Origin of the sequence: Myxococcus sp. AM011 (assembly GCF_013372595.1) — a bacterium.
GTDB lineage: Bacteria > Myxococcota > Myxococcia > Myxococcales > Myxococcaceae > Myxococcus > Myxococcus eversor.
In genome coordinates, this window is sequence record NZ_JABXEM010000002.1 from 1 (window position 1) to 55653 (window position 55653).

General features: G+C 69.1%; 53 protein-coding genes (1 of these 53 only partly in view). 30 read left to right on the forward strand and 23 right to left on the reverse strand.

Annotated elements, in window-relative coordinates:
- The 11 genes from HUW62_RS00670 to HUW62_RS00720 all read left to right on the forward strand — a co-directional run.
- A partial coding sequence (locus HUW62_RS00670; RefSeq protein ID WP_176433251.1) for a hypothetical protein occupies positions 1-329 on the forward strand: 329 nt, incomplete at its 5' end.
- Positions 330-346: 17 nt separating this feature from the next.
- Positions 347-823, forward strand: coding sequence for an ATP-dependent helicase HrpB (locus HUW62_RS00675; RefSeq protein ID WP_176433252.1), 477 nt, complete (start codon positions 347-349; stop codon positions 821-823).
- A 13-nt stretch (positions 824-836) separates the two neighbouring features.
- Positions 837-1640, forward strand: a complete 804-nt coding sequence (locus HUW62_RS00680) for a flagellar M-ring protein FliF (protein ID WP_240356319.1) — start codon at positions 837-839, stop codon at positions 1638-1640.
- A 22-nt stretch (positions 1641-1662) separates the two neighbouring features.
- Complete coding sequence (locus tag HUW62_RS00685) at positions 1663-2241, forward strand: hypothetical protein (RefSeq protein ID WP_176433253.1); 579 nt, start codon at positions 1663-1665, stop codon at positions 2239-2241.
- 328 nt (positions 2242-2569) lie between these two features.
- Complete coding sequence (locus HUW62_RS00690; RefSeq protein ID WP_368670315.1) at positions 2570-3538, forward strand: FliM/FliN family flagellar motor switch protein; 969 nt, start codon at positions 2570-2572, stop codon at positions 3536-3538.
- An 8-nt stretch (positions 3539-3546) separates the two neighbouring features.
- A complete protein-coding gene (locus HUW62_RS00695; protein WP_176433255.1) occupies positions 3547-3960 on the forward strand; it encodes a flagellar biosynthetic protein FliO in 414 nt (137 codons plus the stop codon).
- Positions 3957-4679, forward strand: coding sequence for a type III secretion system export apparatus subunit SctR (sctR, locus tag HUW62_RS00700; protein WP_163865259.1), 723 nt, complete (start codon positions 3957-3959; stop codon positions 4677-4679). Before HUW62_RS00695 ends, sctR begins: the two co-directional genes overlap by 4 nt.
- Positions 4680-4683: 4 nt before the next feature.
- Complete coding sequence (locus HUW62_RS00705; protein WP_176433256.1) at positions 4684-4953, forward strand: flagellar biosynthetic protein FliQ; 270 nt, start codon at positions 4684-4686, stop codon at positions 4951-4953.
- Complete coding sequence (locus tag HUW62_RS00710) at positions 4950-5744, forward strand: EscT/YscT/HrcT family type III secretion system export apparatus protein (protein ID WP_176433257.1); 795 nt, start codon at positions 4950-4952, stop codon at positions 5742-5744. The genes HUW62_RS00705 and HUW62_RS00710 overlap by 4 nt, the downstream gene beginning before the upstream one ends.
- Positions 5741-6790 carry a flagellar biosynthesis protein FlhB gene (locus HUW62_RS00715; protein ID WP_176433258.1) on the forward strand — a complete coding sequence of 350 codons (1050 nt, stop codon included), beginning with the start codon at positions 5741-5743 and terminating at the stop codon, positions 6788-6790. Before HUW62_RS00710 ends, HUW62_RS00715 begins: the two co-directional genes overlap by 4 nt.
- Complete coding sequence (locus HUW62_RS00720; protein WP_163865255.1) at positions 6787-8862, forward strand: flagellar biosynthesis protein FlhA; 2076 nt, start codon at positions 6787-6789, stop codon at positions 8860-8862. Before HUW62_RS00715 ends, HUW62_RS00720 begins: the two co-directional genes overlap by 4 nt.
- A 6-nt stretch (positions 8863-8868) precedes the next feature.
- On the opposite strand, the gene HUW62_RS00725 is transcribed toward HUW62_RS00720, so the two are convergent.
- The 6 genes from HUW62_RS00725 to ligA form a co-directional block, all read right to left on the reverse strand.
- The gene (locus HUW62_RS00725) at positions 8869-9219 is read right to left on the reverse strand and encodes an HU family DNA-binding protein (protein WP_163865254.1); all 351 of its coding nucleotides are present in this window, start codon (positions 9217-9219) and stop codon (positions 8869-8871) included.
- 124 nt (positions 9220-9343) lie between these two features.
- The gene (locus tag HUW62_RS00730) at positions 9344-10726 is read right to left on the reverse strand and encodes a YhjD/YihY/BrkB family envelope integrity protein (protein ID WP_240356317.1); all 1383 of its coding nucleotides are present in this window, start codon (positions 10724-10726) and stop codon (positions 9344-9346) included.
- 579 nt (positions 10727-11305) lie between these two features.
- A complete protein-coding gene (locus tag HUW62_RS00735) occupies positions 11306-14146 on the reverse strand; it encodes an Rne/Rng family ribonuclease (protein WP_176433259.1) in 2841 nt (946 codons plus the stop codon).
- A gap of 553 nt (positions 14147-14699) precedes the next feature.
- Positions 14700-15143: a DUF3052 family protein gene (locus HUW62_RS00740; RefSeq protein WP_141645932.1), complete on the reverse strand. Its 444-nt coding sequence runs from the start codon at positions 15141-15143 to the stop codon at positions 14700-14702.
- Positions 15140-15427, reverse strand: coding sequence for an acylphosphatase (locus HUW62_RS00745; protein WP_176433260.1), 288 nt, complete (start codon positions 15425-15427; stop codon positions 15140-15142). Before HUW62_RS00745 ends, HUW62_RS00740 begins: the two co-directional genes overlap by 4 nt.
- 12 nt (positions 15428-15439) lie before the next feature.
- Entirely contained in the window at positions 15440-17467 is a 2028-nt protein-coding gene (gene ligA / locus HUW62_RS00750) for an NAD-dependent DNA ligase LigA (protein ID WP_176433261.1), read from the reverse strand.
- Between the two features lie 574 nt (positions 17468-18041).
- On the opposite strand from ligA, the gene rho reads away from it, so the two are divergent.
- The 3 genes from rho to HUW62_RS00765 are packed head-to-tail and all read left to right on the forward strand — an operon-like array spanning position 18042 to position 20564.
- Positions 18042-19667: a transcription termination factor Rho gene (gene rho, locus HUW62_RS00755; protein ID WP_176433262.1), complete on the forward strand. Its 1626-nt coding sequence runs from the start codon at positions 18042-18044 to the stop codon at positions 19665-19667.
- Positions 19668-19690: 23 nt separating this feature from the next.
- The gene (locus tag HUW62_RS00760) at positions 19691-20005 is read left to right on the forward strand and encodes a hypothetical protein (RefSeq protein ID WP_163865250.1); all 315 of its coding nucleotides are present in this window, start codon (positions 19691-19693) and stop codon (positions 20003-20005) included.
- 58 nt (positions 20006-20063) lie between these two features.
- Positions 20064-20564 (forward strand): tetratricopeptide repeat protein, encoded by a 501-nt coding sequence (locus tag HUW62_RS00765; RefSeq protein ID WP_163865249.1) that lies wholly within the window; start codon positions 20064-20066, stop codon positions 20562-20564.
- Positions 20565-20588: 24 nt separating this feature from the next.
- On the opposite strand, the gene HUW62_RS00770 is transcribed toward HUW62_RS00765, so the two are convergent.
- On the reverse strand, positions 20589-21824 hold the full coding sequence (locus HUW62_RS00770; protein ID WP_163865248.1) for an AI-2E family transporter: 1236 nt from the start codon (positions 21822-21824) through the stop codon (positions 20589-20591).
- Positions 21825-22044: 220 nt separating this feature from the next.
- On the opposite strand from HUW62_RS00770, the gene HUW62_RS49820 reads away from it, so the two are divergent.
- The gene (locus tag HUW62_RS49820; protein WP_176433263.1) at positions 22045-22914 is read left to right on the forward strand and encodes a GIY-YIG nuclease family protein; all 870 of its coding nucleotides are present in this window, start codon (positions 22045-22047) and stop codon (positions 22912-22914) included.
- Positions 22915-23004: 90 nt separating this feature from the next.
- On the opposite strand, the gene HUW62_RS00780 is transcribed toward HUW62_RS49820, so the two are convergent.
- From HUW62_RS00780 to HUW62_RS00795, 4 genes are all read right to left on the reverse strand, one after another.
- Positions 23005-23463: a hypothetical protein gene (locus HUW62_RS00780; RefSeq protein WP_176433264.1), complete on the reverse strand. Its 459-nt coding sequence runs from the start codon at positions 23461-23463 to the stop codon at positions 23005-23007.
- Between the two features lie 14 nt (positions 23464-23477).
- Positions 23478-24269, reverse strand: a complete 792-nt coding sequence (locus HUW62_RS00785; RefSeq protein WP_163865245.1) for a triacylglycerol lipase — start codon at positions 24267-24269, stop codon at positions 23478-23480.
- Positions 24270-24375: 106 nt separating this feature from the next.
- Positions 24376-24861 carry a hypothetical protein gene (locus HUW62_RS00790; protein ID WP_176433265.1) on the reverse strand — a complete coding sequence of 162 codons (486 nt, stop codon included), beginning with the start codon at positions 24859-24861 and terminating at the stop codon, positions 24376-24378.
- A gap of 18 nt (positions 24862-24879) precedes the next feature.
- Positions 24880-25665, reverse strand: a complete 786-nt coding sequence (locus HUW62_RS00795) for a glutamine amidotransferase (RefSeq protein WP_368670316.1) — start codon at positions 25663-25665, stop codon at positions 24880-24882.
- A gap of 58 nt (positions 25666-25723) precedes the next feature.
- On the opposite strand from HUW62_RS00795, the gene HUW62_RS00800 reads away from it, so the two are divergent.
- The 3 genes from HUW62_RS00800 to HUW62_RS00810 are packed head-to-tail and all read left to right on the forward strand — an operon-like array spanning position 25724 to position 29920.
- Complete coding sequence (locus tag HUW62_RS00800) at positions 25724-27214, forward strand: aldehyde dehydrogenase family protein (protein WP_176433267.1); 1491 nt, start codon at positions 25724-25726, stop codon at positions 27212-27214.
- A gap of 31 nt (positions 27215-27245) precedes the next feature.
- Positions 27246-28712, forward strand: coding sequence for a glutamine synthetase family protein (locus tag HUW62_RS00805; RefSeq protein ID WP_176433268.1), 1467 nt, complete (start codon positions 27246-27248; stop codon positions 28710-28712).
- A gap of 23 nt (positions 28713-28735) precedes the next feature.
- Entirely contained in the window at positions 28736-29920 is a 1185-nt protein-coding gene (locus HUW62_RS00810; RefSeq protein WP_176433269.1) for an iron-containing alcohol dehydrogenase, read from the forward strand.
- Between the two features lie 49 nt (positions 29921-29969).
- Here HUW62_RS00810 and HUW62_RS00815 read toward each other — a convergent pair whose 3' ends face one another.
- The 3 genes from HUW62_RS00815 to HUW62_RS00825 form a co-directional block, all read right to left on the reverse strand.
- Positions 29970-30566 carry a hypothetical protein gene (locus tag HUW62_RS00815; protein WP_163865240.1) on the reverse strand — a complete coding sequence of 199 codons (597 nt, stop codon included), beginning with the start codon at positions 30564-30566 and terminating at the stop codon, positions 29970-29972.
- 163 nt (positions 30567-30729) lie between these two features.
- Positions 30730-32013 (reverse strand): Nramp family divalent metal transporter, encoded by a 1284-nt coding sequence (locus tag HUW62_RS00820; RefSeq protein ID WP_163865239.1) that lies wholly within the window; start codon positions 32011-32013, stop codon positions 30730-30732.
- A gap of 139 nt (positions 32014-32152) precedes the next feature.
- The gene (locus HUW62_RS00825; RefSeq protein WP_176433270.1) at positions 32153-33352 is read right to left on the reverse strand and encodes a macrolide family glycosyltransferase; all 1200 of its coding nucleotides are present in this window, start codon (positions 33350-33352) and stop codon (positions 32153-32155) included.
- A gap of 127 nt (positions 33353-33479) precedes the next feature.
- Between HUW62_RS00825 and HUW62_RS00830 the strand changes: the two genes are divergently transcribed.
- Positions 33480-34094 carry a TetR/AcrR family transcriptional regulator gene (locus tag HUW62_RS00830; protein ID WP_176433271.1) on the forward strand — a complete coding sequence of 205 codons (615 nt, stop codon included), beginning with the start codon at positions 33480-33482 and terminating at the stop codon, positions 34092-34094.
- Positions 34095-34101: 7 nt separating this feature from the next.
- Here the strand turns inward: HUW62_RS00830 and HUW62_RS00835 are convergent, their stop codons facing one another.
- Complete coding sequence (locus tag HUW62_RS00835; RefSeq protein WP_176433272.1) at positions 34102-34794, reverse strand: hypothetical protein; 693 nt, start codon at positions 34792-34794, stop codon at positions 34102-34104.
- A gap of 324 nt (positions 34795-35118) precedes the next feature.
- On the opposite strand from HUW62_RS00835, the gene HUW62_RS00840 reads away from it, so the two are divergent.
- A complete protein-coding gene (locus HUW62_RS00840; protein WP_176433273.1) occupies positions 35119-35850 on the forward strand; it encodes an HAD family phosphatase in 732 nt (243 codons plus the stop codon).
- 61 nt (positions 35851-35911) lie between these two features.
- On the opposite strand, the gene HUW62_RS00845 is transcribed toward HUW62_RS00840, so the two are convergent.
- From HUW62_RS00845 to HUW62_RS00870, 6 genes are all read right to left on the reverse strand, one after another.
- On the reverse strand, positions 35912-37756 hold the full coding sequence (locus HUW62_RS00845) for a glycosyltransferase family 39 protein (RefSeq protein ID WP_176433274.1): 1845 nt from the start codon (positions 37754-37756) through the stop codon (positions 35912-35914).
- Positions 37753-38703, reverse strand: a complete 951-nt coding sequence (locus HUW62_RS00850) for a hypothetical protein (protein WP_176433275.1) — start codon at positions 38701-38703, stop codon at positions 37753-37755. Before HUW62_RS00850 ends, HUW62_RS00845 begins: the two co-directional genes overlap by 4 nt.
- Positions 38690-39202 (reverse strand): hypothetical protein, encoded by a 513-nt coding sequence (locus HUW62_RS00855; RefSeq protein WP_163865232.1) that lies wholly within the window; start codon positions 39200-39202, stop codon positions 38690-38692. Before HUW62_RS00855 ends, HUW62_RS00850 begins: the two co-directional genes overlap by 14 nt.
- 74 nt (positions 39203-39276) lie before the next feature.
- The gene (locus HUW62_RS00860) at positions 39277-40242 is read right to left on the reverse strand and encodes a CarD family transcriptional regulator (RefSeq protein WP_163865231.1); all 966 of its coding nucleotides are present in this window, start codon (positions 40240-40242) and stop codon (positions 39277-39279) included.
- Between the two features lie 72 nt (positions 40243-40314).
- A complete protein-coding gene (locus HUW62_RS00865) occupies positions 40315-40527 on the reverse strand; it encodes a hypothetical protein (RefSeq protein WP_163865230.1) in 213 nt (70 codons plus the stop codon).
- Between the two features lie 88 nt (positions 40528-40615).
- On the reverse strand, positions 40616-42946 hold the full coding sequence (locus HUW62_RS00870; protein WP_163865229.1) for a serine/threonine-protein kinase: 2331 nt from the start codon (positions 42944-42946) through the stop codon (positions 40616-40618).
- A 236-nt stretch (positions 42947-43182) separates the two neighbouring features.
- Between HUW62_RS00870 and HUW62_RS00875 the strand changes: the two genes are divergently transcribed.
- Positions 43183-44070, forward strand: coding sequence for an App1 family protein (locus HUW62_RS00875; RefSeq protein WP_240356315.1), 888 nt, complete (start codon positions 43183-43185; stop codon positions 44068-44070).
- 86 nt (positions 44071-44156) lie between these two features.
- The gene (locus HUW62_RS00880) at positions 44157-44993 is read left to right on the forward strand and encodes a hypothetical protein (RefSeq protein WP_176433277.1); all 837 of its coding nucleotides are present in this window, start codon (positions 44157-44159) and stop codon (positions 44991-44993) included.
- A gap of 3 nt (positions 44994-44996) precedes the next feature.
- On the opposite strand, the gene HUW62_RS00885 is transcribed toward HUW62_RS00880, so the two are convergent.
- Positions 44997-46307, reverse strand: coding sequence for a hypothetical protein (locus tag HUW62_RS00885; RefSeq protein WP_176433278.1), 1311 nt, complete (start codon positions 46305-46307; stop codon positions 44997-44999).
- A 508-nt stretch (positions 46308-46815) separates the two neighbouring features.
- Between HUW62_RS00885 and HUW62_RS00890 the strand changes: the two genes are divergently transcribed.
- Together HUW62_RS00890 and HUW62_RS00895 are read left to right on the forward strand one after the other, a co-directional pair.
- Positions 46816-48111, forward strand: a complete 1296-nt coding sequence (locus tag HUW62_RS00890; RefSeq protein WP_176433279.1) for a hypothetical protein — start codon at positions 46816-46818, stop codon at positions 48109-48111.
- A gap of 309 nt (positions 48112-48420) precedes the next feature.
- A complete protein-coding gene (locus HUW62_RS00895; protein WP_163865224.1) occupies positions 48421-50223 on the forward strand; it encodes an acyl-CoA dehydrogenase family protein in 1803 nt (600 codons plus the stop codon).
- Positions 50224-50233: 10 nt separating this feature from the next.
- Here HUW62_RS00895 and HUW62_RS00900 read toward each other — a convergent pair whose 3' ends face one another.
- On the reverse strand, positions 50234-50941 hold the full coding sequence (locus HUW62_RS00900) for a PilZ domain-containing protein (protein ID WP_163865223.1): 708 nt from the start codon (positions 50939-50941) through the stop codon (positions 50234-50236).
- A gap of 264 nt (positions 50942-51205) precedes the next feature.
- Here HUW62_RS00900 and mraZ point away from each other — a divergent pair, with 264 nt between their 5' ends.
- The 6 genes in view from mraZ to HUW62_RS00930 are tightly spaced (at most 51 nt apart) and all read left to right on the forward strand, a layout consistent with a single transcriptional unit that may run on beyond the window.
- Positions 51206-51658, forward strand: a complete 453-nt coding sequence (mraZ, locus tag HUW62_RS00905; RefSeq protein WP_141648205.1) for a division/cell wall cluster transcriptional repressor MraZ — start codon at positions 51206-51208, stop codon at positions 51656-51658.
- 46 nt (positions 51659-51704) lie between these two features.
- The gene (locus HUW62_RS00910) at positions 51705-52091 is read left to right on the forward strand and encodes an STAS domain-containing protein (RefSeq protein WP_163865222.1); all 387 of its coding nucleotides are present in this window, start codon (positions 51705-51707) and stop codon (positions 52089-52091) included.
- 4 nt (positions 52092-52095) lie between these two features.
- Complete coding sequence (gene rsmH, locus HUW62_RS00915; RefSeq protein ID WP_163865221.1) at positions 52096-53010, forward strand: 16S rRNA (cytosine(1402)-N(4))-methyltransferase RsmH; 915 nt, start codon at positions 52096-52098, stop codon at positions 53008-53010.
- Positions 53007-53411, forward strand: a complete 405-nt coding sequence (locus HUW62_RS00920; protein WP_163865220.1) for a cell division protein FtsL — start codon at positions 53007-53009, stop codon at positions 53409-53411. The genes rsmH and HUW62_RS00920 overlap by 4 nt, the downstream gene beginning before the upstream one ends.
- A complete protein-coding gene (locus tag HUW62_RS00925; RefSeq protein ID WP_163865219.1) occupies positions 53408-55426 on the forward strand; it encodes a penicillin-binding protein in 2019 nt (672 codons plus the stop codon). Before HUW62_RS00920 ends, HUW62_RS00925 begins: the two co-directional genes overlap by 4 nt.
- Positions 55427-55477: 51 nt before the next feature.
- Positions 55478-55653: the 5' end (the start) of a UDP-N-acetylmuramoyl-L-alanyl-D-glutamate--2,6-diaminopimelate ligase gene (locus HUW62_RS00930; RefSeq protein WP_163865218.1), read on the forward strand. 1348 nt of this gene lie beyond the right edge of the window; the window shows 176 of its 1524 coding nt (coding positions 1-176); it begins with the start codon at positions 55478-55480; its stop codon lies beyond the right edge, outside the window.

Below are 55653 nucleotides of genomic sequence, written 5' to 3' on the forward strand. Positions count from 1 at the left end.
GGATGATTCCGCAGGGCCCCATCCTGAGCGCGGCTGTCTCCAGCACGAAGATGGCCATCTCCTCGGTGGTGCCGATGGGGACGACGACCGCATCGGGTGCGTCCACGTCGGGCGCGGGAGCTTCACTGGGGGCGCCGACGGGCAACGGGGACGCGTGGGATTTGCTGGAGGCGCAGAAGGCGCTCAGCGCGGATGGCCAGAAGTTCAACGCGGCCTATCTGCAGCTCCAGAACGAGATGCAGCGGGAGAGCCGTGAGCACAACGCCATCTCGAACATCATGAAGGTCCGCCACGACTCGGCGAAGGCCGCCATCAACAACATCCGCTGAGAGGAGCGCGGCGAGCCATGAGCGTGGACAAGGTGGGCGCAGTGGGAGGCGCGGGCCCGGCGTCGGTGGAGCCCGGCCGGGAGCGATTCGGCGAGGTGTTGGAGGGCGCCCGAGGGACGGCGAGAGAGGCGACGCCGTCGGTGACGACAGAAGGCGCGGCGCGTCCGGCCGTCGAGGCCTCGCGTGGCGTGACGCGAGCCGAAGGGACGCAGGCCTCCGCGGGATGCGCGGAAGTGAAGAAGGGGATGCGAGTGGACTCCGTCCAGACGGCGCGAGAGCAGCACGCCGCGCGGGCCTTGGAGCGGGTGGGGCAGGCGCAGAAGCGGTTGGACCGCATCCTGGAGATGGCGGAGTCGGGGCGTGATTTCACGCCCGGGGAGTTGCTCGCGTTGCAGGCCCAGGTCTACCGGGCGAGCCAGGAGCTCGACCTCGCCGGCAAGGTCGTCGAGAAGGCGACCGGTGGCGTCAAGCAGGTCCTCCAGACGCAGGTTTGAGGCGCGCGTGCGCATGGCTTCGAGTGACCGACGCTGGCTTCTCTTCGTGTGTCTCATGTTCGTCACCGCGTGCCGGGAGCGCATCCAGCACGGCCTGGATGAGCGACAGGCCAACGAGCTGCAATCCGTGCTCATCGAGCGCGGCCTCGATGCGCGCAAGGTGCCCGAGGGGGGCAAGAAGCCCTCCTGGGCCATCGAAGTCACGGGAGACCAGTCTTCGGATGCGGTGCGAGTGCTCGCCGAGCTGGGGCTGCCGAGGCCGGCGGCGGAGGTCGGCTGTGACGTCTTTGGCGGTGGAGGCCTGGTGCGCACGCCGGTGGAAGAGGGGGTGTGCAGGGTGAGGGTGCTGGAGCGGGGCCTGGAGAAGACGCTTCAATCCGTGGAGGGTGTGCTGCTGGCGCGCGTCCATCTGGTGGTGCCTCCCGTGCCAAGGCCCGGGCAGGTCGCGGTGCCTTCCAAGGCCTCGGCGATGCTGCGCGTGACTCCGGGCAGCGCGGCGAGGGTGCGGAAGTCCTCGGACGTCTTGAAGGCGCTCCTGGCGGGAGGAGTGGAAGGGCTCTCCTCGGAGTCGGTATCGCTGCTGGTGGACGAGGTTCCCGTGAGGGTGGAGGTGGCTCCGGCGAGTGGACTGTCGTCCCTGTCCAGGCTGCGGTGGTTGCTTGCCGTGCTGGGCGTGTTGGTGACGGGGCTGTCAGGGGCCTTGGTGTGGGTGACGCTGCGGATGCGCCACTATCGAGAGCGGAGCCTGGTGCCTCCCGCGCCGCCAGTGCCCGCGCGTCCCGTGCTCTCTCCTGGAGCGACTCGCAAGGTCGCCTGAGCAGGCAACGGAGGTTCTCATCATGGATGCGACACGTGTGGGCCGGGCCTCGCGCCCGGCGAGGAGAGGTGTGTCCGCTCCAGCGCGGGAGCCGACGCTCGCGCCAGTGGACGAGCCGCGACTTGCTCCGGTGCGGGAGCCGCTGCTTGTTCCGACGGAGGAGGCTCTGTCAGTTCGGGCGCCAGTTCCGCTGGCGGAGCAGGCGACGACGATTCGGCGTCAGCCTCCGATTCTCCCGCTGGAGCGCTATGCGCTGGTGACGTGGGTCCTGGGGCGAGAGCGGGCCGAGGAGCTTCTGGAAGGGCTGGGAACGGAGGCCTTGAAGCGAGCGAAAGCGCACCTGCGGTGCATCGTCGCGATGCCCTCGGCCCAGCGACAGGCGAAGGTCGCGAAGGAGTTCGGGGAGCGGAGCGACGCGGCGGCCCGGCTGAAGGCCTTGATGGATGAGGTGCCGGAGCCGCTTCGCAAGGAGGTGTTCCGGCGCCTCCCGCCCTATCACCGGACCCTGTTTCCTGGCCGGAAGGAGGAACCCTCGGACCCGTTGGCTCCGCCGCTGCTGGCCGCGCTCGCGGAGCGACTCATCCGGGAAGCCACGCGCTGACCTCCTCGCGTGTAGCCGTCCTGGCTCGCGTACCCGGCATCCCGCGTGCGGATGCCGATGCACCGCAAACCCGCGCCAACACGAGCGCGCCTCATGGCGAGGGGCGTGCACGAGCGGGGTGTCACCTCTTGCCGCTCACGACCCTTCGATGAACCCCGATACCGAGCCCTCCCTGTCTCCTCCCGTGCCTCGTCGACTGCGTCGGCTGGGGTCGCGCCGGTTGAGCCGAGCGCACCTCATGCTTTCGCGACGGCCCCGTATAGCCGGATTCGGGCGTGAGGCCCTGGGCGATATCTGTGAGGCGTTGGGTCGGGAGCTGGGGTGTCCGGTGTCAGCGGAGGCCCGGCTGTTGGATGCCGTGGTCTTGTCTCCGAACGGGCTGTCGAGGCCCGCGGTCTTCATCCTGTTGGAGCTGTCGGCGGTGGGAAGCGTGGCAGTGCTGGAGTTGGAGCCCGCGCTGGCGGTCGCCGCGTTGGAGCGAATCGCCGGGTCAGGAGGCAGGTCCGGGGCGGTGACTGAGCTGGCGCGACTGGAAGAGGCGACGCTGGCGTACCTGATGTTGGTGGCGCTCTCCGCCGTGCGCTCCAAGTCACCGCTGTATCCGGCCCTGGCTCCGCGCCTGTCCGCGATGACGATGCGGCGTGAAGACGTCGCGTTGCGTCTGCGGGGACGACGTTCGCTGGTGGGCGTGGAGCTGGATGTGACGGTGGGGCAGGTGCGCGCGGGCGGACGGTTGTTGCTGCCTGCTTCCGTGCTTCAGGGCGTGGCTCAGGAATTTCCCGTGGAGCGAGTCACGGGCGCCGCTCCGCAAGTGCTCGCCGCGACGCTCAAGCTGAGGTGCCTCCTTGGACAGACGCCGCTGTCGCCGCAGGCGATGGACGCGCTCGCGGTGGGGGACGTCGTCGTCTTCGAGGGCGTGCGTCGCGAGGACACCCGCCTCTTCGGACCCGGGAGGTTGGTGGCCCGGGGCTTCTCTCTCTCGGGGACGTTTCAGCCCGAGGGTTTCTCGCTGACCCGCGCGCGTGTCCGCGCGCATTTCCAGGAGTCGAACATGGTGGTCGTGAATGAACGGAGTGAGGGCATTCCCCCGCTTCCGGTGGACGTGGAAGTGGAGCTGACGCGGGTGCTGGTCCCGCTCTCCGAACTGGCGGCGTTGAGGCCGGGGGTCCTGCTTCCGCTGCACATCAATGCCAGCGAGCCGGTGTTGTTGCGCGTGGGAGACCGAGTGGTGGCGCGTGCCGAATTGGTGGACCTGGAGGGCGAGGTGGGTGCCCGTGTCCTGGCCCTGTTGCCGTGAGTGAGCCCATGCGCATTCCGAACGCTTCGCTCTCGCCTCGCGCCCGTCTTCAGGTCGCGACGCTGCTCGTCCTCGGGTTGGCCTTGCTGGGGCCCCTGGGCGGCGTTTCCGTGGTGACCACGGCTCGTTGGCTCCTGGTGCTGGGGGCACTCAGTGGCCTGGGCTGGTGGTGGTTTCGACGGGGCGCCTCGGAGGCACGTGTGGCGAGCGTGGAGCGGATGCAGGTCATCTCCCGAGCGGGGCTCTCTCCTCGCTGCGGCCTTGCGCTGGTGGAAGTCGAAGGACGGGGATTTCTCGTGGCCTTCGGAGATGCGTTCGCGGAAGTCCATGCGCTGCCCGAGCGGGAGGTGGAACCTGGGATGCTCGCTCAGGCGCGTCGACCGCGCCCGGGGCGTGGGCTCCGCAAGGGGATGCGGTCATGACGGGCGGTTGGGGAGTGCTCTCGCCAGTCCTGGCCGTGGCGTCGGAAGGCTCGCTCAGCCAGCAGTCCTTCGCGGGGAGCCCGCTGTCGATGATGGGGATGTTGGCGGTGATGTCCCTGTTGCCGTTCGCGGTGTTGATGCTGACGAGCTTCTCGAAAATCGCGGTGGTGTTGTCGCTGGCGCGCTCGGCGATGGGGACCCAGCAGGCACCACCCACGCTGGTGTTGACGGGGCTGGCGGCGGTGCTGACGGGCCACATCATGGCGTCGGTGATGGAGCGGACGTACGACGCGGGGCAGCTCGCCTATCAGGACCTGGAGGCCGGCTCCGGCGTGAAGATTCTCGAGGCCGCGGCCCGGGTGGCGGAGCCGCTGCGAGCTTTTCTCGTGAAGCATGGGAGCCCCGAGGAGCGGGCTCGTTTCGTGGACCTGGCGCGGGAGCTTCGTCCCCCGGAGGAAATGGACGCGGTGCGGGAGACGGACCTCTTCGTCATCATTCCGGCCTTCGTCCTCACCGAGTTGAAGGAGGCCTTTCAGATTGGCTTCCTCGTGTTCCTCCCGTTCCTGGTGCTCGACATGGTCATCGCCAACGTGTTGCTCGCGTTGGGGATGCAGACGCTGTCGCCCAGTCAGGTGAGTCTGCCTTTCAAGATTCTTCTCTTCGTCGCCGTGGATGGTTGGTCGCTGCTCGCGCGCGGCCTCATCCTTGGTTACCGGTGATGCGATGACCCAGGATGTGTTGTTGAGCCTGGGGCGTGAGGCCTTGTTGTTGATGGTCCTCGCGTCCTTGCCACCCATTGGCGCGAGCCTGGTGGTGGGTTTCCTTTCGAGTCTGTTCCAGGCGACGACGCAGCTTCAGGAGAGCACGTTGTCGGTGGTGCCGAAGCTGTGCGCGGCGGTGGTGGCGTTGGTGCTCGCGGGGCCCTGGATTGCCGCGCAGCTCACGCGATTCACCTACCAGCTCCTGATGCTCATCTCCGAGGTGTCGGCATGAACCTGGAGTTGCTGCGCGCTCAACTGGAGACGCTGGGCCCGGATGCCGTCGCGGTGGCGCTGTGTGCCGCCCGGCTTCTGCCCGTGGCCTTCCTGTGCCCATTGTTGGGGGGACAGGCCACGCCCACCACGGTGCGACTGGGGTGGGTGTTGTCGCTGTCGCTCTTTCTGCGCGCGGAGGGAGGCGTTGGTACGGCGGAGCCCGTGACGTCGTCGCTGGAGTTGGGAGGCCTGGTGTTGCGCGAGCTGGCCTATGGCATCTCGGTGGGGCTGGTCGCGGCGCTGCCGTTCGATGCGGCGCGAATGGGCGGACGGTTCATCGACCTGCTTCGTGGGACGTCCGCCGAGGCGAGCCTGCCACTCGCGGGGAGCCGGGAGTCGGCCACGGGCGAGGGGCTCTACCACCTGCTGGTGGGACTGGCGACGTCGGGGGCGGTGGCGCCCCTGGTCCTGGGCGCACTGGTGCGTGGCTTTGGCGTGGTGAAGCTGGGGGCCTTCGTGCCCACGGAAGCGGCGACATTGCACGTCGTCGTCCTCGCGGGTGGGGCATTGGCCACGGGGCTGGCGGTGGGGGCGCCGATGGCGGCGGCGATGCTGGCGGTGGACTGTTTCCTGGCCTTGGCCTCGCGCGCGGCGCCGCAAGTGAATCTCCAAGAACTGGGGGCTCCGCTGCGAATCCTGGGAGGCGGCGTGGTGCTGTGGCTGGGAGTCGGGTTGCTGTGTGAGCGACTGCTGGCGGAGGTGCTCTCCACGGAGGGGGCGCTCTCGTTGCTGGGGACCCTGGCGCAATGAGTGGAGAGAAGAAGGAGTTGCCGTCGGCCCGACGACTGCGCGAGGCCCGCCGCAAGGGGCAGATTCCCCGCAGCCGACTGTTGTCCTCCAGCGCCGTGACCTTGGGCGGAGTGCTTGGCTTCGGCTCGGGAGCGCTCGGGATGTCCTCTCGGCTCGAGGAGTGGACGTCGAGGCTGTTCCTGGAGCAGCAGCTCACGGGCGCCTTGGAAGAGGGGCTCTGGATTTTCGTGCGCCTGAGCGCGCCCGCGCTGGGGGGCGCGTTCGCCGCGTCATTGGCGGTCTCCATGGCCACCGTGGGCCTCGAAATGGACCCGAGTCATGTGGCTCCGAAACTGGAGCGGGTCAGTCTCTCGTCGGGGCTGAAGCGTCTCTTCAGCGTGAAACCCCTGAAGGAGTTGGGCAAGGCGTTGGTGGTGGTGGCCGTGGTGGGAGGCCTTGTTTGGAGTGACGTGGAGTCGGTCGGTCCGGACGCGCTGAGGACGGCCTGGCTGGCCGGGCGTGAGGGACTGCCACTCATGCTGGAGCAGCTCGTGGCGCTGATTCGCCGCGTGGCCTGGGTGCTCCTGGTGCTGGGCATCGGGGACTACGTGCTCGCCAGGAGGAGTCATCTGCGCGAGCTGATGATGAGTCGCGAAGAAGTGAAGCGTGAGCACAAGGAGAGTGAAGGGGACCCGCGCCACAAGGGACAGCGCAGGGCCCTGCACCGCCAACTGGCTCAGGGGGGCCCGGCGCGCGGGGTGGGGAAGGCCACGGCGGTGGTGGTCAACCCGACGCACCTCGCGGTCGCCATCCGCTACGACGCTCGGGAGAGCGAGGCGCCCTACCTCGTGGCGAAAGCGCGAGAGGAAGACGCGCTGGCGCTTCGGGAGGAGGCCCAGCGGCTCGGGGTGCCGGTGGTGCGGGACATCCCGTTGGCGAGAAGCCTCATTCACTACGACATCGGGGAGCCCATTCCCGAAGAGCTGTACCAGGCCGCGGCGGTCGTCTTGCGCACGGCGATGGAGTCGCGGGACGCGGACGAAGCAGCACGGAGACAGACATCATGAAGGTGCTCGCGAAGTGGTTGATGAAGGTGCGCAGCTCGTCGGACCTCGTGCTGGCGGTGGCGATGGCCGCGGTGCTGGGAGCGCTCATCATTCCCCTGCCGGCGTGGCTGCTGGACGTGGGGTTGGCGGTGAACCTGGCGGCGGCGGTGGCACTGCTGGTGGCGTCGCTGCGAGCCAAGGACGCGCTGAAGGTGACGTCCTTTCCTTCGCTGCTGCTGTTCACCACGCTGTTCCGGCTGGCGCTCAATGTCTCGTCCACGCGCCTGGCGCTGGCGGAGGGACACGCGGGCGACGTCATCCAGGCGTTTGGTGAGTTCGTCGTGCAGGGGGACTACGTCGTCGGCGGCGTGGTGTTCGCCATCCTCTCGTTGGTCCAGTTCCTGGTGGTGGCGAAGGGAGCCGAGCGCGTCGCGGAGGTGTCCGCCCGGTTCACCCTGGACGCGATGCCGGGCAAGCAGATGTCCATTGATGCGGACCTGCGCGCGGGGGCCATCGACCAGGCCCAGGCCCGGAAACGACGGAGGGACCTGGAGCGGGAGTCGCAGATGTTCGGCGCCATGGATGGCGCGATGAAGTTCGTGAAGGGAGACGTCATCGCGGGCCTCGTCATCGTCGCGGTGAACCTGCTCGGTGGCTCGCTCATCGGCGTACTTCAAGGCGGGATGACGCTCTCCGAAGCCGCGTCGACCTTCGCGCTCATCGCCATCGGTGATGGCCTGGTCTCCCAGGTGCCCTCCCTGTGCATCACCGTGGCGGCGGGCCTCGTCGTCACCCGGGTCGCGTCGGAGCACGAGGACGACTCGCTGGGCTCTGAGATTGGTTCGCAGTTCTTCGGGGACGCCCGGACACTCTGGGTGGTTGCCGGACTGTGTGTCGCGCTCGCGCTGATGCCGGGCATGCCGCACCTGACCTTCCTGCTGTTGGCGGCAGGGCTCGTCGGACTGGGTCGGGCCCTGAAGCGCGGTGTTCCTCGGGGAGAGGCGGCGAAGGGGGGAGGAGCCGCGACAGGCTCCAAGGCGGGGGACTCGGAGAAGGAAGGCGCGGCTCCAGAGAGCGCCGTGGTGCCGGTGGGCGTGTCTCCCCTCACGTTGGACCTCGCGCCGGACCTGACGGCGCTGGCCCAGGCGTCCGCTGGTGCCTTCGTCCACAAGACGTTGAACACCGTGCGCGACGAGCTCTTCTTCGAGCTGGGGGTGCGCATCCCTGGCATCCGGGTGCGGACGCAGGCCGCATACCTGTCTCCTGGCGAGTACCGAATCCTGGTGGATGAAGTGCCAGCCGGAGGCGGACAGGTGCGCGTGGAGGGGCTCTATGCGCTGGCGCCTCCCGACGAGCTCGCGTTCCTCCAGGTGAAGGCGGACCCGGCGGTGGAGCCCTCGACGGGGAGGACCATCAGCCACATTCCTGAAGCCGGCCGGGGACCGGTTGAACTCGCTCAGGTCCAGGTCCTTCGTCCCGACGAGCTGCTCGCGGACCACCTGCGAGGCGTGTTGCGGAGCCGGGCCGCGGACCTGTTGGGACTCCAGGATGTCCAGGGGCTGCTGGATGGCTTGGAGCCCCGTGCGCCCATGCTGGTGAAGGAGGCGCTGCAGAAAGTCCCGTTGCCGCTGCTGGCGGACGTGCTGCGAAAGCTCCTCCAGGAGGGCGTCAGCATTCGAGACCTGCGAGCCATCCTGGAGGCGCTCGTCTCACCCACCACGGAAGGGGACGCCGTCGCGCTCGCCGAGCGTTGTCGCCAGGCCCTGCGCCGCTACCTCAGCCACAAGTTCGCGCCCACCGGGCCGCTGTACGCATACCTCGTGGACCCGGAGGTGGAGGAAATCCTGCGGTCCACCAGTCAGCGAGGACCCGCGCCAGACCCGGAGCGCGTGGCGGAGATCCTGGAAGGCGTCCGACAGGTGGCCACCGGCGGAAAAGCCGTGCTGCTCACCGCGCCAGACGTCCGGCGGTCGCTGCGGAGGCTCTGCGAGGGGGCGTTTCCCGAAGTGGCCGTGCTCACCTATGGGGAGCTGGACGGTGCCCTTCAGATTCGGCCCATCGGCAGGCTTTCGCCCGTGCCGATGGGGTCCTGAGTCGACTCAGAGGCCCGTGCCGGTGCTGCCGGAGCTCTTGGTCTCAGGGGAGGGCAAATCGCTCTGGGCCTGCTGGGGGGCGGGACGGTTGACCCTGTCGCGCAGCTCCTTGCCGGTGCGGAAGAGCAGGCCACGCTTGGGCTTCACCGGGATGACCTGACCCGTCTTCGGGTTGCGTCCCTGGTAGCCCTGGTAGTTCTTCACGTGGAAGGCGCCGAGACCGCGAATCTCGATGTTCTCGCCGCGACAGAGGGCATCCTTCATCGACTCGAAAATCGTCTCGATGGTGGCCTCAGCCTGCTTCTGCGTCACGCCCCGCTTGGCCACGAGGATGTTGATCAGATCGGACTTGAGCATCGGACGCTCCCGCAAACCCGGTGACCCCTTGGCGACAGGGCACTGTGGCCCGTGGTGAATCAGGAAAACATAACAGAACGCGCCGGCACTGCAAGCTGGGTGGACTCCCAACCACCTAGAAACTTTACGGATTTCCGCCTGCCGCCACCTTGGCGGGCGCCGAGGGGGGCGCTTCGGCCAGTTCGGGCCGCAGGGGCGCCACCAGGTCGGTCCACCGGGTCTGACGCAGGCGCTCGACGCCGAGGCAGTCCGCCTCCTGGAAGAAGTGCTCTACCTGCTCGAAGCCCGAGGCTCGCGGACCATCCCAGGTATCCGCGCCTCCAGAAATCATCACCCCGTGCACCGCGAGGGTGGTGTCGGCGAGGGTGAGAGAGGCCGGGTCCCTGGCGGGCCGCAGACCTCCCCGGCGCTGGCGCTCCAGGAGGCCCGCGGCTTCCATGCGGTCCACCACTTCGTGGACGAGCGACTCGGGGACCCGCAGTCGGGTCGCCAGTTCCCGAGGCGTGGGGGCCAGGCCTCCGTCCACCCACGTCAGGGTGGTCTCCTGGGCGATGCGGGAGGCCACCAGCTCGTGGGCGCGGGGATGGGTGCCGAACGCGAAGAGCGAGTCCCGGAACGCCGTGTGCTCGACGGCGTAGGAGAGCCGGGCGCCGAAGAGCAGCAGCAGCCAGCTCACGTAGACCCACGCGAGGAAGAGGGGCAGGGCGCTCAGCGAGGCATAGAGCAGGTTGTACTGGAAGCTGCGCGCGGCGAACTCGGCGTAGAGGGACTTGGCCACCATCCATCCGAGCCCCGCGACGAGTCCTCCCGCCAGGGCGGAGCGCACCCGCACGTGTGCGTAGGGCGTCCAGAAGTACAGCATCGTCAGTCCCACCACCGCGATGAGCGTGGTGCCCAGCGCGATGAAGGCCCCGGGATACGGCAGGCTCTGCAGCACGCCGCGCACCGCCCGGGTTCCGGTGAAGGACGCCGCCAGGAAGATGGGGCCCAGCAGCAACAGCCCGGCGTAGATGAGCAGGCGGATGCCCCACGGGCGCTGACGCCGGATGCCCCACAGCTCGTTCACCGCGCCGTCGATGTGGCGCAGCAGCGAACCGGCGGACAGGAGGATGGCCAGGAAGCCGATGCTGCCGATGGCCACCGAGTTGCCCTGGTCCAGCAGCCGGTTGAGCACCGCGGCGGACTTCTCCTGGACTCCCGGCGCGAGCAGCTCGCGGACGACGGAGCGCAGGCGCTCCTCGAAGCGGTCCTGGTGGAAGGCGTTCAGCAGCACCAGGCCCACCGTCAGCAAGGGCACCAGCGAGAACATGCTGATGTAGGTGAGGGCGGCGGCGCGAAGCCGGAGATTCTCCCCCCGAAACCCCTGAGTCACGGTGCTCGCCGCGAGCACCGTGTCCGTGGCGAAGCGGCCCACCTGCGTTCCCTCCACGGGGGCCCAGACGCGCAGGGCCCAGTCCCGCAGCCGGTCCCGGGTGGTTCTGAGCCACGAAAAGGGAGACGGAGCCACGGCCAGCCTCAGGTGCGCCAGCCCACGAAGGGGCGGGCCCCTCGAAGGCAGGGGATGAAGGGGCTGCGGGAGGCTTCGAGCGGAGCGGAGCTGAGGGTCATCCGGGACTGAAGTGGGGCAGGGAAGCCGACGACGCTCCGCGACATGGAGCCGCAAGGCTAGCCAAACCGGAGCCTCCTGGGCCAGCCCACCCCGTGACGCCGCTGTTCGGGGCACACCTCCCGACATCTCCGCCCGGCCCGGAGGGTGGGAAGGGGGTGAGAAGCTGGCACTGACTCGGCCCTCGAAGCGGAGCTGGGGTGCGTTGGTGCGGCGTCCTGGGGATGTCACGACGGAGGACTGACGGTCGCTCCAGGCTCGAACCACGTCACCTGGTCGCCGGAAGAGCTGGCGGGTGGGAGTCCGCGCGCGAGCGCATGGCTCTAGCGAACGAAGTCTCGAACTCGCCCCGGCGTCGAGCCTGGGGCAGGCCGCCCTCTCGCGAAAGAGGGCGGCGTCAAGCTCAGCCCCCGCCGCTCAACGAGGCGGGGACTCGGCGGGATGGGGATGCGTTGGCATCACCCACCCCACCGTGGTTCATCAGGTCGTGCCGCCCGAGGGCTCCGAGCCGCCCTGGCCAGAAGAGGCCGGAGGCGTCGAGCCGCCACCGCCCTCGTTGCCGCCTCCGCCCGACGAGCCCTGGCCACCACCGCCGCGCTCGCTGCGGCGCTCGCCGCGCTCACCGCCACGGTCCGCACGCTCTCCACGGTCGCCGCGCTCGCCACCACCGCGCTCGCCGCGTTCGCCACGCTGCTCGCCGCCACCGCGCTCGCCACCACGGTCCGCACGTTCGCCGCGCTGCTCGCCGCCGCGTTCACCGCGCTCGCCGCCCCGCTCTCCGCGCTCACCACCGCCGCGTTCACCGCCCCGGTCGCCGCGCTCGCCACCACCGCGCTGCTCCCCACCCCGGTCGCCGCGCTCGCCACCACCGCGCTCGCCGCCCCGGTCTCCGCGAGGACGGTCCCCGCCGCGCTCCGGGCGTCGGCCACCACCGCCACCACCGCTGCCGCCGCCACCCCGGTCATCCCGCCGTTCACCACCGCCGCTACGGTCCCGGTCCCTGCCACCGCCGCGGCGGTTCTGGTCCTGGCGTCCGAAGCCGCCGCTGTCCGGCTTGCGATGCTGCATCGCCAACTCGCCATCACCCGAGCCCGGCGACGAGGCCACCTTGTGCTCGGGCCCCGTGGCCGAGCGTCCGTAGATGTCGTACTGCTCGCGGTGGTAGTTCTGCTGCGCCTTGACCTGGATGGACTTGTTGTACCGGTCCATCAGGTGCCGCAGCTCGTTGCGCTCCTCGCCCTGGAGCAGGCGCGCCACTTCCGCGTTGCAGTTGATGACCAGCGTGGAGTCCTTGTAGCCCGGCGCCTCCCGGCGAATCTCCCGGAAGATTTCGTACGCCACCGTGGTCGCCGTCTTCACGAAGCCGTTGCCGTCGCAGTACGGGCAATCCTCGTGCAGCACGCGGCCAATGGACTCGCGCACGCGCTTGCGCGTCATCTCCACGAGGCCCAGTTCGGAGATGCGCAGCACGTTCGTCTTCGCCTTGTCGCGGCCCAGCGCCTCCTGCAGCGACTTGAAGACCTTGTCCCGGTTCTGCGCCTTCTCCATGTCGATGAAGTCGCAGATGATGATGCCGCCGATGTTGCGCAGCCGGAGCTGGTAGACGATCTCCTTGGCCGCCTCGACGTTGATCTTGGTGATGGTCTCCTCGAGGCTCTTCTTGCCGACGTAGCGGCCCGAGTTGACGTCGATGGCGGTGAGCGCCTCGGCCTGGTCGATGATGAGGTAGCCGCCGCTCTTCAGCCACACCTTGCGCTGCGTGGCGCGCTGCAGCTCCTGCTCGATGCCGTACGCGTCGAAGACGGTGTCGTCACCCTCGTGCAGCGCCACCCTGTCCCGCAACGCCGGGTCCTGCGCCGTCACGAAGCCGAGGATTCGCTCGTACTCCTCGCGGTCGTCGACGACGAGCTTCTCCACGTCGTGCGCGAACAAGTCACGCGTGGCGCGCAGGATGAGGTCCAGGTCCGGATGCAGGATGCCCGGCCCGCCCCGCTTCTCGTTCTTGCGGACGACCTGGTTCCACACCTCGATGAGGAACCGGATGTCGCTCTCCAGCTTCTCCTGCGGCACGTTCTCCGCCACCGTGCGCACGATGAAGCCCGTCCCGGGCGGACGCAGCCGGTCCACGATTTCACGCAGCCGCCGGCGCTCCTTCTCGTTGGAGATGCGGCGGCTGATGCCCACGTGGTCCACCGTGGGCATGAACACGAGCTGACGGCCCGGAATCGAGATGTGCGAGGTGAGGCGCGCGCCCTTCGTGCCGATGGGGTCCTTGGAAATCTGGACCACGACCTCCTGGCCCACCTTCAGCAAGTCCTCAATCTTGTCCGTCCGGCGCTGCTTGACCTTCTCCTTGCCGCCCTCTTCGTGCTTGTCCCGGCGCTTCTCGTCGCCCTTGTGCCGGCCCTTGTCCTTGTCCTTCTCCTTCTCCCTGGCGCGCGGCTCACGCGCCTCCCGGGCCTCGCGCGGCGCGCGGCGCTCGCCAGAGACCTCCGCCGGACGCGCGGCCACGGCCGCCTCGTCGCCCGTCGGAGAGGGAATCAGCTCGCTCAGCGCGGTGGCCGCGTGCGGCGGCGGCTCGGGCGGCAGCATCGCCACGGCCAGCGCGGCGGCCGCATCTTCGTCGGACAGGGGCGCGGCGGCCTCGGCGGGAGTCTCGGACGGGCTCTCCGCGGCAGGGGCCTCGAGCACCGCGACGGCCACGGACGCCGTCTCCAGCACGTGCGCCGCGGACTCGCCGGCGGACACGGTGAGCTCCGTCACCTCCACCGTCACGGACGCCTCGGCTACCGCCGTGAGGGCCTCGGTGGAAGGCTCGCCGACCGGAGCGGGGGCCTCGGCGCCAGGGGCCAGCTCGATGGACGGAGCGTTCGCCGCCAGCTCCAGGAGCGTGTCGCGCGGCAGGGACTCGGTGCGGTGGGCCTGGTCCTCACCCGCCAGCTCCGCGGCTTCCGCCTCCACGTCGACGACGTGGCTCGGTCCCGCGTCCCGGGCCGCTTCCTCGGCGGCATCGGCCTCGGACTCGGTGGGCACGTCGGGGGCGTCTTCGTGCTCCCCCTCCGTCAGCTCGAACTGGGCCCGGGCGAAGTCCGGGTCGTAGACGACGTCGCTGACGTAGAGGAAAGCGGCCTTCTCCAGGCCGATGTCCACGAAGGCCGCCTGCATGCCGGGGAGCACCCGGACCACGCGGCCCTTGTAGATATTTCCGACGACGCCCTTGTCCTTCTTACGCTCGAGATAGAACTCCGCGATGTGCCCGTTCTCGACGAGCGCCACGCGGGTCTCCCGACCCGCGGCGTTGATGACGAGGATGCTGCTCATGGACGAATCCTGGACGCGCGCGCGGTAGGGCGGACCTCACCGGACGGGAGGCGGCAAGACGCCGCGCCTCCGAGCACGCTGCGAAGGGAGAGGCGGCCTCCGGTGGCACTCCAGTCAGGACGGCCTTCCCGGTCTGTCCGGGTACGGCTCGCATCACGCTGTCGAGGGCCAAGGGGACCACCGCCTGCTCCTCCGAATTTAGTCGCTCCGCTTTGCGACCGGCACCCTGCCGGGCGGAGCCTTGTCTTCAACCGCGTTCGAGGTCCTCCACCACGCGCGTGCCGCCCGCTCCTTCCTTCCACACCCGGTCGGTGCCCTTCAGTGGGCCACCTTGGGGGGGCGACTGGAGCCCCGGCGCAGCCGACGCGCCCGGAGGTATCCGGGAACGCAACCCGTCAAAAATTCACGACTGGGCGTGACCTTCGCCAATGCGGAGTGTCACACAAGCGCCCAGAAACACGGGGAGTTTTTCACGCCCCCGGCACACGTGTAAAGCCGAGAAACGGCATCCATCCACTGTCGGGCAGATGCCGGATGCCTCCCTGGCGGGTTCTCAGGCCTGGGCGGGGGCCTGCTTGCCGCCCGACGGCTTGTCCAATCGCCCGCGCGGCCGGCGCACGAGCCTCAGGCCCGTCCACGTCGAATCGATGACGCAAATCTTGTTGTCGACCAGGCCGATATCCAGCGCCGCCTGGCGCACGAAGTCCTCGGAGAGGTTCGTCTTCACGCCCTCGCCGCCGGGCCAGCAGACCCAGATGCCGCCGGTGAGGGCCATGGCGCGCGCCAGCGCCGGCAGCCGCTGCACCAGCTCCTGGGCGTCCTGGGAGAAGAAGAGGATGACATCCAGGCCCGTCACCGCCGTAATCAGGAACTCCACCCCGTCCGGCAGCGGATTGAGCTTCTGCACGAAGCCGCGCGGCGGGTTGATGACGGAGACCTTGGAACCGGCCCGGATGCCCAGCATGGCCGGCAGGGATGCCAGCGCGTAGGGCGTCATGATGTGCGCTCCACGAAGAAGTGACTGTACTCGCCGGTGGCCTCGGCGTCCGTGTGCCCGACGCTGTCGACTCGCGCCTGGGACGGACCCCGGTGACACCAGCGGATGAATTCTTCCATCATTCCCGGCTCACCCTCCACCACCGCTTCCACGGAGCCGTCCGGGCGGTTGCGCACCCAGCCGACCAGGCCCAGGCGCGTGGCCTCCACACGGGCGCTCTCCCGGAAGAAGACGCCCTGCACCTTGCCCTGGATGCGCAGCGTTGTCCGCCGCGTGCCGCTCATGGACTGAAAGCCTCACCCTCTGGCGTCCGTCTGCAACAGCTGCAGGAACGCTTGCTCGTCCAGGATTCTTACCCCGAGTTCCTGGGCCTTCTTCAGCTTGGTGCCGGCATCGTCCCCGGCCACCACGAAATCGGTCTTGCGCGAGACACTTCCGGCCACCTTCCCACCCCGACGCTCCACCTCCTCCTTGGCCTGGTCCCGAGTCATACCCGTCATCGAGCCGGTGAGCACCACCGTCTTTCCGAGGAAGGGGCCGCCGGTGCTCACCTGGGGCGGGGCGGGGGAGACCCCGGCGTTGAGCAGGGCGAGGATGGCCTCCCGGTTCTGGGGCTCCTGGAAGAAGGCGTGGATGACCTGGGCCATGACGGGGCCCACATCCTTTACCCGGGTGATGTCGTCCAGTGAGGCCTCGAAGAGCTGGCGCACGTCGGGGAAGCCCTCGGCGAGCGCCTTGGCCGTCGCGTCGCCCACGTGTCGGATGCCCAGCGCGTAGAGGAAGCGGCGCTGGGTGGTGCCCTTGGAGTGCTCCAGGGACTCCAGCAGGTTGTCCGCGCTCTTGTCGCCCATGCGCTCCAGCGTCAGGAGCTTCTGCTTGGTGAGCGCGTACAGGTCCGCGAAGGTCTTCACCGTGCCGGTGGCCACCAGCTGGGCGGCCAGCTTGTCGCCCAGGCCCTCGATATCCATGGCGATGCGGCTGGCGAAGTGGCGGATCTTCTCCACCAACTGCGCGGGGCAGGACGCGCCGGTGCAGCGGATGACCGCGCCGTCCTCGTCCTTCACCGCGGCGGCGCCGCAGACGGGGCAGTGCTTGGGGAACTCGAAGGGCTGGGAGCTCGCCGGACGCTTGGAGAGCACCGTGGAGACAATCTCTGGAATCACGTCGCCCGCGCGGCGCACGAAGACGGTGTCGCCCTTGCGCACGTCCTTGCGGCGCAGCTCGTCCTCGTTGTGCAGCGTGGCGCGCGACACCATGACGCCGCCCACCTTCACGGGCTTGAGGTGTGCCACCGGGGTGAGCGCACCGGTGCGGCCCACCTGGATGCCGATGTCGAGCACCTCCGTGGACTCCTCCTCCGGAGGGAACTTGTAGGCCACCGCCCAGCGGGGGCTCTTGGAGACCTGGCCCAGCCGCTTGCGCTGGTCCTCGTCGTCCACCTTCACCACCATGCCGTCCACCTCGAAGGGCAGCTCATGGCGGCCCTTCAATGAGGCGTCATAGGCCTGGCGCACGCCGTCGATGCCCTCCGCGCGCACATAGCGGTTGATGGGCAGGCCCAGCGACTTCAAGTACTCCAGCTTCTCGATGTGGGACTTGAACGCGGGCACGCCCTCGGTGGGGACGCACTCGTAAAGATAGACGGAGAGGGGGCGCGCGGCCGTCTCCTTCGGGTCCAACTGGCGCAGGCTTCCGGCCGCCGCGTTGCGAGGGTTGGCGAACAGCGGCTCGCCCTCCTCTTCGCGCTTCTCGTTGAGCTTCTGGAAGTCCGCCTTGCGGATGAAGACCTCGCCGCGCACTTCCAGGAGCGCGGGCACCTTCACGCCGCCGTCCAGGGGGAACAGCTCCATGGGCAGGCTGCGGATGGTGCGCAGGTTGCCCGTGACGTCCTCGCCCGTGGTGCCGTCGCCGCGCGTGGCGCCCTGGACGAAGATGCCCTTCTCGAAGCGCAGGGCGATGGCGAGCCCGTCCAGCTTGGGCTCGCACACGTAGGTGACAGAGGGCTGACCCAGCAATTTGCGCACGCGCTCGTCGAACTCGACCAGGCCCTCGTCCTCGAAGAGGTTGGCGAGCGAGAGCATGGGGACGCGGTGGACCACCTGGCCGAACTCGTCGGCCGCCTCGCCGCCCACGCGCTGGGTGGGCGAGTCCGGCGTCTGCAGGGCGGGGTGCTGCTCCTCCAACCCCTGCAGCTCGCGCATCAGCGTGTCGTACTGGATGTCGCTGATCTCCGGCGAGTCGAGCACGTAGTAGCGGTGGTTGTGGTGGGCCAGCTCACGACGGAGCTCGCGGGCTCGTGCTTCGGCGGTCTTGAAGTCGTCCACGGTGGGCGGTCCTTACCCCAAATCGCCCCCAGCGAGGGCGTGTCCAGTGCCGCGCAATCTAGAGCGTCCCCCCGACATCACGTCGAGCCCGCCGCCGGACGTCCGGGCCTGGGGGTTCGCATACGCCCTGGGACGTAGGCTGGGAATCGCGCGGCGGGTGAGGGCGCGTCCCGAGCCGTGGTGCGGGGCTGCCCGGGACACCGGAGGCATGGGCTCACGGAGCGCGAAGAGACCTTCCGGGTCCTGTCCCCGGGTCCGAAGTGTCCCTGGTGACGGTGGAAATGTCTGACGTCGGGCTCATGTTGCTCCAAGAGGAAGAGTCCGCGCCAAAGCCCCGCAAGATGCCTTGACAGGCCAGGAGGGGGTCAATAACGTCCCCGCGCGGTTCATTGGCGCAGGAGTTTCGACGGCGCCATCTCTTCCCCAAACCACCGGCCCGCGCCCGCGCAGTCCCGTTCAGGGATTCCGGTACGGCTGTCCTCCTGGAAGGTGCTTCCGAGGCCGCGCGGAATCTCCCCCGGCAATCGAGCGTCCGAGTCCTCGGGCACCCCACCAATCCCCAAGCGTTCCAGACATGCGCAAAGCCCGTACTTCGAGAGAGAAGGCCGCCGACGTCGTTGTTCCCGTCGAGGCCGACGACAAGCCCCGTCGCAAGCGCGCGGCGGCGAAGACCGCCGAAAGGGAAGAGACCGAGAAGCCCTCCCGCACCCGTCGCCCCCGCCGCGACGAGGAAGTCAGCGCGGAGCCGGAGGCCGAGGTGAGCGCCGAGCCGCCCCGTCCGGTCCTGACCCCCATTTCCCGTCCCGTCCGCGACGACGACATCCAGGAGGCGCGTCTTTCCTCTGGAGAGGACGATTCGCCGGCGGCCACGCTGCCTCCCGCGCCGGAGGTCCCCGACGCGCCCGCAATCACGGAAGTCAGCCGCGACGGCGCGCCGATGCAGGTCATCAAGCTCAATGACCTGAAGCGGATGAAGATCACGGACCTGTCCAAGATGGCCCACGACGTGGGCATCGAGAACTACCAGGGCCTGAAGAAGCAGGACCTCATCTTCGCGCTGCTCGGCGGCATCGCCGACAAGCGCTTCGAGGTCCACGCCGAAGGCGTGATGGAGATGCTCAGCGACGGCTTCGGCTTCCTGCGCAGCTCCGACAGCGACTACCAGCCCAGCCCGGACGACATCTACGTGTCTCCGTCGCAGGTGCGCCGGTTCAACCTGCGCCCTGGCGACACGGTGACGGGCCCCATCCGCCAGCCCCGCGAGGGCGAGCGCTTCTTCGCGCTCCAGAAGGTGGACAAGGTCAACTTCACGGACCCGATGTCGGACGCGGCGCGCGAGCGCATCCTGTTCGACAACCTCACGCCGCTATATCCGACGCGCAAGCTCAAGCTGGAGCACGAGTCGTCGGAGATGACCACGCGCATCATCGACATGTTCTGCCCCATCGGTCTGGGACAGCGCTGCCTCATCGTCGCCCCGCCGAAGGCCGGCAAGACGGTGCTGCTGCAGAACATCGCGCACGCCATCAGCCGCAACCACCCGGACGTGTACCTCATCGTGCTGCTCGTGGATGAGCGCCCGGAAGAAGTCACGGACATGGAGCGCAGCGTGCGGGGCGAGGTGGTGTCCTCCACCTTCGACGAGCCGGCCACGCGGCACGTGCAGGTGGCGGAGATGGTCATCGACAAGGCCAAGCGCCTCGTCGAACAGAAGTACGACGTCTGCATCCTGCTCGACTCGATTACGCGTCTGGCGCGCGCCTACAACACGGTGGTGCCCGCGTCCGGAAAGATTCTCTCCGGCGGCGTGGATGCCAACGCGCTGCACAAGCCCAAGCGCTTCTTCGGCGCCGCGCGCAACATCGAGGAGGGCGGCTCGCTGACCATCATCGGCACCGCGCTCATCGACACCGGCAGCCGCATGGACGAAGTCATCTTCGAGGAGTTCAAGGGCACGGGTAACTCCGAAATCGTCCTGGACCGGAAGCTGATGGAGAAGCGCATCTTCCCGACGCTGGACATCAACAAGTCCGGTACGCGCAAGGAGGAATTGCTCTTGTCACCGGGCGATCTCGTGCGCATCACTGCGCTGCGCCAGGTGCTCCATCCGTTCACGCCCATCGACGCGATGGAGTTCGTGCTCAAGCACATGCGTCCGACGCCGACGAACGCTGACTTCCTCGGCTCGATGAACCGATAGGCTCAATACCCCCCGGAGGGTCCATGTCCCGCTCCATGTTCGTCCGTCTGTTTCCCCTGCTCATCGGGGTGTCACTCGGAGGTGGACTGGGATGCGATGTGGACCCGCTGGGGCCGTTGGATGACGCGCCTCCGGTGCTGTCCGACCGCACCTGCTACTCGGATGACGACTGTGTCGCCAATGCCTGCTGCGGGGATGGCACCGCCGTCACCCACGTGGACGAGGGCCCGAACTGTCGCGGTGTGAGATGCACGGGTGAGTGCCCGGAAGGCTCCATCGACTGCGGACGCTGCATCCCCTTCTGCCGTGGGGCCCGCTGCGACGCCGCCTGTCAGTGAGGTGACTTGCGTTGCCTCGTGGCTTTCGTGCCTTCAGGTGGGCTGCGAAGCTGGGGCGGTGACGACGACCGAGCTGGAGTGGGAGCGGCGCATCGCGGAGCTGTGGGCCTCTTTCGATGGCCAGGCTCCGGGTGGCTTTCTCGCACGTGTCGAAGCGCTGTCGGCGGAGCTGCCCGTGGGGCATCCGCGCGCGCTGTTCGAGCGGGCATCGGCCCATGACTCGCTGGGGCAGGAGGCGTTGGCCGCGCCGCTGTATCGACAGGCCTTGGCGGCGGGGCTGAGTGGCGGGCTTCGCCGTCAGGCCGTGATTCAACTGGCCAGCACGCTGCGCAATCTGGGCGAAGTCGAGGAGAGTGTCGCGCTCCTCACGGCTGAGCGGGCTACTGGTTCTGATGAACTCGATGACACCGTGTCCGCGTTCCTCGCGCTGTCGCTCGTGGATGCGGGGCGCGAGAGGGAGGCGGTGGGGCTGGCGCTCGGGGCGCTGGCGCGTCATCTGCCTCGCTACAACCGCTCGCTCGCGAACTACGCCAAGGCGCTCGGAGGTGGGGCTCCGTAGGCGCCCCGTGAGGCGAAGAGGCGCTCAGGCCGCTGGCGTCTGTTGCCCGGTGGCGCCGGAGACAGGCTCGGAAGCAGGGAGCGTCACCACCGACTGCGGCTGTGCCTTGAGGCGGGCGTAGTCGAAGCAGGCCACCAGGATGGCGGTGATGGGCACGGCGAAGAGCGCGCCCACGAGGCCGAAGAGTCGCTCTCCCGCGATGAGGGAGAAGGCGACGATGACCGGGTGGATGCGCGCGGCCTGCCCCATGATTTTGGGATTGAGGAAGTACGCCTCCACCGCGTGGATGCCGATGATCCACACCAGGATGGCCAGGCCCTTCTTGAAACCATCCGCCATCGCGATGAGGACGATGGGCACCGAGCTGAGGATGGTGCCGAAGATGGGGATGAGGCTGAAGAACGTGGCGATGGTGGCGAGCAGGAAGGCGAACTTCACGCCGAAGAGCAGCAGCCCCACGAAGGTCAGCGCGCCGTTCACGACGCAGATGGTGACCTGGCCGCGCACCACGCCGGACAGGGAGCGGTCGATTCGCTCGGCGAGCTGCCTCGCGTCGTGGGCGTACTCGGCGGGGACCAGGGTGCCGCAGTACCGGCGGATGGCCTGACCGTCGATGGAGAAGAAGGCCGCGACCATCAACACGAAGAACAGCGTGAAGACGCCCGCGGCGACTCCCGCGATGATGCTGCGTGACACGCTGACGATGTCGCCCAGGTTCTCCTGCACCAGCGACGAGACGCGCTTCACCGCGTCACTCAGCAACTGCTCCAGATCCAGCGCGAGGCTGAAGTGTCCGCTGCCCGCCGCGTCCGCGCCCTCCAGCGCCCGGTTGGAGAGGGCCACGGGGATGCCGTAGTCGCTGAGCCACGTCTCGCCGCGCTGGGCGAGCACCTGCACCTGTTCCGGCGTGAGCGTGTTGGCCAGCGCCATCGTGTCGCGGCTGACGCGAGCCATCTCCCGGTAGAGCTGCGGCACCAGGGCCACGAGGAAGAGGTACACGCCGACGAAGAAGCCCGCGTAGATGAGCAGGATGGCCGCCCAATGAGGGACTTTGCGTCCGGCGACGTTCAGCCGGGTGATGCGCGCCACGAGCGGCTGCACCAGGTACGCGATGAGCGCCGCGCCAGCGAAGGGCATCACCACCGAGCGGAACGTCACCAGGGCCGCCGCCACGACGAGCCAGAGGGCTCCCAGGATGAGCAGGCGCTTGCGGCGGTCGGTGGTGGGCGTCGGAGGCGGAGTGTCCAGGGGCTGCAACATGCCTCGGGCTTACGGCAGTGCCCGCGCGCTGACAAGGCCCGGTGCCCCAGGTTCTCGTTCACCCTCGATGCTCGGCGCCTACTCGTTCCGATGTGGCGGAAAGTTCGAGGTCCCAGCTTTCCGAGGGAGGGGACTGCTCACGCCTGCTTGCAGCGCCTGACTTCGAGTCAGGTTTTCAAGCAGACTTCGAGGAGTTTTCCGCTGGCTCAGGAGGGGCGTGGTGGCAGGCAAGACCATCAAGTTGTTCTTCGTGGATGGGGACCCCAGTGGTCTGCGGGTGGCGGACGTCATGAACTGGGCGGGCATCGCCCTGGCCGTTCCTCGCAACCACCTGCCCCAGTTCAAGGCGCGCAGGGAGGCGGATCGCCCAGGCGTATACGTCCTGCTCGGTGATGATCCGGACGTGGTGGGGGAGGTTCGCGGCTACATCGGCGAGGCCGAAGCCCTCGGTCAGCGGCTCGCCCAGCATGCTCGGGACTCCGCGAAGGAGTGGTGGACGGAAGCGGTGGTCTTCACGTCGAAGGACGGCAACCTCACGAAGGCCCACGCGAAGCATCTGGAACTCGCGCTGCACAAGCTCGCGAGCGAGGCCGCTCGGGTCAATCTGACGAATGGCGCTGCTCCTTCGGGCGCCGCGCTTCCCGAGTCGGACCTGGCTGACATGGAGGGGTTCCTCGAATACGTGCGGCTCACGCTTCCTCCTCTCTCGGGACGCGCGGGCCAGATGCTGGAGCCGCGCAGTGGGACGCGGACGAGCGGGCCCGAGTTCACCTATTCGGTGCTCCAGGCCCAGGCTCGAATGCGGAGGTCCTCCGAAGGATATGTCGTGCTGCGCGGGTCGACGGCGGTTCGGAAGATCTCCGACTCGCTGTCGAAAGGATATCGGGCGATCCGCGAAGGGCTCATCCGCGATGGCACGCTGACACTTCGAGAATCCGATGACCTGATGGTCTTCAGCGCGGATGCCGTCTTCACCAGTTCCTCGGCGGCGGCAGGAGTGGTCGCGGGCTCTTCCCAGAGTGGACCTGCTGGGTGGAGGCTGCCGGATGGGACGAGCTTGGGCGCGGTGGAGGCCGCCGAACTCGAGTAGCCATCGCCTGCTGCGGCGTGTGTCGTTCCAGGGGAACTCGTTGTCGCCGATGCCCCGCGTCGAGCAGCCGAGTCTACCCGTAGGCAATGCTCACGCCTGGGCGCCCTGGGCGAGCCGGAGCTTCGTCTCCAGCTTGTCCAGGCAGACCTGCATCTGTTTGCGTTTCACGCGGCCCTCGGTGGCTTCTCCCAGGCTCAGCATCTGCTCGGTGAACCACCGTGCGAGGAACAGCAGGGCCAGCCGGTCATCCGGCGCCAGCCCTCGCTCCAGGTAGCGCTTGTTGCGCATGTAGTCGTCGAACGCGTCCGTCTCGTGCGCCAGCTCCCACCGCGTCAGCCTCAACGCCTCCGCATAGACGGCCGGCGTGGGACGCGGACGCGGCTCGGTGAACAGCGGCGCGAAGTGGCCTCCCGTGTCCAGGTCCACCTCTTCCACCGGCGGCGGCCACGTCTGGAGGTCCTGCGCGAGCAGCTTCGCCACCTCCTCCACGAAGTGGTCCATGAGCGGCACGGGCTTCAGGTCGAAGAGGCGGTCCCAGCGCGAGGGCATGTTCCCTCTCTACCTCAAGAGGCGGACGGTGACACCGCGCGCAGGCCCTGCACGCACTCGGCATAACCGGCGCTCAGCTCGCGTCGGACGACTTCGTAGACGGCCCGCCGGGTGAGCAGCGCCCCGTGTCCCACGTTGGACAGCTCATGGTTGAACACGTTCGGCTGGCCCTCCACGTCCAGCCGCGCCGACGTCCACGGCGTCACCTCGTCCACCTTCGAGTAGACCGACGTCAGCCTCACGTTCCTCGGAAACGCCCCGGTGCGCAGTTGCTTCAGGAACGGCGACACGGGCGTGAGCTGCCACATGCTGCGACTGAACCACCCGAGCGTCGCGCAGCCCAGGTACGCCAGCCGCGAGCCCTTGTGTGGCGTCCCCAGGGTGATGAGGTTCTGCACCCGCGCATCGCCGCCCAGGCGCTTCACGTAATACATCCCGATGAGTCCGCCCTTCGAGTGGCCGACGATGCTCAGCGGCCCCATGTGCGGATATCGCGCGTACATGCGCTCGACCTTCTCGCGCACCTTCTGCGCCAGCGCGTCGATGCCACACGTGTTGTACCGGTCCAGCGCACCGCCCAGGTGGATGGACCAGACAGAGTAGCCATCGCGCCGCAGTCGCTGCTCCAGCACCTCGAACACGCGGCGCGTGCTGAAGAAGCCGTAGAGCAACAGCACGGGCCGGGGGCACTGCGTGAAGTCCGTCTTCCGGACGATGTGATGGGTCCTCGTGTCCACATGCAGATGGGCCACGAGGTTTCGCAGTTGGCGCGTCCACCGGTGGTATCGCGGGACGAGAGGATTCATGGCGCACTCGGTCGGCGCACGGAGCGCCGTCCGGGTTCAACCTGGGGCTCGCCCCCTCGTTCCGCCGGGCTCGCGCGGAGGCCTCACCCCGCGAAACGCGTGCTGCTCAACGTCCGGCGTCGGACCTGCCCGGCCCAGCGTCCGGAACTCCACCATCCGCGGTGCCGCCATCCGTCCCGCCGTCGCCCGTCCCCGTCACGCAGCACGTCGGCACCTTCTCGAAGTACAGCGCCGCCTGCGAGCAGAACGCTCGGATGTCGCGGCGGTGTGCCCCGCAGCCGGTGACGAAGCGGCCGTCCTCGCAGACGGGCGCGGGCGCCGTCGCCGGGTCACACGCTGTCAGGCTCCGCGCGCACACCGCCCGCGAGCGATAGAAGCGCGAGTCGCTCCGGTCCCCGGGCACGACGGCGCAGGTGGTGCCCTGGTCGCACTCCTGGAAGATGGCTCCGGTGGAGCAGGGGCCCACCGTGCAGGCCGTCTCGCAGTTGAGCGCCTCCGAGCCATCACAGCGAGGAGCCTGGGAGCACGGGTCTCCGTCCGAGCAGGCGGAGACGAGGAGGGCGAGCAGGAGCGACGTCAGGATGCGGGGCAAAGGAGGCCTCGGTGGGGGTCAGGTGAAGCGCTCCAGGAAGTTCATCAGGATTCGCCTCCCAGCGGGAGTGGGAGCCAGGCCCTCGAGCAGCCTTGGCACCTGCGCACCGGGCGCAATCCCCCTCGCCACGGCCTCCTGTTCCAGTCCCTCGCGTCTCGCGTGGATGACAGCGCGCAGTGCGTCCGGAGCCGCCTCCGGGTGGAACTGCACGCCCCGGACGTTGGGACGGAAGGCGAGCGCCTGCGCGGCCGTGTTGGCGTTGCCCGCGAGCACCGTCGCGCCCTCGGGCACCTGGGCGACGATGTCCTCGTGCGTCGCCTGGGCAGCGAAGACCTCTGGCACCCCGTCGAACAGCGCGTCCCGACGCCCCGCCTCGGTGAGCCTCACCTCCACCGTGCCCGTCTCCCGGCCCAGTGGATTTCGCGCCACCTGCCCACCGTACGCGCGCGCGAGCAACTGATGACCAAAGCACACTCCCAACACCGGCGTGCCCTTCTCCCCGGCCTCCACCATGAAGTCCGCGACGCGCTCCATCCACGGCTCCAGCCGCGTCACTGACAGAGGAGAGCCGGTCATCATCACCGCGTCATACGCATGCGCGTCCCGTGGCAACGGCGCGTCGCGGTGCACCGGGAGGATGTCGAACCGATGGCCCTCCAGTCCGATGGTGCTCAGGAACCACTGCTCGTAATCACCCACACTGAGGCGCACCGACTCCGCGGCCTCACCCGCTTTCAGCAACAAGACGTTCTTCACCACCGCAGGTTGCCGCGTCTGGACGTCATTCCTACCCTGTCGTGCCACCTGTGTTCGCTCCTGGCCAATCTGTCTGGAACGCCCCCGTGTGCCCCGAGGAATCCCCATGCTAGACGCCCGCTCGCTCTCCCCCCGGCTGCCCGTCCTGCAACTGCTCATCGATGGGCAGGGCGTGGACCCCGTCGAAGGGGGCTTTCTCCCGGTGGTGAATCCCGCCACGGGTGAGAAGGTGTGCGACGTACCCAGCGCCACCGCCGCCGACGTGGACCGCGCGGTAAAGGCCGCCCGTCGCGCCTTCGAGTCCGGCCCGTGGAGCAGGATGTCCGCCCGCGAGCGCGGCAAGCTCATCCGCAAGCTCGCCGACCTGCTGTGGCAGCGCCGCGAGGAGTTCGCGCTCGTCGAGTCGCTCAACAACGGCAAGACGTTCCGCGACGCCGTCCGAGGCGACGTGGCCCCGGGCGCCGGCACGCTCGCGTACTTCGCGGACTGGGCGGACAAGATTCACGGCGAGGTGCTCCCGGTGGACGGCCCCTTCCACACCTACGTGCTCAAGGAGCCGGTGGGCGTGGTGGGCCTCATCGTCCCGTGGAACTACCCCACCTGCATCCTCTGCTGGAAGCTGGGACCCGCGCTCGCCGCCGGCTGCACCGTGGTGGTGAAGCCCTCCGAGATGACGCCGCTGACGGCGATGAAGCTGGGTGCGCTCGCGCTGGAGGCGGGCTTCCCTCCCGGCGTCCTCAACGTCGTCACCGGCTACGGAGACCCCGCGGGCGAGGCGCTCGCTCGGCACCCGGACGTGGACAAAATCTCCTTCACCGGCTCCGGCCGCACCGCGCGCCGGCTGATGCAGGCGTCGGCGGGCAGCAACCTCAAGAAGCTGACGCTGGAGCTGGGCGGCAAGAGCCCCCAGGTCATCTTCTCCGACGCGGACCTGGAGCGCGCCGTGGAGGCGTGCTTCTGGGGCATCTTCGGCAACAAGGGTGAGACGTGCAACGCGGGCAGCCGCGTGCTCGTGCAGGAGGGCATCTACGACGACTTCGTGGGCAAGCTGGCCGAGCGCGCCCGCAAGCTGCGCGTCGGTGACCCGCTGGACCCCTCCACGGAGATGGGCGCGCAGGTGAGCCAGAAGCAGCTCGACACCATCCTCGGCTACGTCGAGAGCGGTCGTCAGCAGGGCGCGAAGCTTTTGGCCGGTGGCGAGCGCGACACGGAGAGCATCAAGGCGAAGGGCTACTTCATGCGGCCCACCATCTTCGGCGACGTGAAGCCGGACATGAAGATCGCCCAGGAGGAGATTTTCGGCCCGGTGCTCAGCTGCCTTCGCTTCCGTGATGACGCGCACGCGCTGGAGCTGGCCAACGGCACGCTGTACGGCCTGGCCGCGTCGCTGTGGACGCGCGACGTGGCGAAGGCGCACGCGCTGGCCCGCAAGGTGAAGAGCGGCGTGGTGTGGATCAACTGCTTCAACGAGTTCGACGATGCCGCGCCGTTCGGCGGCTACAAGGAGTCTGGCTGGGGCCGCGATTTGTCGCACCACGCGCTGGAAGGCTACCTCCAGTGCAAGGCGGTGTGGACGCGGCTGCCGACGGACACCTGAGCACTCCCTCACCCCAGGAAGGAAGGTCCCGATGCCGACCCGTCCCAAGGCGAAGGTACTCACGCATCCGACCGTGGCCCGCCGGGCCCGCGCCAAGGAGCGCGGAGGCCCCGTGCGCGGCGGCGCCGTGCCCCGGGACTCGGGCGGCACCGACACGCTCAAGCGCTGGCTCGACGACAACGGCGTGAAGAAGGTGAAGGTCGGCGCCATCGACATCGACGGTGTCTGGCGCGGCAAGTACATCTCCCTGGAGAAGTTCCTCAGCGCCGCCAAGGGCGGCCTGGGCTTCTGCGACGTCGTCTTCGGCTGGGATTTGGGCGACGAGCTGCTCGACAACACCCAGGTGACGGGCTGGCACACCGGCTACCCGGATGCGCACGCGACGGTCGACGTGACGACGGGGCGGGTGATTCCGTGGGAGCCCGACACCGCGGCCTTCCTGCTCGACTTCGTCAATCCGGACGGCACGCCCTTCGAGGCCAGTCCCCGGCAACTGCTCCAGAAGATCGCCACCCGCGCGAGGGAGCAGGGCTACCTGCCTCGCTTCGGCGCCGAGTATGAATTCTTCATCTTCAAGGAGCAGCCGGACTCGCTGAAGCAGAAGGGCTTCCAGGACCTCACGCCGCTGACGCCCGGCATGTTCGGCTACTCGTGGCTGCGCACGTCTCAGAACGCGCCGCTGGTGCACGCGCTCATCGACGGGTGCAACGGCTTTGGCCTCAACATCGAGGGCTTCCACACCGAGACAGGGCCCGGCGTCTTCGAGGCCGCCATCCGCTACGACGACGTGGAGCGCTCGGCGGACAAGGCGGCTCTCTTCAAGACAGTGGTGAAGGAGCTGTGCTCGCGCCAGGGCCTCACCGCGTGCTTCATGGCCAAGGTGAACGCGAAGCTGCCGGGGTGCTCGGGGCACGTGCACCAGTCGCTCTGGGACATGAAGGGCGAGCACAACCTCTTCTACGAAGAGGACGAGCCGCACGGCATGAGCCGCCTCATGCGCCACTACATCGGCGGGCAGATAGCGCTGATGCCGGAGCTGACGGCGCTCTACTGGCCCACCATCAACAGCTACAAGCGCAGCGTGGAGAACACCTGGGCGCCCACCACCGCGGCATGGGGCCTGGAGAACCGCACCTGCGCCGTGCGCGTCATCGGTGAGAACGCCAAGGCGATGCGGATTGAATACCGCCAGCTCGGCGCGGACATGAACGCGTACATCGGCATGGCGACGAGCCTGGCCGCGGGCCTGTGGGGCATCGAGAACGAAATCGAGCCGCCGCCCGCGTGCAACTCCAACGCGTACGCGTCTCATGAGGCCGCGCCGCTGCCGCGCAACCTGAAGGAAGCCGTGGCCTTGCTCAAGCAGAGCGAGCGCGCCCGGGAAATCCTGGGCGAGGGCTTCGTGGACCACTTCGTACGCACGCGCGAGTGGGAGGTGCGCCAGTACGAGCGCGCCGTCACCAGCTGGGAGTTGGAGCGCTACCTGGAGCTCATCTGATGAGCCCGAGGGAGGAACCCGCGATGAAGCCGTTCGACATTCCCGCTGAGCCCCGTATCACCGAGATGGCGTGGCCCACCCGCATCGTCCTGGGTGCCGGCGCGCTCCAGCGACTGCCCGCCCAGGCGCAGCGCTTGAACATGAAGCGCCCGCTCCTGGTGACGGACGCGGGCGTGGTGAAGGCGGGGCTCGCCTCCCGCGTGCTCGAAGTCCTGAAGACGGCGGGCCTGGAGTGCGCCGTCTTCGACGGCGTGGAACCCAATCCCACCGAGAAGGATGTCTTCGCCGGCCTGGAGGCCTATCGCCACCACAAGTGCGACGGGCTCATCGCGCTGGGCGGCGGCAGCGCGCTGGACGCGGGCAAACTGGTGCAATTGCTCACCACCCACGAGCCTCCGCTCAGTCGCTACGACGACGCGAAGGGCGGCGACCAGTATGTGAAGGACGACCTGCCTCCGCTCATCGCCATCCCGACGACGGCGGGCACGGGCTCGGAGGTGGGTCGCTCGGGCGTGGTGACGCTGGCGGACACGGGGCGCAAGACGGTCATCTTCAGCCCGGCCCTGCTGCCTCGCGCCGCCATCGTCGACCCGGAGCTGACGGTGGGGCTTCCTCCTGGCGTCACCGCGGCCACCGGCATGGATGCCTTCACGCATTGCCTGGAGGCGTACCTGGCCAATGGCTTCCACCCGCTGGCGGACGCGGTGGCCATCGACGGAATCCAGCGCGTGAGTCGCTCGCTGGTGACGGCGGTGCGCGAGGGCAAGGACCTGGCGGCGCGCACGGACATGATGATCGCCGCGATGCAGGGTGCGATGGCCTTCCAGAAGGGCCTGGGCGCGTGCCACGCGCTGGCGCATGCGCTGACGCCCATCTCCGGCGTGCACCATGGCCTGGCCAACGCGGTCGTGCTTCCGGTGGTGATGGAGTTCAACCGCGCCTCCAGCACGACGCGGCTGGCGCGTGTGGCGGTGGCGATGGGTGACACCACCAACGCCCGGGAGGACGTGCTCGCGAGCAACGCCATCGACCGGGTGCGCAAGCTCAACGCGGCCATCGGCATCCCCGCGCGGCTCCGCGACGTGGGCGTCAAGGAAGAGGACCTGGCGAAAATCGCCGACAAGGCCTTCCTGGACGCCTCTCACCTGAGCAACCCGTGCAAGGTGGTGGAGGCCGACCTGCTGGCCATGGCCCGCGAGGCCTGGTGACCTCACGTCGTCCCGGGGGAGGCGAGCGCCTCCCTCGGGGATGACGGACTCAGGTGCCGTCGTCCGAGGCCGCGGGCAGGGCGCCGGTGGTTCCGCCGTCTCCGATGACCGTGGCGCCCATGTCCGTGGCGTTCGCGGAGCCGGGGCCCCCGTCGTTGACCTCACCGTGCGAGCCCACCACCGCGCCGGTCATCTCCGCGGTGGCTTCCTCGGGCGAGAAGTCCAACGTCTCCACGTAGACGCGTCCGGGCAGGCGCAGGTCCATCGCGTTGATGCGGTCCTGTCCGCGCAAGTCATAGAGCTGCTGCGCGACGGGGCCCGCGGGGATGCGGTCGTCGGAGAAGAAGATGTAGACCTTCACCTTTCCTTCCTGCGTGGGGACGCGGAAGCTGGTGTTGGCGATGGGCTTGTTCGCGTCGCAGCGGATGGAGCGGTTCTCCCGCGTCAGCGTGAGCTGGCGGATGACCCCCTTCTGCGACACCGTGTAGAGCATGCAGTAGGGGAGCTGCCCGGCGGAGGGAATGACCTCCATCGTCGCGGGTCCCGTCTTGCGAACCTGCGCGCGTGTGGGCCGGTCGTCCTTGCCGCCGTTCTGACAACCCGCGCACAGCGCCGCCACCGTGAGCAACGTACTCCAGCGCTTCATGTGTCCCTCCTGAGGGGCGTGGAAGAACGACCGTCAGCGCCGCTCAGCCTACTTCGAGCCTCGTGCTTCGGGGAGGCCATGCCGTTCGCTCGTACACCCTCCAGCGGACGCAACGACCGCCAGTTCACATCCTCGCTCCTGGCTCGCCAGCGTGCGTTCAGGCTCAAGGCCCACGCAGCTTGCGCAGTGCGTCGAGTGCCTCCTGGAGACCGACGGCGAGGAAGAGGAGCAGGGTGGCGACGAGCGCGGCGTTGGTGAGCCAGCCGTTGCGCAGGGCGCCCACCCAGGCGCGTCGGTTGTTCATCCACAGCAGGGTGGCGGCGAGCAGCGGCATGAACAGCGCGCCGACGATGGCGTATGCGAGCTGCGCGCGCTGGAGCGGTGCCCAGAGCATGGGCAGCGGGACGATGGCGAGCGCCACCAGGTACAGCCGCCACGCGCGAGTCTTGCGCAGGTCCACCGGTGGCCCCGGCTCGCGCTTGCGGTGGATGCGCAGGAAGTCCGCGAAGAGGTAGGGAATGCCTTCCCAGACGCCCAGCAGGCTGGAGAAGACCGCGCCCCAGAAACCCGCGAGGAACACCCAGTAGCCGGCGGGGCCGATGACCGCTTCCAGTCGGGTGGCGAGAAGTGACGCCACCTTCAGCCCGCTGCCCTCCAGGCGCAGCGTCGAGCCGATGATGACCATGGCCGCGCCGAACATCCCCGTGAGCGCGTAGCCCACGGCGAGGTCCGCCTGACAGGTCTTCAAGCCTTGAGGGCCCTCGCGGCCCTTCTCTCGAATCCAGTAGCCATACGAGAGCATCGTCACCGTGCCGCCCACGCCGCCCAGGAGGCCCAGCACCCACACGGTGCCCTTGTCGGGCAGGGAGGGAATCACGAGCCCGCGTGCGGCGGCGGCCCAGTCCGGTTGCGAACCCACGGCGGCGAAGAGGACCGCGCCGAACATCAGCGCGATGCAGGCCGCCATCAGCTTCTCGAAGAGGCGGAAACCTCCGAGCCCGACGAGTGCCAGCCCGACGAGCGAGTGGACCACGCCCCAGATGCGTCGGGACGTCTCCGGGTCTCCACCGAGTGGCCACAGCGCATCTCCCGCCGCGCCGCACGCGGAGATGAGCGCGCCGCCCGTGAAGAAGCTCCAGCCGAGCAGGTAGACGAAGAAGACGTTGCGCAGGCCCGGGCCCAGCCGCGCCCAACCCTCCAGCACGGTGGTGCCGGTGGCGAGCTGCCAGCGCGCGACGCCCTCGTTGAGGAACCCCTTGAGCACCGAGCCCACGACGGCGGCCCAGAGGATGGCCACTCCCACCGCGGAGCCTCCCAGGCTGGCGGTGAGCAGGTCTCCCGCGCCCACGCCCGTGGCGGCGACGAGGATGCCGGGCCCGAAGCGAGTCATCAGCCCGGGCCTGGCGGAGGCGAGGGACTGCGCGGAGGGCGGGGCCGGGCTTTCCATGGGCCCGAAAGGCTACCACCCCCACTCGAGCGACACGTCGACCAAGCCAGTGCGGCCCGAGAGGGGAAGGCTCGTGTCACTTCCGGCGCCGGGCTCCTCGGGCCGGCCGGTCCGTGTGTTCGCGCGGGGCGCTCGCTCCTCAGTCGAGGGCCGGAAGTGCCGCCTCGATGAGGTCCGCGGCGCGCCTCACGCCTCCTTCGTCTCTCAGCTCGTCACGGACCGCCGCCACTCGCCGCGCGATGTTCTCGTCCGTGGTGATGTGGCGGAGTGCTTCGCGCAGCGCTTCCGCGGTGGCCTTCTCCGTGTCGAGTCGCACGCCGACACCCAGCTCGACGATGCGGTCCGCGTTGGTGAACTGGTCCGTGGCCTGGGGCACGGCAATCATGGGCGTTCCGCCCCAAAGCGCTTCCTGCGTGCTGCCCATGCCCGCGTGGGTGATGAAGGCGTCCGACTGCTTCACCACCGAGAGCTGCGGTATCCACGGATGCACCTCGAAGTTGCGGGGAACCTCTCCGAGCTCCGCGCGCTCGACGTGCCGGCCGATGTTCAGCACCACGTGCCAGCCGGGCAGGTCTCCGAAGGCCGCCATGCAGTGGCGATAGAAGGCCGGCTGGTTCGTGAAGGTGGAGCCGAGCGAGATGAGCAGCACCTTCTCGACGCCCTCGGGCCGCTTCCACGTGCCCTGCCGGGGACGCTCGTCGAAGCAGGGGCCCACGAAGGTGTAGCGCCTCGTGTCCACGCGGTCCGCTTGCGGTTGCATCGCCCGGGGGATGAGCACGAGCGAGCGCGGTGGCAGCCCCACGAAGAGCGTGGACTCCGTCTGGGCCACGCCGCACTCCGTGAGCCATGAGGAGAACCGCTGGAAGTACTCGGCGCCACCGGGAGCCGCTCGCAGCGACTCCATCATCGGCGCCATCTCCTCGGTGTAGCCCTCCCACGCGACGAAGGTGGGCGAGAGGGAGATGGCCGGCCGCCCCCAGTTCTCCGCGAGGATGCGCGCGACGTAGCCCGCGATGTCGTAGAGGAAGAGGTCCGGCTTGTCCTGCCCGTAGACGGCGCGGAGCCTCGGGAGCAGGGCGATGGCGTCGTCGAGGAACACAGCGAGCTGACCGATGGTGTCCTCCGGCCAGCTCCGGTCCGCGACGCCTTCGCGCGGCAGCGTCGACGGGTAGGGCACCAGCTCCGCCCCTGTCTCGACGATGCGCTCCGCGAAGGACGCATCATTCGCGTAGGTGACGCGGTGGCCTCGTGTCACCAGCTCCCGGATGACCTCCAGGCTCGGATTCACGTGGCCGTGGGCGGGGATGCTGACCATGGCGATATGTGCGCGACGACGCATGGCGTCCTCCTGAGGGCAGGAATGGAGACGATACGGACCGTCTCGCCATGGCCACCATGGAGATGCCGGGCGTCCTTGTCAAGACGAGACGTTGCGTGTCGTCGGAGTCCCGCTAGCCTGCCGGGCGATGAGTGACGCGAAGAAGCCCGATGAGTCCCGCCGCAGCGGGCGTTCGCACCAGGCCATCCTGAAGGCGGTGGTCGAGCTGGTGGGAGAGATGGGCTACTCGCGGCTGACCATTGAAGCCATCGCGGCCCGCGCGGGCGTGGGCAAGCAGACCATCTACCGGTGGTGGCCCAACAAGGGCGCGCTGGTGCTGGACGCCTTCGCCGCGCTGGCGGGCGGAGCGGTGGCCCTGCCTGACACCGGAGACGTCTCGGTGGACCTGAAGACGGTGCTGCGCGCCACCGTCGTCGAGCTGTGCGAGCCGCGCTTCGAGGTGCCCTCCCGCGCGCTCACCGCCGAGTCGCAGATGGACCCGGTGCTCGCACGGCAGTTCGTGGACACGCTCCTGCGCCCCAATCTGGAGGTGACGAAGGAGCGGCTGCGGGCCGCGCAGCGGGCGGGACAGGTCGCGTCAGGCGTGGACCTGGACGTCGCCGTCGAGCTGCTGTTCGGCCCGCTGTTCCACCGCTGGCTGCTGCGCACCGCGCCGCTCACGCGCGAGTACGCGGACACGGTGGTGGACTACGCGCTGGCGGCCCTGCGCCCCCCGAGTTCTTCGTCGGGGAGCGCGGGCTGACGCTCGCTCACGGCATGTCGGGGCTCATCCCCGGGCACTTGCCGGGCTGCATCTGGTCCGCCGTCTTGTGGACCTCGCCGCTGAGCTGCTTCTGCTTCTTCGGGTCCATCGCGGTGTAGACGATGATGACGCCATCCGGCGTGTCCTGGACGCTGGCGCTGGAGGGCATCGTCGGCGCGCCCGCCATGCCGGAGCCGGAGCCACCCATGCCGGTGTCGTCCAGGCCGTCCTGCTCCTCCAGCGGGCTGTCACCCAAATCCTCTCGCTGGGCCTCCTGCATGGGCGTCTCCTGCTGCGCGCGCTGGGTGCTCTCCGCCTGTTCGTGGAGCATGGCGCGGCTGCGCTGCTGAAGCTCCGCCACCTGCGTCGGCTCCGGCGTGCTGATGATGAGCGCCACGCCCTCGGGCACGTCCTGGGCACGGGCCACCGCGCCCGAGACGGACATGGGGCAGTTGGCCGCGGAGGCGCTCTTGTGGTGCTTGCCGTGGTGCTTGCCATCCGGCGGGGGCGGCTGCGGCTGCGGCCCCATGTCGGGAGGCACCGCCGCCGCGGTGGCCGGTGGCGGCGGCGCCTCGGGCGGCGGCTGGGTGCTGGCCTGCGGCTCGGCGCCCTGGGATTGCGAGCCCCGCTTGGAGCAGCCGATGGAGAAGCAGAGCGCCGCGGACACGGCGAGAATCGACGGAAGCCTGGACAGATGCATGTGGAAGTCCCCCCGGGGCGTAAGCCCTTCTCGCCGAAGGTGGGCGGGGGGCCGGGCGTCGGCAATACGGCCGCATCCAGGGCCGCCCGGTGGCCCCGCCCGGCGGACGGTGGTGTCTATCCAGGGGGAGACGCGTCTGGACTGTCGGGCGGAGTCTCGTGATGACTCGCCAACCCGGCACGGGCGCTCCCTGCTCCCGCCGTTCATTGCCAGACACGATTTTTTCCGAGCCGACATCCAAAACCATGGGCCCCTACGTCAACACCTGAGTGGGTGCCGCGGGCCCTCCTGGCCGGAAGACTGGGGCGCCATGAAAGGTTTGGAATGAGAAGGCTCGCGGTGCTCGACCTGGATGGGACGCTGACGCCGGACACCCTCGGCGTGTTGCTGGTGAGGGAGCTGTTGGCGCGAGGCGTCTGTGAGCCCGAATTGGGGCGGGAGTTCATGTCCAATGTGGAGCGACACCACGCCGGCTGCCCGGACTTCTACACGTCCCTGGCGGAGGTCTACCAAAGCCTGGGCCGCGCGGCCGCGGGGGTGACGGTCTCCACCGTGGAGCGCGCGGCGGAGGATGTCTGGGCTCGAGCCCGGGGCCGGCTGTTCGGCTTCGTGCGTCCCCTTGTGCGGATGTTGAAGTCGAACGGGTTCCTGATGGCCCTCATCTCCGGGGGGCCCATCGAACTGGTCCACCTGGTGGCCTACGAGCTGGGCATCGATGTCTATCGCGCCGCCGTCCTGGACATCCGGAACAGTCGCTACACCGGGCGCGTGCTCCAGGGCCCGGGGCTGCTGGGAGGCAAGCCGAGCATCCTCCGCGAACTGGAGGTGCTGCACCACGTCCGTCTGGCGGACTCGCTCGCCATGGGCAACTCCGCTTCCGACGCGGAGGTCTTCCGGCTGGTGGGGCTGCCCGTGGCCTTCGAGCCTTCCGAAGAGCTGGCGGACCTCGCGGCGCGCCATGGATGGCGGGTGGTGGACCGGCACGACGTGCTGCGAGTCCTTCCGTCCCTGCTCGCACGGGGCGCGGAAGGGGAGGACTCACACGCGGCCCGGTGAAGGTGACGCGGGGCGCCTGCCGCACGGCGTTGATGGGTTTCGAAATCGCTGTCGCAGCAGCTCACCGTGACTCGGGCCTGACGTAGACGACCACCTGCGGCGTCTCGTCCAGGTACAGGCCCGTCGCCGGCGTGCGCGTGCCGAAGGCCTGCCACGTCTGGAACTCGTACTCGCGAAACTCCTGGTGGTACTGGTACGCGACGATGTCCGCGTCGAAGGGACTGCCCACCGCGCGCAAGTCCGGCCGGAGCATGCCGTTGCGCTGGTAGTCGCGGAACGAGCCCCCGTGCACCTCATGCAGGAACAGCCGCGCGCCCGGCTTCGCGTGCTCGTTGATCCACGGCAGCACGCCGGTGACGTGGCTGGACCAGAACTGGCGCTGCATGCCCAACGTCGCCGCGCCCGCAGCGCCTCCCGCCAGCTCAGAGTAGGCCGCCGTCCCGTAGGGGAACACGCGCGCCGAGTACACCAGCGCGGGCGCCAGGAGCAGCGCGAACACGCCCGTCACCACGGCGACACCCGGCAGCGAGGGCCAGCGCTCCTTGAGTCGCTCCACCAGCACCGCGCAGCCTCGCGACACCGCCTGTCCGGCGAGCAGTCCCAGGAACACCATGGACGGGAACCAGTGCTTCACCCCGCCGAAGTGGGGCACCTGGGGGTGGCTGATGATGAGGATGGACGTCACCGCGTTCACCCCGACGAGCGCCTCCGCCATCGTCAGGGGGCGCACCCAGGCGCGTGTCCGCTCGAGCTGCCCCAGCACCACGCGCGCCGCCAGCGCGACGAAGCCCGTCACCATGGGCGCGAAGAGGCTGGTGGGCACCGTGAGGGCCGTCTTCACCACCACGTAGGACAGGGGGAAGGGAGGCTCGCGCAAGAGCGTGCCCAGATAGAACCACGCGTAGTGGTTGTGCTTCGCGTGGAACGCCAGGTACCACGCGGTGCGGTCCACCGGCTGGTGCCAGAGGTAGGGCCAGTGCAGATAGAAGATGACGGGGCCGAGCACCGCCATCGCCGCCACCGGGACCAGCGCCCGCGTCACCGGCGCGCTCACCTTCTCCATCCCCTTGAGCGTCCACGCGCCGCCCGCCGCGAGGCTGACGAAGAGCAGCGTGTGGGGACTGAGCAGCAGGAACTTCTGCTGGAAGCCCTCTCCGCCACCCAGTGACAGGACGAGGAGCCCGTAGAACACCGCCACCGCGGAGAACACGCCCACGAAGCGCAGGAGCCACCCGCGCGCCTCGGGCTCACTCTCGCTCGCCGTCCAGGCCCGCCACAGCGCGAAGGGCGTCAGCACGAAGGGCAGGAACAGCGCGTTGTGCTTGGTGGCCAGCGCAAGTCCGAAGGCCACGCCACAGGCCACTCCCCACCGCGTGTCCTCCAACGCCCGCCAGAAGCAGTACACGACGAGCAGCCACAGCGCGGCCACGGGCAAGTCGAAGCACGCCAGCTCCGCGTTGAAGTACTGGCGCGGCACCAGCATGAAGGCGAACGCGGCGAACAGTCCGGCGGTGCGTCCATACAGCGCGCTGCCAAACAGGAAGCTCAGCGCGGGCACCATCGCCGCCAGGGCGAAGGCCGGCAGCCGGAACGCCGTGGCCGAGCGCATCCACCCCAGCGTGTCGTGGAAGAGCAGGTGGCTCAGCCCGAACAGCGTCTTCATCAGCGCGGGGTGCTCGTGGTTGTAGTCCCACGCGCGGACGATGGCCGCGTCCGTCAGCGCCTTCGCCGGCGAATGGAAGAGCTGCCGGAACCAGCTCGCGTAGCCCTCCGCCGCGGCGAAGTAGACGCTCTCGTCGCGCGTGTAGCCCACCGCGGACTCCGTCAGCCACAGCGCCACGAAGGCGAGCGCCCACAGCGCCCACGCCACGTATTTCTCGTCCCGGGTGGCGGGCCTGCCCATCATTCCTTCACCCCCACCGCCGGCTCCACCCCCAGCACGTCCAGGCACACCGCACGCCGGTCCGGATTCTGTGAGCGGACCCACACCTTCACCGTGCGCGCCTCGCCCGGAGGCAGATGGACCTCCGACTTCTTCACGCCCTCCTGGCCTGGCGCTATCGCCACTTCCATCAGCCGCGCGCCACTGGCCGCGTCGTCCACGCCCAGCACGGCCGGCGTCAGCTGCGCGTCCCGGGGGAAGGCGTACTCGAAGATGATGCCGCCCTCCAACCGCAGGCCCACGTCGCCGGGCACACCGTCGAACTCCGCGACGAGGCGCCGCGCTCCACCCGGCGCGGGCATCCACAAGCAGCGGCGCGGCTCATAGAGGATTTCGTGCCACTCCCGCGCGACGTACACGTTGCCCGGCCCTGGGCAGCGGTGCGCCGTGCCGTCGAAGGGACAGGGCTGGCGCGCACCGTCGTCGGACTCCAGATACACCCGCGCGCGAGACACGAGGTCCGCGGCATCGAAGCGGCGAGGCCGGTGGCGACCATTCTCGTAGAGGGCCAGCGACAGCGGCCCCTCGTGCGTGGCGGTTCCCACGGCGCGGCGCTCCGGCAGGAAGCTCGCGAGGAAGGCGTCCTCGTCCGAGCGCGGCAGCTCCGGCTGGCCCAGCACCCAGACGCGCGGATGCGCGGAGAGGTCATCCCGGTCCGAGCCCAGGTAGCCGTAGACGGGCAGCGACGGCGGGAGGAAGAGGCGGGCGCGCTCCGCCCACCAGGGGAACAGGAGGACGGCGTCACCAGGACGGGCCTCCGCCTGGAGCCGCTCCGCCACCGCGCGGTAGCTCGCCTCGGAGGGGAGCTTGCCCGGCAGTCGCAGGTGGAAGAGCAGCGCCAGGAGCGCGACCAGCAAGAGGCCCCCCAGCTCCAGGAGGGGCAGCGCGCGTGCGGTGCTAGGACTTCGCAAGGCGAATCTTCTGCTCGCTCTTTTCCCGGCAGAAGGTGCAGAAGATGGGCTCGCCCGAGTTGAACGACGGCGTCCAGGGCGGGTACATCGAGCACCGCGGGTCCAGGCAGTGGTGCAGCTCCCAGAGGTGGCCGAGCTGGTGGAGCGCCTGGCGGGCCACCGGCTTGAAGCTGGCCTCCAGGTCCTTGTGGGGCTGCAGGGTGATGACCGCGCGGTCCTTGCCCTGGCGCGAGAAGCCCGGGGTGGGGGCCACGCCGCTGGGCAGCTCGCGCTCCTTCAGCTTGCGCGATGTCAGCAGCAGCACCTTGTCATCCTGGTAGGCGCGAATGCCCTTCACCTGGTCCAGCAGCTTCTCGGCGTCGAGCGGCTCGCCGAGCCCGGGAGGAATCTCCGCGCTGCCGGAGTGCTCGCTGCCCACGCCGAACGCCGTGTAGAGCGTGCTCTTGAGCTTGGCGAGCGGCTTTTCCTCGAAGGGGTCCAGCGTCACGATGCGAATCACGGGGCGTCACCTCGGCGCAAAGGGCCCTCGGAGGGGGGCCATGAGCACCGCCCCCGGGACTCGGGTGTCGACTGTCAGTCCTCGCCACCCTCGGCGGGCTTCGCCTTGGGAGGACGGCCACGCTTCTTGGGCGCGGCGGGCTCGGCGCCCTCCGCCTCGGGCGGCTTGGCCTTGGGCGGACGGCCGCGCTTCTTGGGCGCGGCGGGCTCGGCGCCAGGAGGAGGCGCCTCCGGCTTCGGCTTGGGCGGACGGCCGCGCTTCTTCGGAGCGGCGGGCTCGGCGCCCTCGGCCTCCTCGGGCTTGGCCTTGGGCGGACGGCCGCGCTTCTTGGGGGCGTCTTCGTCGGAGGACTTCTCCTCGGACTCCTCGCCCTCTTCCTCGGAGTTCTCCTCTTCGGCGGGCTCGGCCGGCGCCTCCTCCTCGGAGGGCAGGTCCAGGTCTCCGTCGAGCCCCAGCAGGTCGCCGTCCAGACCCAGGTCGTCTTCCTCTCCGCGCGCGAACTCGGCGGCGGTGCGCTTGGGGCGCTCGCGGCCGGGCGGGAAGAGGACGATGTCGATGGCGTCTTCGGCGTTGACCTCGGCGGTGCCGAGCGCGGCGGCGACTTCCGACACCAGGAGGTGCCGGGCATTGTCGTACAGCTCACGCTCCTTGGTCGGCAGGGGCCGCAGCTCGCTGAGGATCTGCAGGTCCTTCACGACTTCGGCCAGGCCCAGGATGCCGCCTTGGGTCATCCGTTCCAGGTTGGTGCGAGCGCGCTGCTTCCAGTCCAGGTCGGCCTTGTCGCCGTCCGAGCGCAGGAAGGCGAAGACGCTCTTCACGTCCTCGGCATTGGCGACCTTGCGCACGCCGATGGCCACGACCTTGGCCTCGGGCACCATGACCACGGCGCCGTCTTCCTCCCGGCGCATCGTGACGAAGACGAGGCTCTGTCCCGCCACTACTTTCGTGTCGATGGCGGTGACGCGGCAGACACCCTGATTCGGATAGACGACCCGGTCGCCGACCGCCAGCTGGTTGAGTGACGCGGACCCTTCAGGCATGTCCCCCTCACGGGCAGATGGACGTCAAAGGAGGTCCGGGCTTAGCACCGGTTCGCGTTCGACGCCACGAGATTACCGGTGAACCGACGCCGTGCGTTCGCCCGTTCGCTGTGCCTCCAAAAGGATGCCCAGAAGCTCCTTCTGCCGTGCGTCCAGCGCCGCCTCCACCTGCGCCTGCGTCGGCCCTGCTTCCGTGCTCCCTGGCCGCGCATCCACGCGACCGGACAGCCCCACCGTCCCCAGCACCACCGCACCTACGACGGCCACCGCCATCAGCTTCAACATGTTGAGCCCTCCTTGTCGCCCAGGGTAGGGGGAGGGCCCGGAGGATCAACTTTTCGGCGACAGGTCGCTGCACGGCTGTAGCAACCCGTCAACGCGTGGGGCGCTCGTTGCGTCGCTCGGGCTGCGCGGTGGGGATGACCTCCAAGAGCAGGGTGCCGGTGTTGTCCGCCAGGTTGTCGTCCGGGAAGGCGAGCTGGAGCCAGGACGCGCCCCTCAACCGGGATGGCTGCCCCACTTCCAGCAGCGCCAGGCCGCTGGGCGAGCCGTCGGGGCCCTGGTCCGTGCCCACCAGGCCGAGCACCCGTCCCACGGGACCGCCGCCCAGGCCCCGCGTCCGGGCGGGCTCGGCGGTGTAGCGCAGCACCACTTCGTACGTGGTGCCCGGGTCCAACGCATGGAGGACGAAGCGGTCCGCGCGCGAGAGCTTCACCGCGTGGTGGCGCGCGTCCAGGCGGAACGGCGGATGGGTGGGGCCGCCCAGCTCCCGCACGCGCACCTGGAGCCCGCCCCGGTTGTCCTCGCGCCGCGCGTCCAGCGCGAAGACATAGAGGACGGTGGCGTGGCGGATGAGCTGCTCGTCGGGACCGAGCAGGCCGAAGGACTCGTGCGCGGGCAGTTCGCTGTCACCCTCCACGAAGTAGCCGGCGTGCTCCACGGCCATCGGTCCCCCCAGGGACATGCGTCCCTCGGTGTGCACCAGGTAGGTGCGGGCCGGGTCCAACGACACGCGCGCGGCGGACGTCAGCGGGACGCGGAAGGCGTGACTCACGGCGGACAGGCGCTGGCCTCCGGGAGCCCAGTCCGCGTCCTGGAGCAGCGGTTCGTGCGGGGCCTTGTCCTCGGCGAGGGCGGCGGCCCCGGAGGAGGGAGTGTTCAGTCGAGGACGGAGCCGCGCGTGGACCGCGAGGGTGTTTCCCCGCTCCGCGCGCACCACCTGGCTCCACGGCACCATGCCGGGAATCTGGACCTCCAGCAGGTGCTCGCTGTCGGCGGGCAGGTGGGTGAGGAGGGCGGGCGTGACGGAGCCCAACATGCGGCCATCCACCCGGATGGTGGCGCCGGGGGGCGAGGAGCTCAGCTCCACGGAGAAGGTGCCGTTGCGCCCCATCGCCATCACCAGGAGCGCCACGCCCACGGCGGCCAGCACCGGCGCGCCCAGCACCACCGCGCGCGGCAGGCGGAAGCCGCCCGGAGGCCGGGGCGCGGGATGGGGCGGCTCGGTGGGCGCTTCACTCTCCGGAACGGTGGAGGGCTCCGAAGGGCCGGGCACCGCCGGGATGGGCTGGGTGGTGCGCTCTCGGCGGCCCTCTCCGGGCGTCGGAGCGCGAGGGACCGGGATGGACTCGGGCGGCGGAGGCAGGTCGAGCGGAGGCGGCTCGTGGACGGTGCGTCGGTCGGCGGGAGCGCGCGTCCAGCGAGCCATCTGCGCGAGGAACTCGCGCGGCAGGAGCACGGGCCGTCCATCCGCCACCAGCTCCGTCTCGAACAGGTAGCCCATGAAGTGGGCCAGCGCGCTGGAGGAGACGTCGGGCGTGGCGGTGTGCAGGTAGCGGGTGAGGGCCTCGGCGAAGGCCTCGGCGGTGGGGTAGCGCTGGTCGCGCTCCACGGCGAGGGCGGTGAGGAGGATGCGCTCCAGGGCCGGTGGGATGTCCGGCTCCAGCTCGCGGGGGCGCGGAAAGTCGCCCAGCGCGATTTTGCGCATCACGTCCGGGATGGCGCCTTCGAAGGGCAGCCGCCCGCACAGCGTCTCGTACAGGAGCGTGCCCGCCGCGAAGATGTCCGCGCGCGCGTCCAGCTCCCGGCCCCGGGCCTGCTCCGGCGCGAAGTACGCGTACTTGCCCTTGGCCTCTGTCTCGTCGGATTCGTCGCTGGCGCCGTGGCCCGCGAGCCGCGCCCGGGCGATGCCGAAGTCCACCAGCTTCACCTGGCCCTCGAAGCTCAGGAGCACGTTCTGCGGGCTGACGTCGCGGTGGATGATGTGCAGCGGGCGGCCCCGGTCATCCAGGCGGGTGTGGGCGTAGGCCAGTCCCTTGAGCACCTCCACCGTCACCAGCAGGGCCAGCGGTTGGGGTAGGGTGTAGAGCCCCTTCTCGCGGGCCCGTCGCAGCACCCGTGACAGCGGATGCCCGTCCACCCACTCCATCGCGATGAAGTACTGGCCGCCCACTTCGCCGAAGTCGAAGACCTGGGCGATGTTGCCGTGGCTCAGCCCCGCGGCGATGCGCGCCTCGTTGACGAACATGGAGACGAAGGCGCTCTTGTCCGCGTAGCCCGGGAGGATCTTCTTGATGACGACGGGCTTGGTGACCCCCGCCACCGCGGTCATCCGGGCGCGGAAGATCTCCGCCATGCCGCCCGTCGCGATGCGCTCGAGCAACGTGTACTTGCCGAAATCGAGCCCTTCGGACGGGTGCTCCACGTGTCTTCCGGCTCCTCTGGGCGCACCGGGCCGATGTGCTGCCCCTCCACGACTCCAACACGCCTCTCGAAACCTGCGCGAAGCTATCATCAGGGCTCTTGAAACGTTAACACGGGAAAATTCCGTTGACCATGCTTGCTCGGCTCTTTGTCCTGGGTGTTCTACTGGGGGGTTCCGACGTTCTGGCGGCTCCAGCGGTGTTGCTCGCGCCTGTGTTGGGATTGCCAGAGCGCGTCATGTTTCAGGGACGCGTGCTGAAGGAGGCGCCCTCGGACGGAAGCTCGGCGCTGTCGCGCAATGTGCGGCGGTTGGTGGCCCCCAACTGGGAAGGCGCGAAGGTGTCGGTGCGCTTCCAGGGCGTCACCGCCATCGTGACGAGCGGGCATGACGGTGGGTTCGAAGTGACCTTGATGCCGCCCGAGGGAAGCCGCTTCAAGGAAGGCGCCTCCGAAGCGGAGGCGTGGGTGGAGGGCGCCATCGCCAGTGCCCGGGTGGAGGTGCTGCCGGCGACGACGTCGCTGCTGGTGGTCTCCGACTTCGACGACACGGTGGCGGTGACGCAGGTGACGAAGCCGACGAAGCTGGTGCAGACCGCGTTGCTGAAGGACTCCGACACGCAGGAGGTGGTGCCGGGCATGGCCGCGCTCTACGGCTGCATGCGGGGCGTCGGGACGTCGTCGGCGTTCGCGCTGGTGAGCGGCTCGCCGGTTCAGTACCTGCCGCGCGTGCGGGGGTTTTTGGAGCGGCACCAGTTCCCCGCGGGCTTCGGCGTGTACCTGCGGGATTTGGGCCCTTCGTCGCTGTCCAACTACAAGCAGCCCATCATCCGCCGGCTGCTCACGCAGTTCTCGCTGCCCGTCGTGTTGGTGGGGGACTCGGGGGAGAAGGACCCGGAGGTCTACGCGCAGATTCGCGAGGAGTTCCCGGGGCGGGTGAAGGCCGTGTACATCCGCGACGCGGGGCGCACGAAGGACACGAAGCGCTTCCAGGACATGCTGCTGTTCAAGGACGCGCGTGAAGCGGCGGAGCACGCCGTGGGCCTGGGGCTGGCGGACGCGGCCTGTGTGTCGAGCGCGCTGCCGAAGCCCGCGCTGCCTGCCACGGCGGGTCCGTCGACTCCATGATGTTCGTTCGGTGGGACGCGGAGGCGCGGGGCCGATGGCGACTCTCGTGGCTTCGCCTCGCGACCTGGCGTTGCCTCGACACGCGGATGCGAAGCGCGTCCCTGGCGCTTCGAGGCTTCGTGGTGGTGCTGTGTCCGCTGCTCGCGGCGGTGGGCTGTCGCGAGGAGAAGGCCGCGGAGCCGCTGCAGTCGCTGAAGCCCGAGCCATTGCCCTCGCTCTCCACGGGAGCAAGCCAAGCGCCCGAGGACGGAGGGCCGCCTGTTCCACGCGATGCGCCCGGGTCCGTGCCCGTGTATGGCGAAGCGCTTCCGTCCAACGCGCTGCGATTGTCGCTCGCGGGTGAGCAGGTGCGGCTCGGCTCGGAGGCGTTCGAGCCCGCGCGTCCGGAGTCCCTCGCGCTGCTCGCGGAGCGGGTGAAGGGGCGTGAGGTCCTGCTGGTGCCGGACGCCGACACGTTCCTGGCGCAGGTGTCCGAGTTGCTCGCGATGCTGCGGGACTCCGCCAAGGCGGTGTGGCTGGCGCATCCAGACGCGCCAGTGGCGTATCCGCTCGTCTTGCGCGACGAGGACGGTTTCCGCGCGTGGCTGGCGGAGGTGGCGCCGGGAAAGCTGCGCATCATCCAGCGCGCGGACGGCTTCGAGTTGAGCACCAGCGTGGGCAAGCTCCCCGGGCCCGATGCGAATGGCCCCTCGGTGCCGGTGCGTGAGGGGCGCCAGGACCTGGCGATGCTGCGGCACGGGCTGCGACTGCTCGAGGGACGCTTCAAGCAGTCCGAGGACATCTGCCTCGTGCCTTCGTTCGGCACCGAAGTCTCACAGGCCGCGCGGGCGCTCGGAGCCGTGTACACGGCCCCGGGCGAGCCCTTGTTCGACACCCTGTGCCTCGTCTTCCCGACGCCGCCCCACGTCAGGGACGCGGGCTGACGTTCAGGGCTCGAAGTTGAACAGGAACAGGTCCGACCAGCCGTTCGCGGTCCACGTGTTCGCGCCCACCTTGAGCGTGTCGTGGAAGAGGCCGAGGACCGCGGCGCGGCCATCCTTGGAGACAGCGACGGAAGCCGCGTCGAGACCCGGCGAGCTGCGGTCCAGGCCGCTGGGGAAGCTCTGCACCCAGCGGCGCTGGCCCTGGAGGCGGTCGAACTTCGCGACGTAGACGTTGGCGGCGCTCGACGGATTGCCGGCCAGCGGGCCCAGGATGCCCAGGTCCGAGCTGCCCGCCTGATAGCCCCCGACGACGGTGACGCCGTCGCGCTCGTCCATGGCGACGCTCTCGATATCGAAGCCGAAGTTCCACGCCCAGCGCTCCTCGCCATCAAGAGTCCAGGCGGCGACGAACGCGTCCTGGTCGATGCCCAGGTTGCCGGTGGAGGCGTGGGACTGCCCCGCGAAGGTGAAGGAGTTGGCGTACGTGCCAACCATCACCACGCGGTTGCCGTGGGCGGCCACGCCATAGGCGAAGCCCAGCGCGCCGAGCAGTCGACGACGCCAGCGCGGCTGACCGCTGGGGGAGAGGCTGACGAGGTAGGGCTCCGCGATGCTGGTGGTGCCATAGGCGTCTCCGCCCACGTAGAAGTGGCCCTCGCTGTCGACGGCGGCGGCGCGCGCGAGGCTCTGGAACGCATTCACGTCGACGAAGCTCCACAGCCTCACGCCCTCCGGGCTGTGCTTGTAGAAGGCGAACCGGGGGCTGGCATCTCTGACGACGTAGCCGCCGATGCCGATGTTGCCGTCGCGGTCCGTCACCAGCGTCTGCACCCAGATGTCCGAGCTGGGGATGGGGCGCAGCCAGAGCAGTCGGCCATTGGCGTCGAGCTTCACCAACTGGAAGCCTTCGCTGAACAGGCTGCTGCCAGGACTGACGCCGATGGCCTCGACGATGATGACGATGTTGCCCTGCGCATCCACCGCATGACGAAAGGCGTAGAGCCCGCTGATGACGCGGATGACGCTCGGCTTGCCGGCGGCATCATGGCGGATGAGCGCGACGGCCTGGTCCGTCGGACCTCCGGGGGCTCGGATGGGGCCCGCGCCCACGTTGACGCTGCCGGTGAAGTTGACGAAGGACACGAATCCGCCGTCCTTGGAGGAGGCAATCCGTCCGCTCTCTTCGCCGGGTCCGCTGAGCTGATGGGCCCACGACAGGCCTCCCACGAGCGGCTCGGCGGCAATCGCCCGTGCGCCGCTCGCGATGACGCCCATGACGCACAGCCACGACAACACCTGCGTTCTCATCCGCATGACAGCTCCCCATTCACAGGAGCGGAAAGGGGCCCCTGTTTGAAGTGAGGACGCATGGGTGGTCACTGTGAATGGCGAGGGCCCGAACTGGCGGACGCAACTGTCCCTCACGGCACAATCACGCGGGAATGACGGCGGGGCAGCCACCTCCCCGCGGGGTTCTTCGCGCGGGGGAGGGTGCCTGAGCGTCGATGTCTCCGTGGACACGCGCGTGGCGCCGGTGGGCGGTATGCCCATGCCGGGGAATGAGCAACCAACCGAGGCGTCGGGTGTCAGCGGAACGGTGTTCGTTTCCGGCTACCCGAAAGCCTCGCGGGAGGATTGCCGCGAGCCATCGCGGCGCGGAGCTTCAATCCTGGTGCCCTCCTCACCGCCTCGCTTTCGATGACGTCTCAACGGCGCGGGGTGTGGACTGGCGCGCTCGCCATGTCGACACCGGCCCCGTTTCGAATCGTGTCAGTCCATGCGGACCGGGCTGGTGGCCCGGTCTCCTCTCGGAGGTCAATCCATGCGGAATCGACCGATGTGGTGGTGTGGCGTGGTGATGATGGCGGCCCTGGTGCCGACGGGGGCCTGGGCCTTCGCTGAAGACGTGTGCTACCCGCTGGGCGCGGGGACGGTGGCGAACTGCACGAACCTGCCGTCGAGCTGTTCGCTCCGGGAGCCCACGAGTGCACGGTGCCGGGCCGAGTCCCTGGCCGTCCTGACGAATGCCCCGTCCCAATTCAATGGCGGCCGGAGCGTCGTCCACTCGGATGCCACCTACCTGTTGGCGCGGGCGGTGGGCTTCTCCTTCTCCGATGCGTATTGGATTGCCGCCTACAACGAGGCCACGGACCTGGGCCAGTTCATCCCTCGCGACATCCATGGGCAGCCCGTCCCGGAGGCGGCGGCGCTGACCACCGTCGACATCAGTGGGCTGGTGCGCACCGACCTCAAGACGGGTGGTGTCCTCTACCATTACCTGGCGCCTCGCAGCGGGGGCTCGGCGGTGCCATTCCCAGGAGTGAATGGCCTCAAGCCGGAGGTCAACGACGCGGACACCGAAGGGATGCTCACGCACATCCGTGCCTGGGCGATGGCGGGCACGGGCACCACCGCGCCGTTGTGCACCGCGGGCCTGACGGTGCCGAGTCCGGGCGGGGACCTGTCCACGGGTCCGGCGTGCTACACGGACGACGGTGGCCAGTCCGTGCCGGTGCGAGGGCTCATCGGATTGTTTGGTGTGGCCGCTTCGATTCCCTTCACGCTGGCCACGGGGACGCAGGTGTTGTCCGTGTCTTCCGATGGCAGCACGCCGAACGTGCTCGCCACCGGGTTCGATACGTGGGTGGGCGGAAGCTCGGCCCATGTGGAGGACGCGCGGCTCGGCATCTATCTGCACGCGCTGGGTGACCGCATCTCCCACCACGTCTGTACGGACCAGGCCGTGGTTGCGGGGCCCAATCCCATCGACGGTGGTTTCCGCGAGGACTTCATCGGCTACGAATGTGGACAGGGGCTCCACGCCTTGCGACACCTGTATGAGATTGGCGTCGACTTCTCCCAGCTCAGTCCCCAGGACCGCACGACCATCGCCGCGCTCTCCGCCGTCTATGACGAGCTGGTGGTTTTCGCTCGCGCGAGAGGGGTGCTCCTCGATGTCGCGACGACGCCCGCCTTCAAGGCCGCGTTGATTGAAGGGCAGCTCCTCCCCGCCCTCCAGACCAAGGATGTGATGTCCCGGCTCAACCAGCTCAGCGCCACCGCCTGTAGCCGGGGGTGGTCGCCGTTCCCGGGTTCGCCGAGCTGCCCGGCGAAATGAGCCGTCACCGACAGCCCCGACACGGCGTGGCCGTTGCGCTCCATGACGAGCGACACCGCGAGCGCTTCACGCGCCGAAGGCACGGTGGGTCCGTGTCCTCGGCGCACGGCGAGGCGGTTCCGCTCAGCGGAATGCTCGGATGTCACCTCGGTGCTCCGGTTCGAGACCGCCTGGCGAAACCGCCCGAGAGAAAAGGGCTGGCCTGCTCGCCACTCCTCCTATGATGCGGCACTTCATAGCTTGCCGAGGATGGGCCGCGTCTCCGCTCGACGGAAAGCAAGGCCCTCCGCGCATCTTGGGAGGTCATCGATGGCCGCAGTCAATGAGCCCGCCGCGTCGAAGGAAATTCCCACCGGAGGGGCCTTCCTCTTCCAGGAGGTCGGCACCTCCCGCTTCGTCACGCCGGAGACCTTCACCGAGGAGCAGCGCCTCTTCTTCCGCACGGCGCTCCAGTTCAGCCGGGAGCAGGTGCTGCCCCAGGCCGCTCGAATCGAGCACAAGGACAACGCGCTGCTGCGCGAGCTGCTGCGCCACGCGGGAGAGCTCGGCCTGCTCAGCGTGGACATCCCGGAAGCCTACGGCGGCACCGGCCTGGACAAGACGACGTCACTCTTGCTCGCGGAGGCGATGAGCCTCAACGGCTCCTGGTCCGTGACGTTTGGCGCGCACACCGGCATCGGCTCGCTGCCCATCGTCTGGTTCGGCAACGCCGCGCAGAAGGCGAAGTACCTGCCGAAGCTGGGCACCGGCGAGTGGGTGGCGGCGTACGCCCTCACGGAGCAGGGCAGCGGCAGTGACGCGCTGGGCGCGAAGACGAAGGCGGTGCGCTCGCCGGACGGCAAGCACTGGATTCTCAACGGCTCCAAGCTCTACATCACCAACGCGGCCTTCGCGGACGTCTTCATCGTCTTCGCCAAGGTGGATGGCGACAAGTTCACCGGCTTCATCGTGGAGAAGGACACCCCGGGCCTCACCGTGGGGCCCGAGGAGCACAAGATGGGCATCCGTGGCTCGTCCACGTGCCCGCTCTACTTCGAGGACGCGCGCGTCCCGGCGGAGAACCTGCTGGGCGAGGTGGGCAAGGGCCACAAGATTGCCTTCAACATCCTCAACTACGGCCGCTTGAAGCTGGGCGCGGGCGTGCTCGGGGGCATGAAGCTCCAGCTCGGCAACGCGCTGCGCTTCGTGCAGGAGCGCAAGCAGTTCGGCACGCCCATCGTCCGCTTCCCGCTGTCGCGCGAGAAGCTGGCGCGCATGGCCGCGCTCATCTACGCGCTGGAGAGCATGACCTACCGCACCACGGGCCTCGTCGACGCGCGCCTCGCCGCTCGCGACAAGTCCGCCCCCGACTACGAGGGGCATCTCCTGGCCGCAGTGGAGGAGTACGCCATCGAGTCGTCCATCATGAAGGTGTACGGCTCGGAGGCCCTGGGACACGTGGTGGACGACGCGGTGCAACTGCACGGCGGCGCGGGCTACATCGAGGAGTACCCGGTCGAGCGCGCCTACCGCGACGCGCGCATCAACCGCATCTTCGAGGGCACCAACGAAATCAACCGCATGCTCATCACCGGCATGCTCCTCAAGCGCGCGGTGAAGGGCGACCTGCCGCTGTTCGCCATGGCGGGCAACGTGGCGGAGGAGCTGGCGCGAGGCGAGAAGCCCCAGGCTCGAACGAATGACGCGCTGGCCCCGCAGGAAGTGGCCGCCGAGGTCGCCAAGCGCCTGGCCCTCCACGGCCTGCGCGTGGCGGCGGAGAAGTTCGGCCCGGAGCTGGAGCAGCACCAGGAGGTGCTCGCCGCGCTCTCCGACGTGGTGATGGACGCCTTCGCCCTGGACTCGCTGGTGACGCGCACGCGTCAGGCGGCGGCCGGCGGAGCGTTGGACCCTGTGCGGTTGGCGCTGGTGCGCCTGTTCGCGTTCGACAGCATCCCCCGCTCCTACGACAGGACGCGCCGAGCGCTGTGCGCGACGCTCCAGGGAGACGCGCTGGACACGGAGCTGAAGCGGCTTGCCACGCTGGACCTCTTCACGCCGTACAACCCCGCGGAGCTGCGCGAGACGGTGGTGGCCGCCATCGAGTCCGCCGGCGGCTACCCCTTCACGGAGTAGCGAAGCACCGTCACGGCATCCGCGTCACGGCGTCCATGCCAAAGCTCACCCGCGCCTTCCAGGGCGCGGGGGGCAGTGACTCCAGCGCGAGCAGCGCATCCAGCCGCTGCTGCATCGGCGCTCGCAGCCTGCCGAACGTCGCGCCGAAGCCCGGCGTCGCCTCGGTGGCGTTCTTCCGGGGCACCGACGACGTCCACACCACCTCGCCGTGCAACAGCAGCGAGCCGCCCGTCAGGTCCATCTCCAACAGGAAGGGCGTGCCCACGCGCACGTGGCGGGGCAGGGTGGGCGCCATCACCTCCAGCCCCACGCCGCCGCGGGAGATATCCCGGACGAGGAACGTCGGCGACAGGGGCGTGGCCTCCAGCGCGCGCAGGTGCAGCGGGAGCCGGGGAAAGCGCCGCAGCCCCTCCTGCTCCTGGGCGGCGAAGATCCGCTGGAGCACGGCGTCCAGCGCGGTGCGGTCCTCACTGGCCCCATAGCGCACGGTGACCAGGTAGTTGCGCTCCTCGCGGGGCTCCACCTGCACCACCTCGCCCAGGACCTCCACGGGGCGGGGCAGACCTCCGGCATGCAGCTCGAAAGTGAAGCGAGTCCCCAGCGGGAGACTGCGACGCGTCTGGAGCGTGGCGCCACCTTGACCCACGCTGCGCGTGTATTCCCCCACCAGGGACTGCGGGCTCTTGTAGGCCACCTTCAGTCGCACGTTCGTGTTCACGCGCCCGTCACTCTGCGCTCTTCCCCGAGCCAGCTCAAGTTTGCCCCCTCCCCATGGGTAGGGCGCCGCGATGCGCCAAACACCTGACCTTCCAGGTGTGACGGGTTGTCTGGATGTCGGGAACCCACTGGCGGCGTGTTCCAACCTGTTGCGCTTTCTTGACCCCCCCCAGGGGGCCGCGTATGAATGCCGCCCGGTAGTGGCAAGAAGTGGGAAGGAGTGGAGCTTCATCCCCTGAAGGGCTGAAAAGGTGGATCATCCCCCGTGTTCCGAGGCGTCTATGAGCACCAGATCGACGCGAAGGGGCGGACCAGCCTCCCGGCGAAGCTCCGGGAGACCTTGGTGGGGGCCTATGACGAGCGGCTCATCATCACCACGGCCCTGGACCGGTGCCTCCACGCCTACCCGGTGCGGGAGTGGGAGGCGCTCGAGGCGTCCCTCGCGCGGCGCAATCCGATGGAGCCCGGGGTGAAGACGCTGATGCGCCTGTACGTGGCCAGCGCTCAGGAGTGCCCGCTGGACAGGCTGGGGCGGCTGCTGATTCCGCCGTCGCTCAGGACGTATGCGGGGCTGGAGAAGGACGTGGTGTGGGCGGGGATGGTGAAGGTGATCGAACTTTGGAGCCGCGAGGGTTGGGCGAAGGCCCAGGAAGAGGCCCGGCAGGAAGCGGCCTCCGCGGACGTGATGAAGGTGCTTTCCGAGCTGCGGCACCAATAGCCGGAAAGTCGACAGAAGGTCGGAGTCCCGAGAGGGTGGCACGCGTATGAATCAGGTTCTGGAGGTCCGGCGGAGGGCGACGAGCGCGCTGGCGGGTACCGACCGCGTGGAGACGCTCATGCTGGAGGGCGAGCTGAGCGAGCAGGACCTGCTGAAGCTGTGCGACGAGCTCACCCAGCGGATGCACCGGGGCGTGCGTCAGGTGGTGCTGGACCTGTCCGAGGTGGGGCACCTCAACTACCGGGGCGTCAAGCCGCTGATGGCCCGCGCCGAGGCGTTCCGTCGCACGGGTGGAGACTTGAAGCTGTCCGGACTGTCGCCGTACCTGGCCGCCATCTTCCGGGCGGCGGGCGCGCACGACGCGTTTGAAATCTACCCGCACATGAACGACGCCCGCGCCGCGTTTTCACTCGCGCGGGCTCCCTTCGTCTGACCGCGTGGGGGACTTGGACTTCCAGCACCAGACCGTCCTTCTGCGTGAAGCGGTGGATCTGCTGCGAGCCGGAGCGGGCAAGGTGATCATCGACGGCACACTGGGGGGCGGTGGCCACACGGAGGCGCTCCTGGCACAGGGCGCGTCCGTGGTGGGCGTGGACCGAGACCCGGTGGCGCTCGCCGCCGCCTCCGCCCGCCTGGGGCCCAATCCCCGCTTCCAGGGCCGCGCCGGCAACTTCGCGGACCTGCCCCGCGTGGCCGCGGAGCTGCTTCCGGTGGACGGCGTGCTGGTGGACCTGGGCGTCTCCTCCCCGCAGCTCGACGTGGCCGAGCGCGGCTTCTCCTTCATGAAGGACGGCCCGCTGGACATGCGCATGGGCCCGGATGGCCCCACCGCCGCGGAGCTCATCGCGTCCACGGACGAGTCGGAGCTGGCGCTCATCCTCAAGGAGTACGGCGAGGAGCCCTTCGCCCGGCCCATCGCCCGCGAGCTCAAGCGCGCGCTGCCCACGCGCACGCTGGAGGCCGCCGAAGTCGTCAAGCGCGCGGTGCCTCGCAAGGCGTGGCCCACGCGGATCCACGTCGCCACCCGGACGTTCCAGGCGCTGCGCATGGCGGTGAACCAGGAGCTGGAGGCGCTGGACTCGCTCCTGGCCGCGTTGCCCACGCTGCTCAAGGTCGGCGGCCGCGCCGCGGTCATCTCCTTCCACTCGCTGGAGGACCGCAAGGTGAAGGAGGGCTTCCGCACGCTGGAGGGCCGCTGCACCTGTCCTCCGGGCCTTCCCATCTGCGTCTGCGCCAGCGTGGGCAACTTCATCGTGGTGACGAAGAAGGCCGTGGCCGCCTCTGACGAAGAGATTTCGGTCAACCCCCGCTCTCGAAGCGCGCACCTGCGCGTGTTGGAGAAAGTACGATGAGCAAGGCGTCCTCCCCGCGTGGCTCCGTGTCGTTGACGGGGGTGCTGTTGCACCTGCTGCCCGCCGTCCTCCTGTTCTCCCTCTTCGCTGGAGTGGGCATGCTCCACGTCACCAGCCGGGTGATGGTGGTGGACATGGGCTACCGGCTGTCGCGCGCGGAGTCGGAGAGCCGCTCGCTCACCCGGGAGAATGACCGGCTCAAGCTGGAGCTGGCCACGCTCAAGGCGCCGGGTCGGCTGGAGCGCGTGGCGCGTGAGCAGCTCGGCATGACGATGCCCGCCGGCAGCGCGGTGGTGTCGCTGTCCGCTGACAAGCCCTCGCGAAACAGCGCGTCGGCGTCCGCTCCTTCTCAAGACAATGCTGGCGTACGCGTGGCGGGCCGTGGAGGCTCGGGCCGGTGAGGGACTTCAAGGCGACACGGGCCCCGGAGCCCAACACGAAGGGACTGAAGCTGCGCGTGCAGCTCTTGTTCAGCCTCTTCCTGTTGCTCCTGGGCGTCGCCTTCGGTCGCGCCGTGCAGCTCCAGGTCTTCGAGCAGGAGAAGCTGCGCGGAATGGCGCAGGACCAGTACGTCCGCCAGATTGAGATTCCGGCCCGCCGGGGCGACATCTTCGACCGGCGCGGCACGCCGCTCGCCCAGAGCGTGGAGGTGGACTCCATCTGGGTGGACCCCTCCATGCTCCCCGACGTGCGTCAGGCCTCGCGCTCGCTGGCCAAGGCGCTGAAGGTGGACGCGGACGAGCTGGGCGCGCGGCTGGCGCGCTCCAAGCGCTTCGCCTGGGTGAAGCGTCAGGCCAAGCCCCAGGAGGTCGCCGCCGTGAAGGCGCTGGGCCTGCCCGGCATGGGCTTCACCAAGGAGCCCAAGCGCTTCTATCCGCAGCGCGAGCTGGGCGCTCACGTCGTGGGCATGGTGGGCATGGACGGCAAGGGCCTGGAGGGCCTGGAGCTGGCCTTCGAGGACGAGCTGTCCGGGCAGAACTCCCGCATGTCGGGCTTCCGCGACGCCAAGGGCCGCAAGCTGCTGGTGCAGGGCGCGTTGGATCCGCTGGAGCGCCAGGGCGCCGCCGTCACGCTGACCCTGGACCGGCATCTCCAGTACGTGGCGGAGAAGTCCCTGGCCAAGGCGGTGGAGGAGGCCAAGGGCATCGCCGGCATGGTGGTGGCCCTGGACCCGAAGACGGGGGAGATTCTGGCGCTGGCCAACCACCCCCGCTTCAACCCGAACACCCCGGAGAGCATCACCCGTGGCACGGTGCGCAACCGGGGCGCGCTGGACACCTTCGAGCCTGGCTCCACCACCAAGCCCTTCGTGGTGGCCACGGCGCTGGAGGAGAAGGCCATCACCGAGGAGAGCGTCTTCTTCTGCGAGAATGGCGCCTGGCGCGTGGGCCGCCACACCATCAACGATACGCACCCCTATGGCTGGACGGCGCCCAGGGGCATCCTCCAGGTCTCCTCCAACATCTGCATGGCGAAGATTGCCCAGGTGCTGGGGCGCGAGAAGATGGTGGCCGGCTACCATGCCTTCGGCTTCGCCGAGCGCACGGGGCTGGCCCTGCCGGGAGAAGGGCGGGGCGTCATCCCGTTCCCGAAGGCGGAGGTCTCCCTGGCCACCCAGTCCTTCGGGCAGGGAATGACGGCCACCGCCGTGCAGATTGCCTCGGCCTATGGTGCGCTGGCCAACGATGGCGTGCTGATGCGGCCCTACCTCGTGACGAAGGTGGTGGACCCCGACGGGGTAGTGCTGCTTGAGAATCGCCCCACCGAGGTCCGCCGGGCGGTTTCCGCGAAGGTGGCCAATCAGGTGGTGAGCATGCTCGAAAGCGTGGTGGTCAAGGGAGGCACCGCCCCCAAGGCCGCCATGGAGGAGTACCGGGTCGCCGGCAAGACGGGAACGGCCCAGAAGGCGGATCCGGTGGCTCGGGGCTACTCGGACAAGCGGATTGCCTCCTTTGTCGGCATGGTGCCGGCCGAGGATCCGCGCATTGTCATCCTCGTGGTGGTGGACGAACCCAAGACAGACGTGTACGGGGGGCTCGTGGCTGCCCCTGCTTTCAAGGAAATTGCGACCGCTGCCATGGCCCACCTGGCCGTGCCCCCGTCTCGGACGGTGGCACCCGGGGTGGCCGTGGCGGCAGCATCCTCCGTGCCTGTCGTGGCGAAGCCGGTGGCGAAGGCCACCGAGCCCGCTCGGCCGGCGTTGGAGGAGGCGGTTTCGGAGAGCCCTGAGCCCGGCACGGTGCGTGTGCCGGACGTCCAGGGTGCCGGAGGTCGCGAGGCCGTGGTGAAGCTGCTCGCCGCGGCTCTCGAGCCACAAGTACTGGGCAGTGGACGTGTGGTGTCTCAAACCCCCGCCGCCGGCTCGCTGGTGGAGAAGGGGGCCCGGGTGACGCTGGAGCTCGCGACGCGGCAATGAGGCCGCGCTCGTTCCAGGCCCCGCGCTTGCAATGCGTGTGAAGGGGAAGAGATGAAGCTGACGGATGTCCTCGCAGGGTGTGGTGCCGAGCAGACCTCGGGTGGTCGTTCCGCGGTCGACGTCACCGGTGTGACCCAGGACTCGCGGCATGTGAAGCCTGGCGACTTGTTCATCGCCATTCCAGGCACCAAGGAGGATGGTGCCCAGTTCATCGGGGAGGCCGTGTC

What these genes read in the sequence shown, in the direction of transcription:
- HUW62_RS00675 (WP_176433252.1), top strand. Translation starts at nt 347, where the DNA reads ATGAGCGTGGACAAGGTGGGCGCAGTGGGAGGCGCGGGCCCGGCGTCG.
- HUW62_RS00680 (WP_240356319.1), top strand. Translation starts at nt 837, where the DNA reads ATGGCTTCGAGTGACCGACGCTGGCTTCTCTTCGTGTGTCTCATGTTC.
- HUW62_RS00685 (WP_176433253.1), top strand. Translation starts at nt 1,663, where the DNA reads ATGGATGCGACACGTGTGGGCCGGGCCTCGCGCCCGGCGAGGAGAGGT.
- HUW62_RS00695 (WP_176433255.1), top strand. Translation starts at nt 3,547, where the DNA reads ATGCGCATTCCGAACGCTTCGCTCTCGCCTCGCGCCCGTCTTCAGGTC.
- sctR (WP_163865259.1), top strand. Translation starts at nt 3,957, where the DNA reads ATGACGGGCGGTTGGGGAGTGCTCTCGCCAGTCCTGGCCGTGGCGTCG.
- HUW62_RS00705 (WP_176433256.1), top strand. Translation starts at nt 4,684, where the DNA reads ATGACCCAGGATGTGTTGTTGAGCCTGGGGCGTGAGGCCTTGTTGTTG.
- HUW62_RS00710 (WP_176433257.1), top strand. Translation starts at nt 4,950, where the DNA reads ATGAACCTGGAGTTGCTGCGCGCTCAACTGGAGACGCTGGGCCCGGAT.
- HUW62_RS00715 (WP_176433258.1), top strand. Translation starts at nt 5,741, where the DNA reads ATGAGTGGAGAGAAGAAGGAGTTGCCGTCGGCCCGACGACTGCGCGAG.
- HUW62_RS00720 (WP_163865255.1), top strand. Translation starts at nt 6,787, where the DNA reads ATGAAGGTGCTCGCGAAGTGGTTGATGAAGGTGCGCAGCTCGTCGGAC.
- HUW62_RS00725 (WP_163865254.1), bottom strand. Translation starts at nt 9,219, where the DNA reads ATGCTCAAGTCCGATCTGATCAACATCCTCGTGGCCAAGCGGGGCGTG.
- HUW62_RS00735 (WP_176433259.1), bottom strand. Translation starts at nt 14,146, where the DNA reads ATGAGCAGCATCCTCGTCATCAACGCCGCGGGTCGGGAGACCCGCGTG.
- HUW62_RS00740 (WP_141645932.1), bottom strand. Translation starts at nt 15,143, where the DNA reads ATGACGCCCTACGCGCTGGCATCCCTGCCGGCCATGCTGGGCATCCGG.
- HUW62_RS00745 (WP_176433260.1), bottom strand. Translation starts at nt 15,427, where the DNA reads ATGAGCGGCACGCGGCGGACAACGCTGCGCATCCAGGGCAAGGTGCAG.
- rho (WP_176433262.1), top strand. Translation starts at nt 18,042, where the DNA reads ATGCGCAAAGCCCGTACTTCGAGAGAGAAGGCCGCCGACGTCGTTGTT.
- HUW62_RS00760 (WP_163865250.1), top strand. Translation starts at nt 19,691, where the DNA reads ATGTCCCGCTCCATGTTCGTCCGTCTGTTTCCCCTGCTCATCGGGGTG.
- HUW62_RS00770 (WP_163865248.1), bottom strand. Translation starts at nt 21,824, where the DNA reads ATGTTGCAGCCCCTGGACACTCCGCCTCCGACGCCCACCACCGACCGC.
- HUW62_RS00780 (WP_176433264.1), bottom strand. Translation starts at nt 23,463, where the DNA reads ATGCCCTCGCGCTGGGACCGCCTCTTCGACCTGAAGCCCGTGCCGCTC.
- HUW62_RS00785 (WP_163865245.1), bottom strand. Translation starts at nt 24,269, where the DNA reads ATGAATCCTCTCGTCCCGCGATACCACCGGTGGACGCGCCAACTGCGA.
- HUW62_RS00800 (WP_176433267.1), top strand. Translation starts at nt 25,724, where the DNA reads ATGCTAGACGCCCGCTCGCTCTCCCCCCGGCTGCCCGTCCTGCAACTG.
- HUW62_RS00805 (WP_176433268.1), top strand. Translation starts at nt 27,246, where the DNA reads ATGCCGACCCGTCCCAAGGCGAAGGTACTCACGCATCCGACCGTGGCC.
- HUW62_RS00810 (WP_176433269.1), top strand. Translation starts at nt 28,736, where the DNA reads ATGAAGCCGTTCGACATTCCCGCTGAGCCCCGTATCACCGAGATGGCG.
- HUW62_RS00815 (WP_163865240.1), bottom strand. Translation starts at nt 30,566, where the DNA reads ATGAAGCGCTGGAGTACGTTGCTCACGGTGGCGGCGCTGTGCGCGGGT.
- HUW62_RS00820 (WP_163865239.1), bottom strand. Translation starts at nt 32,013, where the DNA reads ATGGAAAGCCCGGCCCCGCCCTCCGCGCAGTCCCTCGCCTCCGCCAGG.
- HUW62_RS00825 (WP_176433270.1), bottom strand. Translation starts at nt 33,352, where the DNA reads ATGCGTCGTCGCGCACATATCGCCATGGTCAGCATCCCCGCCCACGGC.
- HUW62_RS00830 (WP_176433271.1), top strand. Translation starts at nt 33,480, where the DNA reads ATGAGTGACGCGAAGAAGCCCGATGAGTCCCGCCGCAGCGGGCGTTCG.
- HUW62_RS00835 (WP_176433272.1), bottom strand. Translation starts at nt 34,794, where the DNA reads ATGCATCTGTCCAGGCTTCCGTCGATTCTCGCCGTGTCCGCGGCGCTC.
- HUW62_RS00840 (WP_176433273.1), top strand. Translation starts at nt 35,119, where the DNA reads ATGAGAAGGCTCGCGGTGCTCGACCTGGATGGGACGCTGACGCCGGAC.
- HUW62_RS00845 (WP_176433274.1), bottom strand. Translation starts at nt 37,756, where the DNA reads ATGATGGGCAGGCCCGCCACCCGGGACGAGAAATACGTGGCGTGGGCG.
- HUW62_RS00860 (WP_163865231.1), bottom strand. Translation starts at nt 40,242, where the DNA reads ATGCCTGAAGGGTCCGCGTCACTCAACCAGCTGGCGGTCGGCGACCGG.
- HUW62_RS00865 (WP_163865230.1), bottom strand. Translation starts at nt 40,527, where the DNA reads ATGTTGAAGCTGATGGCGGTGGCCGTCGTAGGTGCGGTGGTGCTGGGG.
- HUW62_RS00875 (WP_240356315.1), top strand. Translation starts at nt 43,183, where the DNA reads ATGTTTCAGGGACGCGTGCTGAAGGAGGCGCCCTCGGACGGAAGCTCG.
- HUW62_RS00880 (WP_176433277.1), top strand. Translation starts at nt 44,157, where the DNA reads ATGCGAAGCGCGTCCCTGGCGCTTCGAGGCTTCGTGGTGGTGCTGTGT.
- HUW62_RS00885 (WP_176433278.1), bottom strand. Translation starts at nt 46,307, where the DNA reads ATGCGGATGAGAACGCAGGTGTTGTCGTGGCTGTGCGTCATGGGCGTC.
- HUW62_RS00890 (WP_176433279.1), top strand. Translation starts at nt 46,816, where the DNA reads ATGCGGAATCGACCGATGTGGTGGTGTGGCGTGGTGATGATGGCGGCC.
- HUW62_RS00895 (WP_163865224.1), top strand. Translation starts at nt 48,421, where the DNA reads ATGGCCGCAGTCAATGAGCCCGCCGCGTCGAAGGAAATTCCCACCGGA.
- HUW62_RS00910 (WP_163865222.1), top strand. Translation starts at nt 51,705, where the DNA reads ATGAATCAGGTTCTGGAGGTCCGGCGGAGGGCGACGAGCGCGCTGGCG.
- HUW62_RS00920 (WP_163865220.1), top strand. Translation starts at nt 53,007, where the DNA reads ATGAGCAAGGCGTCCTCCCCGCGTGGCTCCGTGTCGTTGACGGGGGTG.